We start from the raw sequence: 57,360 nt of genomic DNA on the forward strand, positions 1-57,360 counted from the left end.
TCTCCAGGTCCGTCTCCTTGACCAGCACGCCCTGGAAGGCGGCCGGGTTGAAGCGGAACGTGGTGCAGCCCTTCAGGCCCTGGGCGTGGGCGTAGCGGTAGATGTCCTTGAACTGCTCGTACGGGTAATCGGTCGGTACGTTGGCGGTCTTGGAGATCGAGCTGTCCACCCACTTCTGGGCGGCGGCCTGCACGTCCACGTGCTCCTTGGGCGAGATGTCGTCGGCGCTGATGAAGTACTCCGGCAGCTGCGCGGCGGCGTCATCGCTGAACGGCATGGCCTGCGGGTTGACCAGCGCGCGGTAGGCCAGCAGCTCGAAGGAGAACACGTCCACCTTTTCCTTGGACTTCTTGCCTTCGCGGATCACGTTGCGGCTGTAGTGGTGCGCGAACGAGGGCTCGATGCCGTTGGAGGCGTTGTTGGCCAGCGACAGGCTGATGGTGCCGGTCGGGGCGATGGAGCTGTGGTGGGTGAAGCGCGAACCCACCGTGGCCAGTTCCTCCACCAACGTTGGCGCCACCGTGGCCACGCGCTGCATGTAGCGGCTGTAACGGGCGTGCAGCACCTTGCCGGCGATCTTCTGGCCGACCTTCCAGCCGTCCTTCTTCATTTCCGGGCGCTGGCGCAGCATCGCGGCGGTGACGTCGAACTGCTCGTCCATGATCGGGGCGGCGCCCTTCTCGCGGGCCAGCTCCAGGCCGGTTTCCCAGCCGGCAACGGCCATGTCGCGGGCGATGGCTTCGGTGAACTCGCACGATTCCGGCGAGCCGTACTTCATCCGCAGCATGGTCATGGTGCTGCCCAGGCCCAGGAAGCCCATGCCGTGGCGACGCTTGCGCATGATCTCGTTGCGCTGCTGTTCCAGCGGCAGGCCGTTGACCTCGACCACGTTGTCCAGCATGCGGGTGAACACGCGCACCACTTCCTTGTACTCGTCCCAGTCGAAGGAGGCCTTGTCGGTGAACGGGTCACGCACGAACTTGGTCAGGTTGACCGAGCCCAGCAGGCAGGCGCCGTACGGCGGCAGCGGCTGCTCGCCGCACGGGTTGGTGGCGCGGATGTTCTCGCACCACCAGTTGTTGTTCATCTCGTTGACGCGGTCGATCAGGATGAAGCCCGGCTCGGCGTAGTCGTAGGTGGAGACCATGATCATGTCCCACAGGTGGCGGGCGCGGATGTGCCCGTACACCTTGCAGGCCACCAGGCCGTCGTCGCGCACGATGTAGTTCTCGTGGGTCGGCCACTCGCGCCAGACCACGTCGGCGGCGTTCTGGTCGACCTCGGCCTGTTCCTTGATGTTGATCGGGAACACCAGCGGCCAGTCGGCGTCGTTGTTGACCGCGTCCATGAAGCCGTCGGTGATCAGCAGCGACAGGTTGAACTGGCGCAGGCGGCCGTCCTCGCGCTTGGCGCGGATGAAGTCCTTCACGTCCGGGTGCGACACGTCGAAGGTGCCCATCTGCGCGCCGCGACGGCCACCGGCCGAGGACACGGTGAAGCACATCTTGTCGTAGATATCCATGAAGGACATCGGCCCGGAGGTGTAGGCGCCGGCGCCGGCGACGAACGCACCGCGCGGACGCAGGGTGCTGAACTCATAGCCGATGCCGCAGCCGGCCTTCAGGGTCAGGCCCGCCTCGTGGACCTTCTCCAGGATGCCGTCCATCGAGTCGGTGATGGTGCCCGAGACGGTGCAGTTGATGGTGCTGGTGGCCGGCTTGTGTTCCTGCGCACCGGCATTGGAGGTGATGCGGCCGGCCGGGATCGCGCCGCGGCGCAGCGCCCAGGCGAAGCGCTCATACCAGTAGGCGCGCTTCTCGTCGGTGGCTTCGGCGTCGGCCAGGGCACGGGCCACGCGCTTGTAGGTGCCATCGATGTCCGCATCCAGCGCTTCGCCTGCCTTGGTCGTGAGGCGGTACTTCTTCTCCCAGATGTCCTGCGAGGCAGGTTGCAGGGGAATCAGGTCCGACTTGGTTTGATTGCTGACCACTTCCAGACGCACCGTACTCATGATTGTGGAAACTCTCCTGGGGCACCTTGCGGTGCGTTTGTTCTTTACCCCGGCGGGCCGGGCTGCAACGACGACGACGCGCAGGCGCGTGCTTACGCGCCTGCTGGCGGGATGGGATCGAGCCGGGGACTGCCGGTGTTCTGCATCACTGTCGCGGTCATTGCACGCCTTCCGTTGGGGTGCTTGCACCCCGAGCACCAACCCTACTGCTTGGGGACGTTTTTCACACCAACCCAACATCTAGTGGCTGATGGCCCGACCAAGCTTACCCACCGCCGGGGTGTTGTCAAACGAAAAATATGCATCTGGACTATTGCAATCCGTGCAGCCCGCACCGGCCCTGCGATTGCGGCGATGCAGAAAATTTCATTGTTGATTTAGGCGCCTGCGGCCACACTCCTGTTCAGCAATCCGTCCCACCCCGGGCCGCCCTCCGGCGCCCCTGCATGGAACCCCCCGGCTTATGCGTCCGATCCCGACCCTGCTGACCCTGGCCCTGGCCGCCGCCTTCGGCGGCTTCACCGCCACCGCCATCAACGCCCACCTGGACAACCGCGCCGACGCGGCCACCCCCGTCGCCAGCGTGGTACCCGCCACCGCCGCCCTGCCGGCCTCGGTCGCCGGCCAGCCGGTGCCGTCGCTGGCGCCCATGCTGGAACAGGCCATGCCGGCGGTGGTCAGCGTCAACACCAAGCAGGTGGTGCGGGTGCGCAACCCGTTCTTCGACGACCCGTTCTTCCGCCGCCTGTTCCCGCAGGTGCCGCAGGAGCGCATCAACGAGTCGCTGGGCTCGGGCGTGATCATCGACGCGGCCAAGGGCCTGGTGCTGACCAACCACCACGTCATCGACAACGCCGACGACGTGCGCGTGACCCTGGCCGACGGCCGCACCGTGCAGGCCGAGTTCATCGGCTCGGACCCGGACACCGACATCGCGCTGATCCGCATCCCGGCCGAGAAGCTCACCGCGCTGCCGCTGGGCAACAGCGACCAGCTGCGCGTGGGTGACTTCGTGGTCGCCATCGGCAACCCGTTCGGCTTCAGCCAGACCGTCACCTCGGGCATCGTCTCGGCGGTGGGCCGCAGCGGCATCCGCGGGCTGGGCTACCAGAACTTCATCCAGACCGACGCCTCGATCAACCCGGGCAACTCCGGCGGCGCGCTGGTCAACCTGGCCGGCCAGCTGGTCGGCATCAACACCGCCAGCTTCAACCCGCAGGGCAGCATGGCCGGCAACATCGGCCTGGGCCTGGCCATTCCATCCAACCTGGCGCGCGACGTGGTCGAGCAGCTGGTCACCAAGGGCGTGGTGGTGCGCGGCACGCTGGGCGTGGAAACCCAGAACCTGACCCCGCAGATCGCCCAGGGCCTGGGCCTGGCCGAAGCCCGCGGTGCGCTGGTCACGCGCGTGCTGGCCGGTTCCGGCGCGGCCACGGCCGGGCTCAAGGCCGGCGACGTGGTGCTGTCGATCAACGGCCAGCGCGTGGACAACGCGCAGGCGCTGCACAACTTCGAAGGCCTCTCCACGGTCGGCCGCACCGTGGACCTGGACATCCGCCGCGACGGCAAGCCGCTGCAGCTCAAGGCCACGCTGAAGGAACAACCGCGCGCGCTCACCGGCGACATGCTCGACCCGCGCCTGTCCGGCGCCACCTTCGCCGACCTGCCCGAGTCGCTGCGCCAGTCCGGCCTCAACGGCGTGCTGGTCAGTGACGTGGCGCGCGGCAGCCGCGCGGCGCAGTCCGGGCTGGCCAGCGGCGATGTGATCGTGGCCGCCAGCAGCGGCGAATTCACCGACCTGGCCAGCTGGCGCGCCAGCTTCAGCCCGCGCCCGCAGCAGCTGGTGCTGAGCGTGCGCCGCGGCAACGGGGGCGGCCAGTTGTTGATGCGATGATGCCGACGTGAGGCCGGTTTGGCCCGGCGTAACGTTCCTTACACCGCAGTACTGTTATTTGTTGCTATCTGCTGCAACCCGCGCGCCGCACGCCGGCGCACCCGCTGAAACCAGGAGATCACGATGAGCCCCACCAATACCGAGAACATGAAGGAACACCTGGGCGAGGCTGGCGCACACCTGAAGTCCGCCGCCGCCGCCGCCGGTTCGGCCGTCAAGGGCGCCACCGGTGCCGCCGCCGACGAACTGCGCCTTGGCAAGGCCAACATGAAGGCCGAGCTGTCCGACAGCGCGCTGTCCGGCCTGGCCGCCGCCGAACTGGGCGGTGCCGCCGCCAAGGAACAGGTCGATGCACTGATGGACAAGGGCAAGGACCTGATCGACAGCGCCGCTGACCTGATCCGCGAGCGTCCGCTGGCCTCCTTCGGCGTGGCCTTCGCCGCCGGCTGGATCATCGCCAAGCTCGCCCGCAGCAACGACTGACCGGCGTGAGCGAAACCGCAACACCGCCACCGGAAGAACAGCCCACCCCGGATCCCAAGCCGGGGCTGGAAGAAAGCATCCGCCAGGTCGGCGCCGCCGGCCGGCAGACGCTGGATTCGGCGTCGGACACGCTGCGCTCACTGCGACGGTTGGCCTCGGCCGACCTGGCATTGGCCCGCAGCGCGTTCGGCCGGGCGCTGGCCTGGAGCGGCGTGGCGATCGTTTTCGGCGCCTCGGCGTGGCTGCTGCTGGCGGCCACGCTGGTGGCCTTGCTGCAGTACCTGGGGCTGTCGCTGTTCGTCTCGCTGCTGATACCCACCCTGGCCAGCCTCCTCGTCACCGGCTACGCCATCTGGCGGGTGTCCTACTTCTTCCACCACACCGGCATGCACGCCACCCGCCGCCAGCTTTCGCGCATGGGCCTGTTCGACGAGCCCAGCGACGAGGATCCGGATGCCGACGTGAGGGTACCGGGGGAGAACACGCCATGAAGTTCGAAGCCCTGCAGCGTCGCGTGCGCCGCGCCGAAGCCGTGGTGCAGGTCCGTGGCGAGGAGACCACGCAGCGCTGGGATGCACTCAACCAGGCCTGGCGCAGCGCGTGGACGCCGGGCCGCATCGTCGTGGTCGGCCTGGCCGGCGGCTTCCTGGCCGGCAAGCTGGAACCCGGCGGTGCGTTCAGCGGTGCCCGCTGGCTGCAGATGATCGGCTCGGTCTCCGGGCTGGTCGCTTCGGCGCAGGCATCGGTGGCCTCCTTCGCCGCGGCGGCGGCAGGCATGGCCGCCGCGCAGGCGTCCGATGCCGCCGACGAAACCGCCGGACCGGCGGGCGCCGAGCCGGCACCGGCCCGCCCGCGCAACGCGGCCCAACCCGGGCCCGCCGAAGCCGCGACGGAACTGTCAGAATCCTGACCCGGGCCCGGCCTCACGCCGCGCCCTTCCGTCTGCCGGAGCGTCGCCTGCATGTCCGAGCCCTTGTCCGAGCCGTCACCGCAACCGGCGGCACCCGCGCCGCTGCCGCCACGTCCGCGTGCCTCCACCGCCCTGGTGGTACTGGCCACGCTGGCCGTCGGCTACACGCTGTGGGCGGCACAGACGGTGATCCTGCCGGTGCTGCTGGCCGCGTTCCTGGCGCTGGTCGGCAACCCCATCATCCGCCTGCTGCAGAAGCTGCGCCTGCCACGTTTCCTGGCCGCGCTGCTGGTGTTGCTGCTCGGCCTGGCCGGCAGCGTGGCGCTGGCGGTGCAGCTGGCCGGGCCGGCCACCGAGTGGGTACAGCAGGCCCCGCAGCAGATGCGGCAGATCTCGCGCCAGGTACAGGCGCTGGTCAAGCCGGTGCAGCAGGCCAACCAGGCCGCCGAGAGCTTTGCCCGTGCCGCCGGCGGCGAAGGCAACCGCAAGGTGCAGGTGGTCCGCACCCAGCTCGATGACCCGTACAAGGCGCTGGTGCGCACCCCCAAGCTGGCCGCCTCGGCGCTGGCGGTGGTGCTGCTGACGCTGTTCTTCATGATCTACGGGCAGAGCCTGCAGCGGCACGTGATCGACCTGCTGCCTAACCGCCAACAGAAGCGCTTCACCGCCGACATCCTGCGGTCGATGGAGCGGGAGATCTCGCGCTACGTGCTGACCATCACCGTCATCAACATCGCCCTGGGGCTGGTGCTGTCCGGCGTGCTGATGCTGCTGGGCATCGGGCTGTCCGAGGCACTGCTGTGGGGCACGGTGGCGGCGCTGCTCAACTTCGCCCCCTACGTGGGCCCGCTGATCGGCATCGCGCTGATGCTGTTGGTGGGCTTCGTGATGTTCGACGACCCGCTCACCGCCTGCCTGCCGGCGCTGAGCTACCTGGCCCTGCACACGCTGGAGGGGCAGCTGGTCACGCCCATCGTGCTGGGCCGCAGCATGGCGATCTCGCCGTTGATGCTGATCCTGGCGCTGATGCTGTTCGGCTGGCTGTGGGGCATCGTCGGCCTGCTGCTGGCCGTGCCGCTGCTGGTCTGCGTGAAGCTGGTGCTCAGCCGCGTGGACGGCATGCAGGGCTGGGCCCGGCTGCTCGAATAGCCTGAAGCCGTGAGGGCCAGCGCGGCAGGCTTGCCGTAAAATGGCGCGGTGAACTTTCCTGTCCTAGCCATCACCCTCGACCTGGACGACACACTCTGGCCCTTCGCGCCCATCGGCGCGCGCATCGACCAGGTGCTGCACGACTGGATGCTCGAGCACAGCCCCGCCACCGCAGCGATGTATCCGGTGGCGGCCATGCGCGAACTGCGCGAGCGCTCGTTCCGCGACAACCCGCACCTGCACTACGACCTGAGCGCCCTGCGGCGGCTGACCCTGGCCGAAGCACTGGAGAACAGCGGTGCCAGCCCGGCGCTGCTGGAGCCGGCCTACGAGGCGTTCTACGCGGCGCGCAACCAGGTGACCTTCTACCCCGACGCGCTGGAGGCGCTGCGTCGCATCGCCGCGCGCGTGCCGGTGGCGGCGGTCAGCAACGGCAACGCCGACCTGCAGCGCATCGGCATCGGCGAGCTGTTCGCCTTCCAGCTGGGCTCGCGCGAGTTCGGCGCGGCCAAGCCGGACCCGGGCATCTTCCACGCGGCCTGCCAGAGGCTGGGCGTGGCGCATGCGCAGGTGCTGCACGTGGGCGACCACGCCGAGATGGACGTGGCCGGCGCGATGCGCGCGGGCCTGCGCGGCTGCTGGATCAACCGCGAAGCACATGCATGGACCCATCAGGAACTGCAGCCGGACCTGCAGTTCGACACCCTGACCGGACTGGCCGACTGGCTGGATGCCAACGCATCCACGCCGCGCTGAGCCGACGGCCGCCATCCGATACGAGACAGACATGACCCCGATCAACGGCTTCACTACCGACACCGCCAACGCCCTGCCGCTGTACGTGCTCGACCGCGACGGCTTCGCCGCGTGGGCGGCCACCCAGCCGCCCGCCGTGCAGGCCTGGCTGGCCAGCCAGCAGTTCAACGCCGCGGCCAACAGCGTGGCCCTGTTGCCGGGCAGCAACGGCATCGCCGGCGCGGTGCTGGGCGTGGGCGACCGCGCCGATGCCTATGCCTACGCGCATGGCCCATTCGCGCTGCCGGCCGGCACCACCTGGCAGCTGGCCAATGAACTGGATGCGGCCAGCATCACCACCCTGCAGCTCGGCTGGGGCCTGGGCAGCTACCGCTTCGCACGCTACCGCAAGCCGGCGCGCGCGCCGGCACAGCTGGTCGCCAGCCCCGCGCAGGAAGTGCTGGACGTGGTCACCGCCTGCCTGCGCGTGCGTGACTGGGTCAACACGCCCACCGAGGACATGGGCCCGCAGCAGCTGGAAGACGCCGCGCGCGAACTGGCCGACGCCCACGGCGGCGCGCTGGAAGTGATCGCCGGCGACGAATTGCTGGAAATGAACTTCCCGACCATCCACGCCGTCGGCCGCGCCTCGCACCGGGCGCCGCGCCTGATCGTGCTGCGCTGGGGCAAGGACGATGCGCCGCACCTGGCGCTGGTCGGCAAGGGCGTGTGCTTCGACACCGGCGGGCTGGACCTGAAGCCGGCCGACGGCATGCGCAACATGAAGAAGGACATGGGCGGCGCCGCGCACGCACTGGCGCTGGCCGGGCTGGTGATGGCACAGCAGCTGCCGGTGCGGCTGACGCTGGTGGTGCCGGCGGTGGAGAACGCGGTGGGCCCGGATGCCTTCCGTCCGGGCGAGGTGATCACCACGCGCAAGGGCATCACCGTGGAGATCGACAACACCGACGCCGAAGGCCGCCTGATCCTGTGCGACGCGCTGACCTACGCCAGCGAGCAGCAGCCGGAGGCGATCATCGATTTCGCCACGCTCACCGGTGCGGCCCGCATCGCGCTGGGCCCGGACCTGCCGGCGCTGTTCTCCAACAACGACACGCTGGCCAACCAGTGGCTGCAGGCCGGCGACGCCACCCGCGACCCGCTGTGGCGCATGCCGCTGTGGCGCCCGTACCTGCGCTACCTCAACAGCGGCATCGCCGACCTGGCCAATTCCGGCTCACGCATGGCCGGCTCGGTCACCGCCGCGTTGTACCTGGAGCGCTTCATCAATGACGTCCAGGTGTGGGCGCACCTGGACGTGTACGCCTGGAACGACGGCGAACGCCCGGGCCGTCCGGCCGGCGGCGAAGCCCTGGCCCTGCGCTCGGCCTGGGCGATGCTGAAGGCGCGCTACGCCTGAGCTGGAGCCGGGCATCACCCGGCCTTCGGTTGAGCCCACGGATCCCCGCCTCGGCGGGGATCCGTCGTTTCGGCAAATGTTGGCGAAAAAGTGAATATTCGCCCGACGGATTTTCTGACAGCATCCCTGCGTCGCCCACCCACACGCATCGTGAAGGCAGGAACCCCGTCATGTCGCTTTTCGGCAATACCCGCGCCGCCCGTTCGCCGCTGCCATGGATCGCGCTGATCGCGTTGATCGCCGGCGTGCTGGCACTGGCTTTCGCCTGGCTGGCCGGCTGGATCGGCCGCGACCGCGCCACCGCCCAGGCCTTCACCGACAGCATCGAAGCCACCGGGCCGGCGCATCCCGGCTTCCGCCGTGCGCATGCCAAGGGCATGTGCGTGCAAGGCACCTTCCAGGGCACGCCGGAAGGCGCGGCACTGAGTTCGGCCCGCGTGTTCGCGCAACCGCAGGTGCCGGTGCTGGGCCGCCTGTCGATCGGTGGTGGCGATCCGCACGGTGCCGATGCCAACGCGCGCGTACGCAGCATGGCGCTGCAGCTCATCAGCGATGACGGGCAGGAATGGCGCACCGCGATGAACAGCTTCCCGTTCTTCGCCGTGCCCACGCCCGAGGCCTTCCTCGAACAGACCCGTGCCGGCATCCCCGATCCCGCCACCGGCAAACCGGACCCGGCGAAAATGGCCGCGATGCAGGCGAGGTATCCGTCGGCACGTGCGTTCGGGCAGTGGGCCAGGACCGCGCCGTGGTCCAACAGCTGGGCCAACACCGACTACAACGGGGTCAACAGCTTCCGCTTCATCGCCGCCGACGGCAGCGAGCACTTCGTGCGCTGGAGCATGCGCCCACAGGCACCGTTCGTGGAGATGACGCCGGAACAACGCGCGCAGGCCGGGCTGGATTACCTGGCCGACGAATTCCAGCAACGGCTGGCGCTGGGCCCGGTGCGCTGGGACATGTGGGTGACCCTGGCCGAGGCCGGCGACCCGGTCGATGATCCCTCGCAGGTGTGGCCCGGGCAGCGCCGCCAGGTCAAGGTCGGCACGCTCAGCCTGACCTCGATGCAGGCGCAGGCCGACGGCGCCTGCCGCGACCTCAACTACGACCCGTTGATCCTGCCGCGTGGCATCAAGGGTTCCGATGACCCGATCCTGGCCGCGCGCTCAGCGGTGTATTCGCAGTCATTCAACCGCCGCGAGCGCGAGATCGCCGGCGGCAAGGCAACCGACGCCACCGGCAAGGAAGGTGCACGATGAGCCGCGACGCAGGCCACTTCAACCTCACTGCCCGCGTTCTGCACTGGCTGATGGCGGCGATGATCCTGACCATGCTGTTCGTCGGCGTGAGCATGGTCGCCTCGCTGCACTGGCGCCCGGCGCTGATCGACCTGCACCGTCCGTTTGGCATCGCGATCCTGCTGCTGGCACTGGTGCGCCTGTACAACCGCCTGCGCCACCGGCCGCCACCGCTGCCGGCCGACCTGCCGGCGTGGCAGGCCGCCGCCGCACATGCTTCGCATTGGCTGTTGTACGGGTTGATGCTGGCGATGCCGTTGATCGGCTGGTCAATGCTGTCGGCGGGCGGTTACCCGGTCGTGATGTGGTCGGGCCTGAACCTGCCACCGATCGCCCCGCACGATCCGGCCCTGTACGCCGCGTTGCGCAACGCGCACAGCCTGCTGGCCTACGTGTTGTTCGCCACCGTGCTCGGGCATCTGTCGGCGGCGCTGTTCCACCTGTGGGTGCGCCGCGACGGCGTGTTCCAGGCGATGGCGCGCGGCAAGCCGCATTGAATCTCGTGGGAGCGGCCTTGGCCGCGAAGCCAGTGTCGTCGGATGACGCGGGCATTCCCGGCTTCGCGGCCGAGGCCGCTCCTGCGGTTATAGCCAGCCTTTCTGGCGGGCCAGGCGATGGGCCTCGATGCGGTTGGCCACGCCCAGCTTGCCGATGCATTCGGACAGGTAGTTGCGCACGGTGCCGTGTGACAGGCCGAGCTGCTCGGCGATCTCGTTGGCCGAACGGCCTTCGCCGGCCAACCGCAGCACCTGGCGTTCGCGGTCATTGAGCGGGTCCGCCTCGGACCACGCTTCCATCGCCAGCTGCGGATCGATCGCGCGGCCACCGCGCTGCACCTGCCGCAAGGCCTCGGCCAGCTTTTCGGCCGGCGAATCCTTCAGCAGGTAGCCCTGCACCCCGGCATCCAGCGCGCGCCGCAGGAAACCACTGCGCGCGAAGGTGGTGACGATCACCACTTTCACCGGCAGCTGGTGGCGCTGCACGCGCTGGGCCAGTTCCAGCCCGGTGAGGTTGGGCATCTCGATGTCGGTGACGAGCACGTCGGGGGCAAGCCGCTGCAGTTCGCGCCAGGCCACTTCGCCATCGGCGGCGGCACCGACCACTTCCAGGTCGGCTTCCAGGTTGAGCAGCGCGGACAACGCACCGCGCACCATCGCCTGGTCCTCGGCCAACAGGATGCGGATCATGCGCGCGCTCCATCGGGCAGGGGGTTGTCGTGCCGCATGGCAAGCGCCGCATGGTCGATGGAGGCCGTGGTCACGCCGTTGACGGGGATACGCACCTCCAGCCGCGTGCCGTGCGAGCGTGGCGAATCGATCGCCAGCGTGCCGCCCATGGCCTCCACCCGCTCGCGCATGCCGGCGAGCCCGTTGCCGTTGGCCGAGACGCCGCCGCGCCCGTCGTCCACCACTTCCAGCACCACCGCATTGCCCTCGCTGCGCACCGCGATCATGGCCTCGTTTGCCTGGGCATGGCGCGCGATGTTGGTGACCGCTTCGCGCAGGATCATCGCCAGCCCGGATTCGATCCATGCCGGCATCGCCGGCGGCGGGCTGTAACGCAGGTGTACCCGCGAGGATTCCAGCAGCAGGTGCGCCGATGCCAGCTCGGCGGCCAGGTCGGCGGCGCGGAAACCGGTCACCGCGCTGCGCACCTGCGCCAGCGCGTCGCGGGCGATCTGCTCGGCTTCGGCCAGCTCGATGCGCGAGCGCTCCGCATCACGGTCGAACAGCTTGCGCGACAGCTCCAGCTTCAGGGTGATCAGCGACAGGGTGTGCCCCAGCAGGTCGTGCAGGTCGCGGCCGATGCGCTCGCGTTCGGCGGTGGCCGCCAGGCGCCGTACTTCCTCGTGCGACAACCGCAGCGCCGCATCCTTCTCCTGGCCGGAACGCTCACCGCTGACGATCAGGCCGATGATGATCGACAACACCGGCACCCACGCGATCGCCTGCCATGGGTAGCCGATCCACGAGGTCTGCGCCACGAACACCGCGTTCAACGCCAACAGCTCGACCAGGTAGCGCGTGGTGGAGATGCAGCGGTTGATGCGCAACCCCACGCAACCGAACACGAAGTAGCTGATGGCCGAGGGATACACGCCCAGCAGCGAGATCCCCAGCACCACCATGCCGATGGCGAAGATCGCCACGTAACGGCGCGAGGACAACAGGGTCATCACGTACAGCAGCACGAACACCGGGTAGGACGCCAACGTGATCCCTGCCCAGCGCCACGTGTAGCCGCCGGCGAACAACGGCGTGATGAAAACCCACACCGTCCACAGCAGGTGGATCGCATCCAGCCATGGCCACCGGCCGATCTTGATGTTGTCGGCCACCACCGAATCCGGTGCCGGTCTGAGCCAGGCGGGCAGGGTGCGGGACATCAGCGGGTGACTCCGGTTGCAGTGCGGCCCATGATGCCATCAGCCATAACGGCGCAGGCGCCAGGCGGCCAGGGTGGCCACCACCACGGTGAACAGGCCCAGCCACGCCGCATGCGGCCATGCGCTGCCCGTATCGAAGCCGATGGCCGACTGGGCCAGCATGTTCAGGTGGTGGCTGGGCCAGACCGGGGCGAGGCTGCGCAGGACCGGCGGCAGCATCGACAACGGGAACCACAGCCCCGACAGCAACGCCATCGGCAGGTACAGCAGGTTGACCAGCGCCGGTGCGGCATCCCCCTTCACCCACGTGCCCATCAGCAGGCCCAGCGCGCAGAACGGCAACGCGCCGAGCACGCAGCTCAGCGTCAGGCGCAGCATCTGCACCGGCGCCAGTGACACGCCGGCGACCAGCACCGCCAGCACCTGCAGCAGCACCACGATCGCCAGCGCCATCAGCATGGCCATGGTCATCTTGCCGAGCAGATACGCCGCCGGCGGCATCGGCAGCGCACGCTTGAGCGTGAGCAGCCCATTGCCGCGCTCCAGCGCCAGCGACACCCCGAAGCCGAACAGCCCCGGCGCCATCACCCCGAAGGTGGCATAGGTGCCGAGCAGGAAGCGCGGCCCATCGGCACCCTGGCCCAGGCCCAGCACCACGGCGAACATCAGGTAGAAGGTGGCCGGGAACAGCATCGTCGGCAGCACGAAGCCGGGGCTGCGCAGGTAGCGCAGGCATTCGGCCCGTGCCTCCTGCAGGTAGGCGCCGAGCACGCGGCGGCCGGACATGCGGGCGCCGGCCAGGAACGCGGAGGAAGTGGTGTTCATCAGGCGGCCTGCGGTTGGGGATCGGTGAGATCGCGGAAGGCTTCTTCCAGGCCGGCTGGCTTGACCTCCAGCGCGGACAGGTCCGGGTCGGCGGCCAGCAGCCGTCGCACCACCGCCTCCACCCGGTCGCAGGCCAGGTGCAGGCGCTCCCCGTCACGCTGCGCCTGGCGCACGCCCGGCCAGCGACCGACCTGGGCGACGTCCAGCCGTGACTGGCACCGCACCGCGCGGACCAGCACGCGGGCGCGCAGCGCATCCACGCTGCCATCGCTGACCACCCGGCCGCGCAGCATCACGCAGATGCGGTCGGCCAGCCGCTCGGCCTCTTCCAGGTAGTGCGTGGTGAGCACCACGGCGGTGCCCTCGCCCACCAGCGTGCGCACCGTGTCCCACAGCTGCTGGCGCGCCGGCACGTCCAGGCCGACGGTGGGTTCGTCCAGGAACAGCAGGCGCGGCCGGCCGCAGATGGCCAACGCGAACTGCACCCGCCGTTGCTGGCCGCCGGAGAGCTTGCCGTAAGGACGGCGCAACAGGTCTTCGATGCCGGCCAACGCGGCACTGTCGGCCAGTGGCCGTGGTGCCGGGTAGTAGCTGGCTGACAGCCGCAGCAGTTCCTGCACGGTGAGCGTTTCCGGCAGCGCCGCGTCCTGCAGCATCACGCCGATGCGGCGACGCGCCGACAGCTGCTGCGGGTGCTCCCCGAACAGGGTGACCTGGCCGGCATCGGCCCGCAGCAGGCCCAGCAACAGGCCGATGGTGGTGGTCTTGCCGGCGCCATTGGGCCCGAGCAGGGCCAGCACCTGCCTGGCATGCAGGTCCAGGTCCACGCCCTCCAACGCCGCCAACGTGCCGTAGCGCTTGTACACGCCACGCAGACTGGCCAGTACCTCGTTGCCCTGCGTCATCGCGATCCGCTCCTGGTGGGAATGGCGCCACGTTAGGCGCGGCATCGGCCTGGCAGCAGTCACGCCGGTCAGGCAAAGCGGGTGACACCCGTCACCTGCGCGGCCCCCGGCGCCTGTCTAGAATCGACCACATGCCACGACGCACCGGTCGTGGTGGTTTGGGGTACCTTCGGTCACATTTCCCGCCACGCGCCGTCCTTTCCTACATGAATGCCTCCGCTGAACTGCTGAAAGAACTCCGCATCGACCGCTCGGCCGCCCCGCCGCCGCGCGGCCCTTCCCCGTCCCGCCGCTGGCTGTGGGTAGTGATCGGGCTGGTCCTGGTGCTGCTGGCGGCACTGGCCGTGGGCATGCTCGCCCGCGGCAAGCCGGCCGCGACGGTGGAGACCGCGCCGGTGGTGGCGATGAGCCAGGGCGGCGGCAGCAATGCCGTGCTGGATGCCAGCGGCTACGTCGTGGCCCGACGCATGGCCACCGTCTCGGCCAAGATCACCGGCAAGGTGCGCGAGGTGATGATCGAGGAAGGCATGCGGGTGGAGGAAGGCCAGGTGATGGCCACCCTGGACCCGATCGACGCCAACGCCCAGCGCAGCCTCAACGCCGCGCAGCTGGACGCGGCGCGCAGCCAGATCGGCGGCCTGCAGGCGCAGCTGCGCCAGGCCGATGCCGAGGCCACGCGCCTGCAGGCGCTGGTCAGCCAACAGCTGGTGTCGCGCTCGCAGTACGACCAGGCCGTCGCCGCCCGCGACAGCCTGCGCGCGCAGCTGCTGACCGCCCAGCACAACGCCAAGGTGGCGGTGGATGCATTGGCCATCGCCGACCTGGGCGTGGACAACAACATCGTGCGTGCGCCATTCACCGGTGTGGTCACCGCCAAGGCCGCGCAGCCGGGCGAGATCGTCTCGCCGCTGTCGGCCGGTGGCGGCTTCACCCGCACCGGCATCGGCACCATCGTCGACATGGATTCGCTGGAGGTGGAAGTCGAGGTGGGCGAGGCCTTCATCGGCCGCGTGCAGCCGAAGATGCCGGTGGAGACGGTGCTCAACGCCTATCAGGACTGGAAGATCCCCGGCGAGGTCATCGCCATCATCCCGACCGCCGACCGTGGCAAGGCAACGGTGAAGGTGCGCGTGGCGCTGGGCGTGAAGGACCCGCGCATCGTGCCGGAGATGGGCGTGCGGGTGAGTTTCCTGGAGAAGGCGGTGCCGGCCGATGCGCAGGCCCCGAAGGGCGTCCGCGTGCCGGCCACGGCCATCACGCAGCGCGACGGCAAGCCGGTGGCATTCGTGTTGCAGGCCGACGACAAGGTGCAGCAGCAGGTGCTGCAGGTCGGCGAAGCCCTGAACAAGGACAAGCAGGTGTTGGCCGGCCTGAGTGCCGGCCAGACGGTGGTGGTGAACCCGCCGGACACCCTGAAGGATGGCGACAAGGTGGCATTGGACGGCGCGCAGAAGTAAGCAGGCGACGCGACGCTGATGTCATGTAGCACATGGCAGTAACCAAGCGCGGTAAAGCCAGCTGCTGTTGACCGCGTAGTTGCTTCGGTTGCTGCAGTTGTTGTTGCAGGTGCTTCTTCCCCTCCCCTGCGCGAAGCGTAGGGGAGGGCCAGGGAGGGGTGCCGTTGCTTTGGCTTTGGCTTTGGCTTTGGCTTTGGCTTTGGCTTTGGCTTCGGCTTCGGCTTTGGCTTTGGCTTTGGCTGTTGCTGTTGCTGTTGCTGTTGCCCTACCCGGGCCCCTTCCGCAGCGACGGAGCTGACGGAGAGGACCCCGCAGGGGCGGCGTGCATGGATGCACGTCGTTTTTCGACGGGACAGGGATGTCCCGTCGAAAAATCCCGGCAGCGCAGTGGACCTGTAGCGCGCAGCGCGGAAGGCGCGTAGGCAGGGTGTGTTTTCTTTGCGCCAGGTTTCTTTGCACAAGCAAAGAAAGGTGGCTCGCGCCCCTTTAGGGGCACGAAAGCTGTTGCTGTTGCTTGTGCTCCTAGAGCAACAGCAAGGTCAAGAGCTTTCACTCCCCTTCGGGGAGCGAGTTACTTTTCTTTGCTTGTGCAAAGAAAAGCTAACCAAAAGAAAGCACACCCTGCCTCCGCGCCCACGCCGCTACGCGACGCGGGTCCACTCCGCCGGCAGGATTTTTCGACGGGACATCCCTGTCCCGTCGAAAAACGACGCACATCCCTGTGCGTCGCCCCATTCGGGGTCTTGTCTGCCAGCTCCGTCGCTGCGGAAGGGAACCCGGCACGGCAACAGCAACAGCAACAACCAAAGCCAAAGCAACGGCACCCCTCCCTGGCCCTCCCCTTGCCTTTGGCAAAGGGAGGGGAAGAAGCAACAGCAACGGCACTCGCAACTACAACTGCAACAGCTGCCCTCACCCCTGCCCCTCTCCCGCAGGACGGGAGAGGGGATGCCAATCACCACCGCTGACCCAACCCACTCCACTGCTGCCTACATCCGCTCCACTGCTGCCCACATCCACTTCACTGCTGCCGACGCCCACTCCATCGCTGAGGACCACCCATGAGCACCCTCGTCTCCCTGCGCAACATCACCAAGACCTACCAGCGTGGACCGGAAAAGGTACAGGTCCTGCACGGCATCGACCTGGACATCGAACGCGGGGACTTCGTCGCCCTGATGGGACCGTCCGGCTCCGGCAAGACCACCCTGCTCAACCTCATCGGCGGCCTGGACACCCCCAGCGGCGGCGAGATCAACATCGAAGACCAGCGCATCGACCAGCTCAGCGCCGGACAACTGTCCACCTGGCGCAGCCACCACGTCGGCTTCGTGTTCCAGTTCTACAACCTCATGCCCATGCTCACCGCGCAGAAGAACGTGGAACTGCCGCTGCTGTTGACCAACCTCAGCGCTGCCGACCGCAAGCGTCGCGCGCAGATCGCGCTCACCCTGGTCGGCCTGGCCGAACGCCGCGACCACCGCCCCAACGAACTGTCCGGCGGCCAGCAGCAGCGCGTGGCCATCGCCCGCGCCATCGTCTCCGACCCCACCTTCCTGATCTGCGACGAGCCCACCGGTGACCTCGACCGCCAGAGCGCGGAGGAAGTGCTGGGCCTGCTGCAGCTGCTCAACCGCGAACACGGCAAGACCATCATCATGGTCACCCACGACCCCAAGGCCGCCGAGTACGCCACCCACACCGTGCATCTGGACAAGGGCGAGCTGGTCGACGCCCCCGTGCACTGAGGAGCGCGACCATGAAGTATTTTTCACTGGTATGGGCGCAGCTGTTCCGCAGCCGCACACGCACGTTGTTCACGCTGCTCTCCATCGTTACGGCCTTTCTGCTGTTCGGCATGCTGGATTCGGTGCGCGTGGCCTTCAACAGCGGCGGCAGCAGCGTGGCCGGCGCCAATCGCCTGATTGTCTCCTCGCGTTTGTCGATCACCCAGTCCCTTCCCATCCGCCTGGAATCACAGATCCGTCAGGTGGAAGGCGTGCGCGACATCACCTACGGCATGTGGTTCGGCGGCATCTATCAGGATCCGAAGAACTTCTTCGCCAACTTCTCGGTGGCGCCGAACTATTTCGACGTCTATAGCGAATTCGAGATCCCCAAGGCACAGCTGGAAGCCTTCCGCACTACCCGCACCGGCGCCATCGTCGGTGAAACGCTGGCCAAGGAGTTCGGCTGGAAGATCGGCGACACGATCCCGTTGCAGGCCACCATCTTCCCGCGTGGCGGCAGCAATGACTGGCCGCTGCAGATGGTGGGGACGTTCCGCTCCAAGGACCGTGCCGTAGCCAACAACGAGGAACGCCAGTTGATGATGAACTGGAAGTACTTCGACGAATCCAACGACTACATCAAGAACCAGGTCAGCTGGTACACGGTGACGCTGGACAACCCGGATCATGCTTCACGGGTCGCGCAGGCCATTGATGCGATCTCGGCCAACTCCGACCACGAAACCAAGAGCCAGTCCGAATCGGCGTTCCAGCAGGCTTTCGTCAAGCAGTTCGCCGACATCGGCATGATCGTCACCTCGATCATGGGCGCGGTGTTCTTCACCCTGCTGCTGCTCACCGGCAACACGATGGCGCAGGCGGTGCGCGAGCGCATCCCGGAACTGGCGGTGCTGAAGACGCTGGGCTTCAAGGACGGCACGGTGCTGATGCTGGTCATGGTGGAAGCGGTGCTGCTGGTCGGTCTTGGTGGCGTCATCGGGCTGGGCCTGGCCGCGCTGGTATTGCCAGGCATGGCCACACAGGCACGCGGAATGCTGCCGCCGCAGGTTCCACTGCAGACCTGGGCGATGGGGGCGGTCCTGATCGTGGTGATCGGGCTGGTGGTGGGCGTGTTGCCGGCACTGCGTGCCAAGCGCCTGAAGATCGTCGACGCATTGGCCGGGCGCTGAGGAGAACGACATGAAGAACTTTCTTTCCAATGCGCTGGTGATCGTGCTGCTGGCCGCCGGCCTGGGCATCTGGATCGCCCTGCCTTGGGTGGGCGTGGCGGTGCTGGTGGTGGTCATCGCCCTGTGGCTGGTGCTGACCCGCAGCGGCCGCCTGGCGCTGGCGGCGACCCGGATCGGGTTGGCCAGCCTGCCGCAGCGCTGGGGGGCGTCGTCGGTGATCGTGATCGGCATCGCCGGCGTGGTCGGCGTGCTGGTGGCGATGCTCGCCATGGGCCAGGGCTTCCAGGCAACGCTGGAGAGCACGGGCGATGACAGCACCGCCATCGTGCTGCGTGGCGGCTCGCAGGCCGAGACCAACTCGGTCATCACCCGCGAGCAGGTGCCGCTGCTGGAAACCCTGCCCGGCGTGGCGCGCGGTGACAACGGCCGTCCGCTGGTGTCGCCGGAGCTTTCGCAGGTGGTCAACCTGACCTCGCGCAGCGACGGCACCGACGTCAACGCGCAGTTCCGTGGCGTCGGCGAGCAGGCCTGGGCGGTGCACGACAAGGTGCACATCGTCGAGGGCCGTGCGTTCGGCACCGGCCTGCGCGAGATCGTCGCCGGCCGCGGGGCGCAGAAGCAGTTCCAGGGACTGGAGGTGGGCAAGACGCTCACGCTCGGCAACCAGGCATGGACGGTGGTGGGCATCTTCGAGTCCGGCGACTCGCACGAGTCCGAGTTGTGGACCGACGCGCAGACGCTAGCCAGTACCTACGACCGCAGTGCGTGGCAGTCGATCAGCATACGGACCGACGGCAAGCAGGGCTTCGAGGCGTTCAAGGCCGCGGTGGCCGCAGACCCGCGACTGAAACTGGATGTGGAAACCACCGCCGAGTACTACCGCAAGCAGGGCGGCGGCCTGAACAAGCTGCTCAAGGTGCTGGGCACGGTGATCGGCGCGATCATGGCGGTGGGCGCGGTGTTTGGCGCGCTCAACACCATGTACGCGGCGGTGGCCACGCGCGCACGGGAGATCGCCACGCTGCGTGCGATCGGTTTCCGCGGCGTACCGGTGGTGACCGCGGTGATGCTGGAAACCATGCTGCTGGCCCTGCTCGGCGGCCTGCTCGGCGGGGTGATCGCCTGGCTGGCCTTCAACAACTTCACCGTGTCCACGCTGGGCAGCAACTTCAGCCAGGTGGTGTTCCAGTTCAAGGTCTCCCCGCCACTGTTGTGGAGCGGCCTGAAGTGGGCGCTGGGCATTGGCCTGGTGGGTGGCCTGTTCCCGGCGCTGCGTGCGGCACGCCTGCCGATCACCACCGCGCTGCGCGAGACCTGAGCCGCGCCGGCACGACAACCCGTCTGCCCGATGAACGCCCACCCGCCACCACGGCAGGTGGGCATGGCGGAAACCCGCCCTTCACGCATCCATCCATTTGGTTCATCATGCGCGCCCGCCGGGTACCCGGCGGGCGGCGTAGCTGTGATGGCAGATGCTGCGTCCCTCCCCCAACGGTGATGCATCTGTCACAGCGCCCAGCCGGGCGCTTTTTTCGTAGTAGGTATAAAGGAAAACCGAAAGAGATGTCTTTGAAGTCGAACCCGCTGCGCACCGCGATCGCCCTGGCGATCGCCGGCAGCTGCACCGCTCCTGCATTCGCGCAGGATGCCAACCAGTCCACCACCACGCTGGACCGCATCGAGATCACCGGTTCGCGCATCCGCCAGGCGAACGTGGAGACGGCCCAGCCGGTCATCGCGCTGACCCGCGCGGAAATCGAGAAGAAGGGCTACGTCAACGTCGCCGACATCCTGCAGGACGTCACCGCCGCCGGCGCACCGTCGCTGAGCCGTGCCTCGGCGTTGTCCTCCGGCCGCGACTATGGCGGCATGTTCGTCAGCCTGCGCAACCTTGGCCCGGAACGCACCCTGGTGCTGATCGACGGCCGCCGCATGGGCGTGAGCGCCGGCGGTTACTCCGACGTCGGCTCGATCCCCTCGGCCATCGTCGAGCGCATTGAAGTGCTAACCGACGGCGCCTCGGCGTTGTACGGCTCCGATGCCATCGCCGGCGTGATCAACGTCATCACCCGCAAGAACTTCGACGGCGGCAACGCCAGCGCCTACGTCGGCCAGTACGGCGAAGGCGATGGCCAGAAGCGCTCCTACAGCGCCAACTTCGGCAAGACCTTCGAGCGCGGCTGGTTCAGCGTCGGCGCCGAGAAGTCCAAGGAAGACCCGGTGCTGGGCGGCGCGCGCGCGTTCACCGCCTACCCGAACGGCCCCTACCACCCCGCTGATGGCCTGAACGGCACCACCGCATGGGGCTCGGTGACGGTAGGCAAGGATGTCCTGAGTGTCGGCCCCGGCGGTGATCCGTCCAAGGTGGAGAATTTCAAGCCGCGTGACCCGGCCACCTATGCCAACACCAAGACCAACATGACCCTGCTCTCCTCGCTGGAGCGCAAGTCCGCCTTCGCCAACGCCGGCTTCCAGATCACCGACGACCTGCGCGTGGTCGCCGACGTGCTGTACAGCGAGCGTGAATCGATCAAGCAGTTGGCCGGCTACCCGTACTCGGTGTCGGCCGCGCAGGCCGCCAATGGCTCGCGCGCCGCGCTTTCGGCCGACAGTGCGTTCAACCACTGGGGCAAGGACGTGCTGTTCTCGCACCGCACCGAGGAGTTCCCGCGCGCGACCAACAACAGCCTGACCACCAAGCGCGCCAGCCTGGGCCTGGAAGGCAGCTTCGAGACCGGTTCGCATCTCTGGGACTGGAACGTCAGCTACATGTACAACCGCAATGAGGGCGAGCGTCGCACCCTGCAGAGCATGTACCAGCCGAACGTGAACCTGGCCGTCGGCCCGTCCTTCATCGACGGCAACGGCGTGGCCCGCTGCGGCAGCGTGGGCAACGTGATCGAAGGCTGCGTGCCGTGGAATCCGCTGGCGCCGATGGGCAGCAACAGCCCCGGCTCGCTCAGCGGCGACCCCGCCGTGCGTGACTACCTGTTCAAGAGCTTCGTCGACGATATCCGCAGCACCACCAAGGTGGTCAGCGCCAACATCTCCGGTTCGCTGTTCACCCTGCCGGCCGGCGACATCATGGCCGCGATGGGCGTGGAGCACCGCACCGAGGAAGCCAGCTACACGCCGGACCTGATGGTGCAGAAGGGCGAGATCGCCGGTACCAGCGGCCTGCCCACGCGCGGTGACTACAAGCTGGACGAGGTCTACCTGGAGCTGCAGGTGCCGCTGCTGGCCGACCTGCCGATGGTGCGCGAGCTGTCGCTGGACCTGGCGGGCCGCTACTCGGACTACGACAACTTCGGCGGCACCACCAACGGCAAGTTCGGCCTGAAGTGGAAGCCGGTCGACACGTTGCTGGTCCGCGCCACCTACGGCACCGGTTTCCGTGCACCGACCGTGGACGACCTGTACGGCGGCACCGTCACCACCCGCGACAGGATCACCGATCCGTGTGACCGCTCCTTCGGCGCCGCCGCACGCAACAGTGAAGTGGCCGCACGCTGCACCGCCGCCGGCATGGGTGCCGACTTCCGCCAGAAGACCGGCGACGGCGAACTGGCCACGACCTCCGGCGTGCAGGCGGTGACTGACTTCACCTCCGGCTCCAATGCCGCACTGAAGCCGGAAACCGCCAAGACCTGGACCGTCGGCCTGGTGTACAGCCCGGACTTCGTCACCGGCCTGGACCTGAGCCTGGACTGGTGGAAGATCCGCATCGACAACGTCATCGTCGGCGAGTCGGCCACGGACATCCTCAACCAGTGCTACGTGCAGGGCATCGCCTCGGCCTGCGACCGCTTCACCCGCTATGCCTCCGGCACCAACAAGGGCCAGGTCAGCGGCATGAACCGTTCGTTGAACAACGCCGGTTACCAGGAAACGGCCGGCTATGACCTGGGTGTCCGCTACCGCCTGCCGGAAATGGCGTTCGGCCAGCTGTCGCTGCGCTGGAACACCACCTACGTGGACTACCTCTCGCGCAAGAGCGACAACGTGGACACCACCCCGGTGGAACAGTTCACCGGCTGGGAAGGCAACTTCCGGGTGCGCTCCAACCTGACCCTGGACTGGCAGAACGGCAACTTCGGCGCGAGCTGGACCACCCGTTACACCTCCAGCATGAAGGAGAAGTGCTCCTACGACCTGGAAGGCGGCCCGGAGTGCAACCTGCCGGACTTCCAGTCGCCGTACACGGACATGCAGCCGAGCCGCAAGCTGGGCTCCAACACCTTCCATGACCTGCAGGTGCGCTATGCCCTGCCGTGGGACGGCACCGTGTCGCTGGGCGTCAACAACGTGTTCAAGCACGAGGGCCCGATCATGTACAGCCAGCCGAACAGCAGCTTCACCTACTACGGTGGCTTCGACATCGGTCGTTTCATGTACATGAAGTACCAGCAGCGCTTCTGATCCAGCAAGGCTGATCCAACGCCCCTCTCCCGTGCCACGGGAGAGGGGTTGGGATGAGGGCCGCCGCAGCCGGTACGCCCCTGCCGCAACCCCAACACCACACAACGGTCATCAGACTGTCATCGCGGTGCGGTAGCTGCGCCGCTGCAATGCCGCTACGGTATGCAGCCTCCCACTTCCGGAATCCCGCCATGCTCCGCTCGCTGGCGCTGGCCGGCGTCTGCGTGATGCTGGCCGGCTTTGCTTTCTCCCACCCTGTCCCCTCGTTGTCGCTGAGTGAACGCCTGGCCGCGCCGGGCGGCACCTCGCCGCTGGTCCCCACCGAACGCATCGATGCGCTGCTCGCGCGCCTACCCCACCACCAGGGCCGCGTCAGCGGTGCCGATGGCGTGGCATTGCATTGGGTGTCGTTCGACCCGGGCGACTACCGGATGGACTACCGCTACCTCGGCAAGGGTGAACGCTTCCCCGAGTTCTCGCTGCAGGCTTCGGCACCGACCACGCATGGCCAACCCGCGCGCGGCACGGTGATCCTGCTGCATGGCTGGATGATGGACGGTGGCTCGCTGCTGCCATGGGCACTGGAGCTGGCCCAGCAGGGCTACCGCACCGTGGCGCTGGACCTGCGCAACCATGGCCGCTCCGGGCACGCACCGTCCGGCTACGGCACCCGCGAGGCCGACGATGTCGTGGCCGCGCTGAAGGCGCTGAAGGCCGAAGGCCAGATCGAAGGCCCGGTACACCTGCTCGGCGTGTCCTACGGCGCGGCCACGGCGATCTTCGCCGCGCGCGAGCTGGGCCCGCAGCTGCGCAGCGTGGTGGCCATGGAATCCTTCGACAATGCCGGCCAGGCGATCCGCACGATGGTGCCGCACATGCTGTCCAAGCCTGCCGAGCGCTGGAGTGATTATGTCGCCCTGCCGCTGGCGCGCTGGCAGTACGGTGGCAAGGGCCTGGACCAGGCCATCGCCGCGGCCGACCGCAAGCTGGGCCTGGACCTGGACCGCGTCGATGTCGGCCAGGCGCTGGCGCAGGTGCCGGCCTGCGTGCTGCTGGTGCATGGCCGCCAGGACGAGCACATCCCGGTCGCGCAGGGCCGCGCCCTGGCGGCTGCCGCACCGCGCGCGCACTACCTGGAAGTGGAAGGCGAGGACCACCTGACCCTGCCGATGCGGCTGGACCGGCTGTCCGGCGTGGTCAACGACTGGTTTGCCGACGCCGGCGAACACGGCCACTGTCCAACGCCCCAGCCGCTGGGTTGACCACCGGCAGGAGCGGCGTTCGCCGCGAAGCCGACAGCGCATCCGCAACGACACACTTCCCCCGTCCCCAACCCTCCCTGCTGCGCAAGGGAGGGGGTATTCATGCGCGCTGGTGCTGAAGGGAGACAGCCTGCAATCGCCGCGATATCTGCAGCAATTGGCGTATCGGCTTCGCGGCTTATGCCGCTCCCACCGCCTTTCTCGCCATTACCCGCGCCCCCTGCGCGCAGCCCGCCAACCGGCCAGCGCGAACACCACCAGCCCGGCCCAGATAAAGGCGAAACCCACCAGCTTGGCCATGCCGAACGGCTCGCGGAACACCAGCACGCCGCACAGGAACTGCAGCGTCGGGCCGATGTACTGCAACAGGCCGACCACGCTCAACGGGATGCGCCGCACGCCGTAGGTGAAGGCGATCAACGGCACCGCGCTGACCGCACCGGAGGCGACCAGCAGCACCAGCGTGCCCCAGCCCCAGGTCCCGGTGAAGCCACCGCCATGCCCGGCCTCGGCCCACAGCACCCAGGCCAATGCCGGCACGAACAGGAACAGGCTTTCCATGCCGATGCCCGACACCGGCTCCACCGCGGTCAGCTTGCGCAGCAGGCCGTACAACGCGAACGAGATCGACAGCCCGATCGCGATCCACGGCACCCGCCCGCCCTGCCAGGTCAGCCAGGCCACGCCCAGCGCGGCCAGGCCCACCGCCAGCCACTGCAGCCGGCCCAACCGCTCGCCCAGCACCACCACGCCCAGCAGCACGCTCAGCAGCGGGTTGATGAAATACCCCAGGCTGGTCTCGACCACGTGCCCGGCATTGACCGCCCAGATGTACAGGCTCCAGTTGAAGCCGATCACCACGCTGGCCAGCCCCAGCAGCCAGAAGGTGCGCGGCACCGCCCAGATCTTCTTCAGCCAGCCCAGGCGCTCGCGCGCGAACAACAGGCTGCACAGCAGCACCGCGCTCCACACGATGCGGTGGGCGATGATCTGGTCCGACGGCACCTGCTTGAGCAGGTGCCAGTACAACGGGAACAAGCCCCAGATGACGAAGGCGAACGTGGTGGCCCACAGGCCATTGCGGTAGTCGGACGAGCTCATGCGCGACGGATCCGGGCAAGGGTGATGACCACGACGCCGGCCAGGATGACCGCCATCGCACCCACATCGGAGGCACTGAAACGCTCCTGCGCGATCCAGATGCCCAGCGCCACCGCGATCACCGGGTTCACGTAGGCGTAGCTGCTGGCCAGCACCGGCCGCACGTTGTGCAGCAACCACACGTATGCGGTGAACGCGACGATGGAGCCGAACACGGTCAGGTAGCCCACCGACAGCACGCCCTTCACGCTCGGCCAGCCGTTGAAGTGCTCGCCGCGCAGCAGGCCGGCGCAGACCAGGATCACTCCGCCGCACAGCATCTGCCCGGCGGCGGTCATGAACGGCGATGGCAGGTCGCGCCCGCGCGACCAGATCGAGCCGAACGCCCAGCCCAGCGGCGCGATCAGCAGCAGCACCAGGCCGGTCGGCGTGGCGGTCAGGCTGCTGCCGGCATTGAGCCACACCACGCCGGCAAAGCCGATCGCGATGCCCAGCCACTCCCCGCGCGTCACCGTGTCGCCACGGAAGGCCGAGAACAGCGCCATCCACAACGGCACCGAGGCCACCGCCACCGCAGCCAGCCCGGACGACACGTCGCGCTCGGCCAGCACCACCATGCCGTTGCCGAGGAACAGCAGGCATCCGCCCATCACCGCCAGCGTCTTCCATTGCGCACCGGTGGGCGCGGCCACGCCGCGCCAGCGCAGGAACGCGTACAGCAGGCTGCCCGCCAGCACGAAGCGCGTGCCGGCGATCACCGACAGCGGCGGCAACCCGCTTTCCAGCGCCAGGTGGATGCCCAGGTAGGTGGAGCCCCAGACCACGTAGACCAGGAACAATGCCAAGACGACAAGGCCGCTCCGCGGAGCAGCCGACGTGGTTTCAGGTGAAGACATGGGGCAGATACCACCATCAGGGGAACACGGATTCTAGGGCACCGGGCCGCGCGTTATCAGCACGGAAAACGGCATGCTGTTTTCGCCCAGCCCCCCTACCAAGTCATTACATCGCCCAGCGGCGGCTTGCGGTACGGTGGGCGGCGCCCCTCCGTCCGGCACCGGCAACGGAGCGGCCCCGGCCAGCACGCGAGGACATCACCCGACATGAGCACTTCCACCGTCACCCCGGCGCGTTCCGACCATGCCGCACTGCGCCGCTCGATCTCCAACACGCTCAAGGGCTCGGCCGGCAACCTGGTCGAGTGGTACGACGTCTACGTCTACTCGGTGTTCGCGGTCTACTTTGAATCACAGTTCTTCTCGGCCGCTGACAAGAACTCCACGATCTACGTGTGGGCGATCTTCGCCGCCACCTTCCTGATGCGCCCGATCGGCGCATGGTACTTCGGCCGCTTCGCCGACCGCTATGGACGGCGCCTGGCACTGACCGTCTCGGTGTCGGTGATGGCCGGCTGCTCGTTCCTGATCGCCATCACGCCGACTGCGTCACAGATCGGCGGCGCCGCAGCGCTGGTCCTGCTGCTCGCGCGCCTGCTGCAGGGCTTCGCCACCGGCGGTGAATACGGCACCAGCGCCACCTACATGTCCGAAGCCGCCCTGCCCGGCCGGCGTGGCTTCCTGTCCTCGTTCCACTACGTGACCCTGGTTGGCGGCCACGTGCTGGCCCAGCTCACCCTGCTGCTGATGCTCACCTTCTGGGACAAGCCGGAAATCTCGGCCTGGGGCTGGCGGGTGGCATTCGGCATCGGTGGCATCGCCGCACTGGTGGTGTTCTGGCTGCGCCGGAGCATGGATGAATCACTGACCGCCGATTCCATCGAAGCCGCCAGGGAGGGCCGCGCCAAGGCCTCCGGCTCGATGTACGAGCTGTTCGTGCACCAATGGCGTCCGCTGCTGCTGTGCTTCCTGATCACTGCCGGCGGCACCGTGGCGTTCTACACCTACTCGGTGAACGGGCCGAAGATGATCCAGAGCGCGTTCGCCGGCGATGACGTGATGACCGGCACGCTGATCAACCTGGGCGTGCTTGCCTTCCTGATGGTGCTGCAACCGCTCGGTGGCTGGCTGTCGGACCGCATCGGTCGCAAGAGCCTGCTGGTGTTCTTCGGCGTCGGCGGCGTGCTCTACACTTGGTACATGGTCACCCAGCTGCCGCAGCAGCACGATGCGCTGGCGGCCTTCATGACCCTGGCCATCGCCTTCGTCATCCTCACCGGCTACACCTCGATCAACGCGGTGGTGAAGGCCGAACTGTTCCCCACCCACGTGCGTGCGCTGGGCGTGGGCTTTGGCTACGCGCTGGCCAACTCGCTGTTCGGTGGCACCGCGCCGCTGTTGTACCAGGCCGCGTTGAAGACAGGCCATGTCGATACCTTCGCGATCTACGTCACCGCGGTGATCGCCGTCTCGCTGGTGGTGTACGTGTTCTTCCTGAAGAACAAGGGACCCAATTGGCTGGATGGCACGCGCGGATGAAGTGAGGAGTGAAGAGGAGTGCGCTCCCCTGCACGTCCCCAGCCCCCCCTCCCCAGCCCTCACCTCTGCTTCGCGGAAGGGAGGCGGCGAAAAGCAGGCTTCGCCGTCATCTCACCGACCACGCACAACCGCCCACTCCCTTGCGCAGCAGGGGAGGGCTGGGGAGGGGTAGCTCTGGCCCTGGCCCTCAGGGAGAAGTGAGAAACCCGTCGGGTCACGTCATTCCCACACGCGGGAATGACGTGCGAATCCTGCCTCAGCGCCGCGCCGCGTCGCTCGCTTCGCGTGCCGCCTCGAACTCGGCGCCCTTCTCCCACGTCGGCCACTGGCGGCTGTTGGCCAGTTCCAGGCCCAGGTCGTAGACCAGCAGGGTGTCGGCGGCCAGGCCACGCCCATCCCACTGCGGTGACCAGGCATCGCAGGCCTGGTGGTAGCACTTGGCGAAGTAGGCATCCCGCAGCGCGCGGCCAGCGGCCACGCCGCCGTCGAGCTTGTCCAGCCCGGCACCCACGGTGATCGCCGGCACACCCTTGCGGGCGAAGGCGAAATGGTCGGCGCGGTAGAAGAAGCCGGCTTCCAGGTTCGGGTCCGGCGACCAGCGCCGGCCGCGGGCCTTGGCCACGCGGTCGATGTCCTGTTCCAGCGAGACGCGGCCCTTGCCCCAGGTGGTGATGTCGGCGTTCTCGCCGTCCGGGCTGAACATCTCGATGTTCAGCACCGCCACCGTGGTTTCCAGCGGCGCCAGCGGATGGGCCGCGTAGTAGCTCGCCCCCAGCAGGCCCTTCTCCTCGGCGGTCAGCGCCACGAAGTACAGGCTGCGCTGCGGGCGCGGGCCGGCGGCGAACACGCGGCCCAGTTCCAGCACCGCGGCCACGCCGGTGGCGTTGTCGATGGCGCCGTGGCGCACGGTCTGGCCATTCGCATCGGGCTGGCCGATGCCGAACGCATCCCAGTGCGCGGAGAAGATCACCGACTCTTCCGGGTGGCTGGCGCCTTCCAGCTTGGCCACCACGTTGCGGCTGACCACGCGCTCGCGCTTGACCCAGAAGCTGGCCGACAGGCGCGCGTCACCCAACGCGACCGGTTGGAAGTCGGCGCGCATCGCCTTGCGCTTCTCCGCTTCGAAGTCCAGCCCGGCGGCGCTGAAGATGCGCTCGGCCAATGCACGCTGCATCCAGCCACGCACCGGCGTGTGCGCCGCCAATGCGTCGTCCTGGCTGCGCTCGATGTCGAACAGCGGCGAGGTACCCGATGCCTTCACCGTCGCCCATGGATAGGCCGCCGGCGCGGTCTCGTGGACGATCAGCACGCCTTCGGCACCGCGGCGTGCGGCTTCCTCGAACTTGTAGGTCCAGCGGCCGTAGTAGGTCACCGCCTTGCCATCGAACGCACCGGGCTGCTCAGCCTCGAAGTCGGCGTCATTGATCAGCACCACCGCGATCTTGCCGCTCAGGTCCAGGTCCTTGTAGTCGTCCCAATGCCGCTCCGGTGCGGAGATGCCGTAGCCGACGAACACCAGCGGCACGTCCTGCTGCTCGACCACGCCGAACGGGCTGAGGCTCTGCAGGGTGATGTCCTCGCCGTTGACCAGCGGCAGCGTCTTGCCGCCCAGCGTCAGGCTGGCCGCCACCTCGCCATCGACGGTCGCCCGCACCAGCGGCACTTCCTGCACCCAGCTGCCGTTGGCGCCGCCGGGCTGCAGGCCGGCCTTGGTGAACTGCTCGACCAGGTAGTCGACCGTGCGCTGCTCACCGTTGCTGGCCGGCGCGCGTCCTTCGAACGCATCGGAGGCCAGCACGCGGACGTGCTGTGACAGCGTCTCCGGATTGATGCCTCCGCCGGGCAGGTCGTTGGCTGCATTGGCGATGCCGCCAACGAACAGGCAGGACGAGAGCAGCAGGATGCGCATCGGGTTCACGGCAATTACCAGCAACAGGCAGAGCGGGTGATTTTACGTAGGAAGCCGACCAATGAGTAGGAGCGGCCTTGGCCGCGAAGCTGACAGCGCATCGGGCATCAAAGGATCACCGTTCGTCCTTTCACGTCGGGCTCACCACGAACAGCCCCCCTCCCCAGCCCTCCCCTTTGCTTCGCAAAAGGGAGGGGGCAGTTCATGCCGCTCGGTCAGATCACCGTGTACGCCGCTTTTCGCCCCCTCCCTTTGGCCGCAGGCCAAGGGGAGGGTTGGGGAGGGGTCGCGGTTCGCAGCACAAGCCAGTCCTCCGAACTCCATCCCACATCACCGTGCCGCGAGATCCCCGCACGCCCCACACCCAACACCTCAGCGCTTGTCCCGGTCCAACCAGCACTCCAGCCCCTGCGCATTGAGCTCGATATCCATGCCCAACACGCGCCGCACTTCGTTCTCGTCCAGCGAACTGCCCAGATGCCGCAACCGCGCCACATACAGGCCGGCCAGCGCCTCCACCAGCACCGTGTGGCGCTGGGGCAGGCCATCGCAGCGACGGGCGATCACCACCATCGCGTCGATCTGCTCATGCAATTCCGCCGCCAGTCGCGCGGTATCAACCACCCGCCCGTAATGGGTCAGGTACATCGCCTCCGGGCGGCGTTCCATCAGGCGTTCGATCGAGGCATGCATCGCCTCGGGCTCGAACTGCACCGGCGAGGACGTCGGCACGATGAACGCGCCGGCAGCGCTGTCCAGCTCCCGGTAGGACAGCCCGAAGGTATCGCCGGTGAACCAGCTGCGGCTGGCCTCATCCCAGATGCAGTTGTGGTGGCGTGCATGCCCGGGCGTGTCGATGCATTCCAGCGCGCGGCCGGCCAGCGACACCCTGTGCCCGTCCTCGGCCACCACCACGCGCTCGGCGGGCACCGGCAGGATCTGCCCGTAGCTGCGCGCGATCTCGGCTTGGCCATACACCGCGGTGGCACCGGCGATCAGCCGCGCCGGATCGATCATGTGTTGCGCGCCGCGTGGGTGCACCACCAGCCGCGCATTGGGCAGCTGCTGCATGAGCGCACCCGCGCCACCGGCATGGTCCAGGTGCACATGGGTCAGGATCAGCCAATCGATGTCGGCCGGCTGCAACCCGGCCTGCGCCACGCTGGCCAGCAGGTTCGGCAACGAATGGCTGGTGCCGCAGTCGACGAAGGCGCCTCGGCCGTCCTGCACGATGAGGTACGCCGCATCGAAATGATCGCGCTGGAACGCGGTGTCGATGGTATGGACGCCATGTTCGACGGACATCTGCACAACTCCCACGGGAACCGGTTTCGATCCTGACAGCCACCGCCAGGCGGCTCAACCCGGACCTTGGTCGCAGGCGTGGCTCAGCGTCGCAGCACGCGCGGGCGCAACAGCAGCGCCAACACCATCACCGCCAGGAAGCCGCCGTAGGCGTACAGCACCGCCATGATCTGTTTCCACAGCCCGTCGGCCACCTCGGCCGCGCCCACCCGGTAACCCCAGTGCATGAAGCCGGCGCTGACCAGCAGCGCCAGCACCAGCATGCCGGCGTCGAACAGGGTGCGGGTGCGGTGGCGCGGCTGGCGCGGGAACCACCAGTACAACGCCCCCATCACGCAGAACCAGGGGAGGAACAACAACAACGACAACCAGGCCATCGACGCATTCCTCCCGTGGGTTCAGTCCTTGGCAGCGGCCTCGCGCAGTGCCTGCAGCGCGTCCAGCACCGGTGCCATCTCGGCCTCCAGCCTGAACAACTCGCTCTGCAGCGCATCGCCCTGCTCGGCCTGCTTGATCACCGCGATCAGCTGGCCGGCATCGCGCGGCGAATCAAAGCCCTCGCTCTGGATCAGCAGCTGGCCTTCGCCGTCGAGCAGCTTGAAATAGAAGCGGCCGTCCTTCTCGCGGTACTGCTTGAACAGTGGCAGCGCGGCCTTGGCGACCACCGCGGCCTTGGGCGCATCGCCGGCAGTGGACAGGTCGCGCAGGCCCACCGCATGGCGCAGCTCCTTCAGCAGCGGGATGGCGAACTGCTCGCGCAGCTGCTGGCCGCGCTGGCGCAGGATCGCCTCGATCTTCTCCGGCTCGGCCATCAGCGCGTTGTAGCGCTCGCGCAGCGGCGACAGCTCGCCGTCGATGCGCTCGAACAACTGCTGCTTGGCATCGCCCCAGCTGATACCGGCGGCAAAGGCCTGCGCGAAGGCCGCGGTCTGCTCCGGCGTGGCGAAGGCCTGGTACATCTGGAACAACGCCGAGCCCTCGGTGTCCTTCGGCTCGCCCGGTGCACGCGAGTCGGTGACGATGGAGAACACCAGCTTCTTCAGCTCCTCGCGCGGGGCGAACAGCGGGATGGTGTTGTGGTAGCTCTTGCTCATCTTGCGACCATCCAGGCCGGCCAGCGTGGCCACCTGCTCGTCGATGATCACTTCCGGCAGGGCGAAGTACTCCTTGCCATAGACATGGTTGAAGCGCTGCGCGAAGTCGCGCGCCATCTCGATGTGCTGGATCTGGTCACGCCCCACCGGCACGCGGTTGGCGTTGAAGATCAGGATGTCGGCGGCCATCAGCACCGGGTACATGAACAACCCGGCGGTCACGCCCGCGTCGTCGTCCAGTTGCTCCTCGCGGTTCTTGTCCACCGCGGCCTTGTAGGCATGGGCACGGTTGAGGATGCCCTTGCTCGCCACCACGGTCAGGAACCACATCAGCTCGGTGGTTTCCGGGATGTCGCTCTGCCGGTAGAACCACACCTTGTCCGGGTCCAGGCCACAGGCCAGCCAGCTGGCGGCGATCTCCAGGGTCGAACGCTGGGTACGCTCGGGCTCCTGCGACTTGATCAGGCTGTGCAGGTCGGCCAGGAAGAAGAAGCTCTCGATGTCCGAGGCGCGGCTGGCGGCGATGGCCGGGCGGATGGCACCGACGTAGTTGCCCAGGTGGGGGGTACCGGAGGGGGTGATGCCGGTAAGGACGCGGGTAGTCATGAACACAAATCTGACGGACGGATTAACCGGCCCAGTGTAACGCCCCGGCCGGCTCCCTGCCCCCAACCCCACCGGCCGCGGCGGGACGTTCAAGGCCGCGTACCCCGCCAAGGAGCCCGCCATGTACCGTTTCTGCGCCAGCCTGCTGTCCGTCCTCGCCCTGAGTGGCTTCAGCTACGGCCCCGTGCCGCCCCCGGCCGACGGCCCGGTGGCGGTGTCCATCATCGACCGTGATGGCGAGGGTGACCTGGACCAATACCCGCACCGCGGCCAGCGCTGGGTGGCCGGCAGCCCGGGCCACCGCTACAGCGTGCAGTTGCGCAACCGCACCGGCGAGCGCGTGCTGGTGGTGCTGTCGGTGGATGGCGTCAACGCGATCAGCGGCCAGACCGCCTCGCCCGACCAGTCCGGCTACGTGCTGGAGCCGTGGCAGAGCAGCGAGATCACCGGCTGGCGCAAGTCCAATGCCGAGGTGGCACAGTTCGTGTTCACCGACCACGGCGACAGCTACGCCAGCCGCACCGGCCGCCCGGCCAACGTCGGCGTGGTCGGCATCGCCGTGTTCGAGGAAGCCCGCGCCCGGGTCTACGACGACTACCGGCCGATGCCGGCACCGCGCCCGATGCCGCGCGGCATGGCCTCGGAGGCCAGCGCCGACAAGGCCGCTGCCGCGGAAGCATCGGCGGCGATGCCGTCCGCGCGCAGCCCCAGCGCCAATCGCCAGCAGCTGGGTACCGGCCATGGCGCGCGCGAGTGGTCGCAGTCCTCGTTGACCCACTTCGAACGCGCCAGCCGCACGCCGGTGCAGGTCAGCCAGATCCGCTATGACGCGCGTTCCCGCCTGGTCGCGATGGGCGTGCTGCCGCGCTACCGCGGCGGCAACGCCGCCGCCCCGCAGGCCTTCCCGGGCGGCTTCGTGCCCGACCCGCCGGCCCGTGGCCGCTGAGTGACGGGCACGCCGGCAATGGAAAGGGCCGCTGGACGCGGCCCCTTCCCCGGCAAGATACCCACGCGACTCAGTGGTAGTCCGGGTAGTCCTTGTGCAGGGCCTTCTGGAAGTCACGCACCTCGGTTTCGGCGCGGTCCTTGGCCCAGCCGTAGCGCTCCTGCAGGCGCCCGGCCAGGTATTCGGCGTTGCCTTCGGCGATGGTCAGGTCATCGTCGGTCAGGTCGCCCCACTTGGCCTGCGCCTTGCCCTTGAGCTGGCTCCACTTGCCGGAAATGATGTCTTTGTTCATCGGGCTGTCTCCGTTGGGGGAAAACGCGCTCAATCCGCGCAGGACCAGAGTGCCGCCGGTGGTGTTGCCATCGGGTCCATGAAACGTTGGACGGCGATGATGTTGTTGAACACGTCTTCAGCTCGCTGCCCGCCGACAATGAAAAAAGGCCGGCATATGCCGGCCTTTTTCATTCATGCGGTGCGAGGCGATCAACGCTTCGCCGCATCCTCCACCTTCTCGCCCGCCTTCTGCACGTCCTTGCCGGCACCGGCAACGGTGTTGCAGCCGGACAGGACGGCGACCGAGAACAGCGACAGCAACATCAGGGCAACCAAACGCTTCATGTTTCATCTCCTGGGTGGGATCAGTGGTCAAACCATCGCGGTGCGGGCGGCGCACCGCACTGTGATCAGCACTTGCCGTCGCTGCAGTCCTTCGCCTTGTCCTCGACCTTCTCGCCAGCCTTCTGCATGTCCTTGCCGGCACCGGCAACGGTATTGCAGCCGCTGAGCATGCCGACCGAAAACATTCCCAACAGGGCCAACATCAGCACTCGCTTCATTCGATGACTCCTTCATTCGACTGCGGCTGCCGGTATCGAACACCGGTCGTCCCGCGTGTGAAGGAGAATCTGGCCGTTGCGCCGTGCAGTGGGCGTGAACATCACCGGCTCACGTTCAGGCAGGTCGCGATGGCGTCAGTGCGGGGGTGGCCGGCGCCGGCAGGCGATGCGGCGACATGGGAGCAGCGGGTTTCCCGTCTGGTTGCGGCCCGGGATAAAACATTGCCGCGCCACGGGCAACAGACCTTGCCGGCGTCGCCCCTTCCCTGCCAGGCACAGGGAAGCGCGCGGAGCGCTCGCGTCGAGCGCCCCACCCGCCTCACGTCAATCCCGCATCAGCGTCGATTTGCCGAACAGGCTTTCCACCAGGTCCACCGCCAGCTCCGCGGTGCGGTTCTGGTGGTCCAGCAGCGGATTGAGCTCGACGATGTCCAGTGACCCCATCCGCCCGGTGTCGGCGATCATCTCCATCACCAGCTGCGCCTCGCGGTAGTTCACGCCGCCCGGCACCGTGGTGCCCACGCCCGGTGCGATGCTCGGGTCCAGAAAGTCCACGTCGAAACTCACGTGCAGGTGCGTGTTGGCATCGATGCCGTCCAATGCGGCTTCCATCGTGCGCTTCATCCCGGCTTCGTCGATGTAACGCATGTCATAGACATCGACGTTGTGCGTCTTGATCAGGCGCTTCTCCTCCGGGTCGACCGAACGGATGCCGATCTGGTGCACCTGCGCCGGCGTGATCGCCGGGGCCTGGCCGCCCAGGTGGGTCAATGCTTCCGGGCCGAGGCCGCACAGGCAGGCCACCGGCATGCCATGGATGTTGCCCGACGGGGTGACATCGGAGGTGTTGAAGTCCGAGTGTGCGTCCAGCCACAGCACGCGCAACTGCTTGCCCTGCTCCCGGCACCAGCGCGCCACGGCGGTGATCGAACCCACGCCCAGGCAGTGGTCACCGCCGAGCATGATCGGCATGCGCCCGTCGCGCAGTTCGGCGTAGCTGGCCTCCATCAGCGCGTGGTTCCACGCCACCACTTCCTGCAGGTGGCGGTAGCCCTGCACCGGGCCGGTCCATGGGTTGCGCGGGCCGTCGAGGTTGCCGACATCGCGCACATCCACCCCACGCGCCGCCAGCGCCTCCGGCAAGCCGGCGATGCGCAGTGCCTCCGGCCCCAGACGCGCACCGCGATGACCGGCACCCACGTCGGTGGGCACACCGATCAACGAAACAGGACGAAAAACAGCCATACCACCTCCATTTCAGATGAAACCAGTTTAGTCGCGCGGCCCGCATCCGACCTGCCGCAGTGCAGCAGAGCCGGTTCATGGGCCGTCCGGCACACGATGAATGCACAACCCCTGCAGGCGTATGACGGCAGGCGCGGACGCGCCACGGCGTCAGGCACCGCCATCACGGGCCAGCCCGGTCGGGCTGTCGTGCGCGCCGGACCGGCGGCCGATGGCGATTTCCGGATGTATCCATGATTCACTGGACGCTACAGGGCGCGTGCTGCCCCGCCGTCCAACATCCGTTCGCGCCTGCACCGAGGTCACCATGCGCATTGGCCGTTCCCTCATCGCATTCTCGCTGGTGATCACCGGCACCGTCGCGCAGGCCGGCAATGCCGCCGACATCATCCACGTGGCCTGGCTGTCCGGTTGCTGGCAGTTGGACGGGCAACCGCCGGGCTCCGGCGAACAATGGTCAACCCTGGCCGGCGACACGATGCTGGGCACCAGCCGCAGCCTGCAGGCCCATCGCACTGCCAGCTTCGAATTCATGCTGCTGCGCCAGCACGACGATGGGCGACTGGTGCTGACCGCGCTGCCCTCCGGCCGCAACGCGACGGAATTCAACGCCACGCGCGTCGACGCCAATGAGGCGGTCTTCGAGAATCCGGACAACGACTTCCCGCAACGCATCCGCTACCACCGCATCGACGACCAGCGCGCACTGGCCCGCATCGATATCGCCCGGGAGGACCTGGCGCAGTCGGCCGACTTCCCGATGCACCGCGTCCGCTGCAGCGAAGCGGAGCCGTCGCGCTGATTGCCGTCGGGCGCTGCACGCTGCGGGGAGCGGCAACGGATCATTCAACGCCCACCGAACAGCCCACGCCCTTCCTGCCTGGCTGTGCAACCAACGCCCGGCTCCTTCGCAGGCTCAACCGCCCCCCAGGCAGGCGGAAGGCTTAGAGGTCGAAGGAAAGCAGGTCGTGGCCGGTCGCCGCGCGAACCACCCGCCGGTGCACCAGCGCACCACTGCCCCCGTTGGTCATCACCACCAGGCCCCGCCGCTGCCGGGCATCGCCGATCGCGAAATTCTTGAAGATCCCGCTGTTGCTTCCCGAATGATGGAAGACCATGCCGTCACCGGTCTTCTCCATGTTCCACCCCAGCCCCTTCTCGGTCCAACGCCCGGGCACCGTGATCTGCGCGGTGAGCATCGCCTGCCGTGACGCTTCGCTCACCTCCCAGGCTGCGCGTTGCCTGCGCTCCATCATCAGCGCCAGGAACGTCGCGTAATCCTGCACGCTGGAACGCAGGCTCGCGGCTGCATTGGCATGGATGTCGCCGGCCCAGGCCACCCGCCCCGGTGGCGCGACCGCCAACACCTCGGGAAGCGCGCGCTCGGCATCCTCGTACTTCCAGGTGGGGAGCGGCTTTCCCCAGCGCTCGGCGACCTTCTGCGCGGCGCTCCACTGGTCACGCAGGACCTGTACCGGCATTCCCGTCTCGGTGCTGTCATGCGCGCGGTGTCCATGCACCGAACGCGCGGCGATGTCCGGACTCCAGCTGAAGGTGCTGTCGTGCATCCCCGCTGGCCCGAACAGATGCACGCGCATCGCTTCATCCAGGCTCTGCCCGGTAATCGCCTCGACCACCAGCTGCAACCAGAAGAAGGCCTCGCCGGAGTAGCTGATGTCCACGCCCGGCCTGATCAGCGGCACCAATGCCTCGGTTGCCGGGGACGTGCGCCAGTTCGGCAGGCCGCTGCTATGCCGCAGCACGTCGCGCGCGGTGATCAGGTCGAGCCACGGATGATCCCCGAGGTAGTCGGGACGACGGTACCGGACCAGCGGGAGATCCAGGTCGATCAGGCCCAGGTCGGCCAGCTGCAGCACCAGGTAGGCGAACACCGGCTTGCTCAGCGATGCATCCTCGTACACCGTCCGGGCATTGATGGGCTCGCCCGTCAGCGTGTTGGCCACACCGATCCCGCGGCTCCAGGCAACCGCCCCGTCCTCGACCACGGCCATGCCGATGCCCGGCACCGCGAAGGCCTGCATGATTCCCGGAAGCGCCGCCAGGAACGCGTCGTCGGGAATCCACGAGCGCTCGCCCACCCCGCAACGCGTGGCCGCATGCAAGTATCGCGCGGGCAGCATCCCCAGGGCACCGAGCGCTGCAAGACGGGCCATGAAACCTCGACGGCCAAGCGTTGGACGAACAGGCATCTCCATGCATCTCCAATAGGGCGGCCCGGGTGGTCCGCCGCTCTGACACGCTGTGCCATGGGCCCCCAGCTCGACCCGTAGAACTGCCCGGAGAGCATAAGCCAATGGCCTGGCCGAAGGCGTCGCCTGCATCAGGCGCTTCCATCCACGACAGAACGCGCTGTCCTCCAGACAACCGGATCAGATGGCTCAAGACCCACGGCATCCAATGCTGGCGTTCCACGTTTGGACACTGGCCCGGTGACGCATCACCTCCCGGCCCCCTCGCCGGCCGGCACCACTTCACGCTCGTCCATGTCGCCGCCGATACTCCGGAACACATTGCCGCTATGCGCCAGCGCACAGCAAAGCCTTCCGGTTGGACCGGGCGAGCGGCGATGGCGGGATCCGGCCGTGCCTTGAACCCGGTGCCGCTCGGCGGAAGCCCTGGCTAGCGGTGGCGTGGATCTTATCCCGGGGTTGCCTCGGTCGGTTCCGTGGCCTTGGTCGGGTAGGTGAGCAGATAGAGCAGCACGAGGATGCCGCCCACCGGTGCCAGGCTGATGAGCTGCCACCACGGGCTGAGCCCGGCGTCGCGTAACCGACGGGTACAGGCCGCCAACCACGGCACCAGGACAAGGAGTGAGGCGATCTGCAGCGGCAGGGGACCTGTCGCCTCGGCGATCAGCTGGGCAAAGGCCAGCACCATCACAACGGCCAGGGCAAACCACCAGAAGTCTGCACGCGGGGTGGTACCGGTGAACTCCAGGCCGCGCCGTACGCCTTCGCGCATCGCCTCAACAGCAGGCTGGCTGGGGGTCGGCTTGCCTTCCAGGAGGCTTTCGGCGGGCACCTCGAAGACGGCTGCCAACGCCCGCAAGGACTCCGTCGAGATCTTCGCGCCTGACTCCAGGCGCTGAATGGTGCGCAGGTTCAAGCCGCTCAGATTGGCCAACTGCTCCTGCGACCATTGCCGGGCGGTGCGGAGCTCTCGAAGACGGGCGCTGTTGATGTGCATGGAAACTCCTTGGAGTCAGGGGCTCTGGCTTCCCCACATCATGCTGCCGCAACCGGCCTTGCGTGACGACAGGGGCCCGGCACCGCCCCGACGCGAGGCTGACAACGCGCTGTCGGGTCGGCCTGCAGCGGGGTCCAGGCCACGTCGTCCCCTTCCCCCCACGCCGTTTCGGCGTCGGGGGAAGGCCCCCCTGGCGGTTCCATGCAATCGGATCGAATTATCTGAATGCCCTCCGGGGTTACCGAAGTGCTTGGGGTATCGGGGCCGAAGGTCTTCCCTTTGATCGGCCCCACCTCCCCGACAAACGCGTCCCGTCGTTCATGGCTCCTGGCCATCCAGGCACAGGAGCCCCCGGGAAACCACACCCTGGTTTAGAAAGCCCAGCGCAGCCCCACCGTGCCGCCGATGCCGTTGTTGCCGTCCGCGTCCTCACTGGCCCTGCTGAGGGTCAGCTGGCCATAGACCAGTGCGTTCTTGCCCAGGGCAACGGATCCGCCGACACCCAGCTCGTACCAGGTCGCCTGGTCGCGGGTGACCAGCGCCCTGTTCTGGGCAACCGCGGTGTGTCGCGGCGAGAGGTTCCGCACGACGTTGACGATGGCATAGAACATTTCGCCGTCCTTGTCCGGCCCGGCCAGGTTCATGCCGTTGGCATGGTACTCGTACGCCAGGCCAACCCGCGCCTTACTGGTTTCATAGTCACCCAGGTCGACTTCCACCCCCCTGTTGTCCTTGAACGCATCGGAGCGCAGCTGGTTCCAGCTCACCTGGGCCTGCGGCACCAGCACCTTCTTGCGGTCCGCGCTGACCACGAAGCGCTTTCCTGCTTCCAGACCGGCGGACGTGGATTCCACATCCAGGTCATCCATGGTGGTGCCCATACCTGCCGTGCCCAGCGTCGCCGACGCCTTGTTGTACTGCCCCTGCAGGTCCACGTACTCACCATGGGCGCCGTTCCAGGTCAGATTGATGCCGGCACCGCCGCCATCGGCACGGATCCGCCCCTTGTCGGCGAACCCGGCCCGGTCGATCCAGGCGTCCATGTCCTTGAACTGGCCAGTGGCGCCCACGGTCAGCAGGCCGTTCTCGTTGTTGACCAGCGCGAAGTCCGCTCCCACCTGCACGCCCCACGTGCGATTGCGCGTGGAGTAGTCCATGGCGCTGCTCTCCGGCGTCTTGGTCGTCCGATCACCGGCGACGCGAATCCACAGGCCCTCGAACGCACCGCCATTGTCCCTGGCCAGCCACTGGCGCTGGCCGACACGTTCCTCCAAGGTCGGAAGTTCGCCAAAGGCGTCGGCCAGGGCACCTGCGGCCCCGCTGTACAACGCGCCGAGCGAGTTCAGGCTGCCGCGCAGCACCACGGTTTCGGGCTGGGTGCCATTTGCCAGGCCGTACTCCCAGATGCCATTGACGATGGACCCGCCGGCCAGGTGGAAGTTGGAGACGTCCACGTTGCCAGCGGTGGCGACGAGCACGTCCTGGCCAGTGGCCTCGGCGGTCTCCGGCGTCACGTCGTTCACGCTCAAGGTCGTGACACCGGTGATCGCCCCACCCACCTGCAGCGTGTCCGCCAGATTGGTGGAGAAATCGGCATCGAGCTTCAACGCACTTCCCGAACCCACACCGGTGTAATCGCCGGTCACCTTGAACGCGTCACCGACCACGCCGTCCTGCATGTCGATTACCGACGAACTCAGGCTCAGGCCACCATTGATGGTGAAGCCGTCGCGGGCCAGGATCGCCGAATCCAGCAGATTGACCTGCGCCGCCGTCAGCGAATCGGCACCGCTCACCGTCAGGCTCGAACGATTGGCATTGATGGTGTCCCAGTTCACCAGGTTGCTCTGCGGCGTGACCAGCGTCTGGTTGACGTTGTTGAGGTTCAGCGTATTTCCTTCACCGGCGGCGCCACCATCCAGCGAGGTGCTGCCCAGCAAAAAGGTCGCTCCCGCCACGTTCAGCGTATCGGCGCCGGTGCCGGCATTGACGCCCCCCGCCACGGACCCGCTGATGAGGCTGAGGGTGTCGTCGCCCGCGCCACCACTGATCGGGCCGCTGACGGTCGCACCATTGAGCACGATCGCGTCATTGCCGTTGCCGGCGTCGACGCCATCGGCAACGGAACCGCTGTTGAGGCTGATGGTGTCGTTGCCCTCGCCACCATCGATCAGGCCGTTGACCGTCGCACCATCCAGGCTGATCCGGTCATCACCCTCACCGCCGGCCACGCCGCCAACGGCACCGCTCATCAGGGCGATCGTGTCGTTGCCGGCGCCGCCATCGATGGCGCCGTCAATCGCCGCCGTGGCGCCGTTGAGGACGATCGTGTCATTGCCGTTGCCACCGAAGACGTCGCCGGCCACATGTGCACCGCCCAGCACCCAGATCTGGTTGTTGCCATCCGTCGCCGCGCCGTCACCACCGCGCACGTCACCATTGACCTTCACGCTGTCCAGGGTCGGGGTGCTTCCACCGGGGAGCGCACCCAGGCCACCGATCCGGATCTGGTTGCTGCCCTCGTTGCCCTCGACGTTGCCGGCCACCGTACTGCCGCCGACCACGTAGATCGCGTCGTTGCCCAGGTTGCCCATCACGCCACCGACCGAACCGGTCGTGTTGATGGTGATCAGGTCCGCGTCATCCTCCAGCGCGCTCGCATCCGCACCGGCGTAGCCGCCGGCCACGATGCCGCTGACCGATGCGCCGCCAGCGACGGTGAGAATATCCATGCCGCCGCCGCCTTCGAAGTTGCCGGCAAAGACGGTTGCATCATCCAGACTGAGCGTGTCATCGGTCACGCACCCCAACGTCGCGCCATTGGTCTCGTTCAAGCCTCCCGCCGGGCAGGGCTGGAGCGTCAGGAACCAGTTCAAGGGGTTGGCGCCGGCCGAATTGCCTTGTTGCAGCATGTAGGCGCGTCCCCCCAGGACCGCCGGCCCCTGCGCGAGCACGAAGGCGTCATCCGGCGAGGCGCCGGTCACGTCGACCACTTCGATATCCTGGAGGTCCGATGCGCTGCCGGTGGGCGTCATGTTGTTCAACAGCAGGCCGGTCACGCCACTGACGTCGCCGTCCACCACCAACCGGTCGGACGTGTGCGTGGACGCATCGACGTCGAGCAGGAGGTTGCCGCCTGCACCGGCGTAGTTCCCGCTGGTGGCGGTGAGGGCACCGATGGTCAACGTGTCACCCACGTGGTTCGCACCGATGCTCAGCACGGCCGGACTACCCGAGGCATCTACCCCCAGGGTGAAGGTACCGGCGGTCATGGTTCCCACCAGATCCGCGGCGCCGCCGTTGAGGTTCACGGCCCTCCAGTTCTCGATTTCCTGGCCCACGACATCCAGGTCACGCGTCAGGTTGCCGACGGCGTTCAGGTTCAGGACGTCGATCGCATCGTCGAACCCGCCATCGAGCGTACCGGTGTTCAGCATGTCGGTGCCGTTGAAGGTCAGCACGTCCGCACCCGTTCCCAGGCGGAAGCCGCCGGTCACCGTGGCCGTGCCGACGGTGATCACCGAATCACCACCGTTGTCCGTCATGGCGAAGCCGGTTCGATCCGCAGCCTGCACCGTGGATCCGTCGTTGATGTTGACCGTGGACGTTCCGGGCGTGCCCCACGTCCAGATGACGCCGTCAGCCGCACCTCCCAAAGCTGTTGAGATCAACACGCCATCCACGTTGATCGTCGTTCCCGCGGTACTGTTGTTGGTCAGCTCCATCGTGTTGTTGAACGAGGTGATGGTGCTGCCCTGCGCGACGTTGACGACCAGAGGACCTTCATGCTCCGTCACGCGCATGCCATCGCCGGCGGTGAGGCTTGCCGCCGACGTATCAATGGCGCCATTCGTGGTGATCGTGGTTCCCTTGACCGCGTTGGAATTCACGTAGATCGCCGTATTGTTCGGCGTATCGATGTTGTTGACGTTGATGATGGTCTGGCTGTCGGGCGCTGCGAGGTTGAACGCCACGGAATCATTCGTCAGATTGATACCCACGGCATCGGACTGGATGGTTCCGGTGGAGTTGACCGTTACGGCACCGGCGCCACTGTGGATGATGTCGATGCCATCACCGCCGGAGGTGATGCTGCCGACATTGATCGAGGCGGTGAAGGCCAGGCCGTTGCTGAAGTACGTGTCACCGGTGATGCCCTTCCCAGCGGCAGTGATATCACCGGTGGTGATGGTCAAGTCGTTGCTGACGAGATTGGTACCGAACTGGATGCCATTGCCCGTCGTCGCGGTGATATCACCGGTGGTGAGGCTGACCTTGCCGGTGCCGTTGCGGTTGTAGACAACGCCGGTTCCGGCCTGGATGTTGCCGGCCGTCACCGTCGTGTTGCCATTACCGCCGTTCTGGATCGTGCCCAGCCCGATACCGGTACCCGCGAAGTCACCGGTGGAACGGTTCGTGACGGTGATGTCGCCCGTTGTCACATTCCAGTCGGATCCCCCCGGACCGGCCGTCGTGGCCCCATGCGGGTCGCTGTCCAGACGGACGCCATAGCCACCGGCGTTCTGGAAGCCGTTGACCCCGGAAGCCACCATTCCGGCGTTGATGTCGCCCGCTTCGACCGAGATGCTGCCGGTACCCGACTGGTTCACGGTGATGCCGGTGCTGGCGGTGGTCACGTTCCCGGTCGTTACGTTGATCGCATAGTTTTCGCCGTTGTCGGCCGACTCGATCACCACGCCTGCGCCGCCAGCGGTGATGTCGCCGGTGGTGACGGTGGTCGGCCCACCGACGCGGTTGATCGCGTAGCCCAGGTTCACGGCAGTGCCGGACACGTCGATGTTGCCGGTGGTGATGTTGGTGGGTTGCTGCGTTCCCATCGCGCCCACCGCGCCGACCAGCTGAATGCCGTCACCGCCGCCGGAAGCGAAGACATCCGAGGCGCTGGCGCGGCTGCCCGATGCAAGGTCCTTGACGTCGAGGGTGAGCGGCCCCCCGAGATTGCCGTCGCTGTTGCCGTCGACCCCGTTGATGCGGATGACGTGTCCGGCGGTGTTCGTCACCGTGTCGGTTGCCGTCACCGTGATCGACCCGCCCGCGCTGGCATTGCCGATGTCCAGCGCCGCACCGGTCCCGCCGACGTTGGCCGTTACCTGGTTGACGCTCACGTTGACGTTGTAGCCGGCGGCACTTCCGTCACGAATGACGCGGACACCGCTATCAGCGCTGCCGGTGATCGTCCCGGTGGAGGTCACGGTGACATTACCGTCACCGGTATGCGTGACGTTGATTCCCTTCAGGGCTCCGGTCACATCACCATCCGAAGTGACGTTCACATCTCCGGTGCCGTCCGTATTGATGAATATCGCCCCCCGGGCACCCGCTGTCGTGGTGACGTCGTGCACATCCACTGTGATCGTGCCGGAGTTCACATCCGTCTGGATATCAATCGGGGAGTGATTCGCATCGTTCCCGTTGGTGATCAGCCCGGTCGATGTGACCGTCACGTTGTCCACCCCTGGGGACGTGACGACAACCGGCGCATTCGACGGCGGCTCGGTAATGACGACATCCGCGGCCAGCACCGGCGGGGCAACCGCCAAACCCGCGACCAGACTCACCGTCGCCATGCTGGGGGCGATGCTGGCAAGGATGCCCTTGAATTTCACATAGCGGCCGCCGCGCAGTAACTCTGCGCGCAAGCGGGCGAGACGTTCCTGTTCAGCCGCACGCGAAGCCTGACCACATGAGTTGATATTCATTGAAGCGTTCCTATGGGGATTGATGAACGTGATGGAACCTGCCGCAGAAAATGGCGAACGCGGCGTTGAAAACGACTGCTTTGAAAGCGTAGCAACGGCCAATCGCAAAACCAGCGGCGCACTGCATTTGGTGATTGATAATCACACTGCCTTTGGGCCGAACCCCGGGCTCATCCGGAAAGCACGATCCCGCCGCGTCCGGTTGCCAACCATTCGATCGAGACGTCCGTTGTGTTCGCAACCTCGACCAGGTTGCTTACGCTGGGCTTGGGGCGCGCGGTGACCTCCCAGTTCGCGACCGCCCCTCGCGTCACTCCTAACCGGCTTGCCAACTGACCTTGCGTCATACCCGCACGCTGGCGTGCCACGCGCACACGCGTTGCCATGTCCATTCTTCTATCCGCTCCATCGACGTCCGTTACGCATGAAACGCAGCCGCATCCCTACCTCCCTACCTCCACGCGAGATCGACAGGGATGGACCATCCCGTGGAATGGTCATGGGCGCGTTTGAGAGCCACCGCGGGCCACAACACGATGGGGCACGCGTGGGGCAAGCTCATCTAGACCTTGAGCGCCATGTCCCCACGCCCTATGGCTATCCACTCGAACGAAACATTGGTTTCGATGGCGATTGAAACCAGGTGGGTGATGTTCGGCTTGGGCCGCGTGCTGATTTCCCAGTTCGCGACGGCACTGCGTGTCACCCCGATCCGTTCCGCCAGCTGCCCCTGGGTCATTGCTGCCCGCAGGCGTGCGATGCGGATACGCGCCGCCATGTCTTCCATCATCTACGCCCCGGAACCAACGTTCCTGCTGGAAACGCAGAATCGTCCGCTCCCCCCTACCTCTGCAAAGGCAGAAGACAAGGGCCTTGGTTCGCACAACCTTCCGCGCCGGTGAGTTCAAGGCCCGGAACCAAGTTTCCGTCCACTCACCTTTTCTGTTTTCGGAAGGCGCTTTCGCCCACATCCCCGTTGAAACGCAGAACACCCCCTATCCCCCTACCTCCGACAGTACAGGCCGGAGAAGGAGGGGGGATTTCCACGGATGGGCGAGTGCGGGGAGTGCTTCCATTGGCCAGGCAGGCATTGCCCATCCGATTCATCGCTGCCCTTCCTGGATGACCGTCACGCCCGCGACGCCCGAAGCGGCGAGGGTCAACCACTCCATATGGTGAAATCACTTCGGGGCTGGTTAGAATCAGTCACAAAGACAACCAACTTCCGCGGGCAGGGGCAAATGAGTGTCACTCTAGACGCCAGGATCAGCCACCTGCCATTCGAACGATTTCTGGGCGAGCAACGCCCGATGCTGGTCAGCTTCCTGCGCGGCCGGGGGATTTCCCTTGACGATGCCCAGGACATCGCCCAGGAAAGTCTTTACAAGTTGACGCGCTATCGCGACGCGCCGGTCGAAGCCCTGAAGCCCCTGCTGTACCGGATTGCACTCAACCTGCTCCACGATTCCCGGCGGCGACAGGCCGGCCTCTACCAGACCTCCCTGTCGGACATGGAACTGCAGGCACATGACATCCAGGACGAGATGCCGCGACCGGAACAGTGGGCCGAAGACCGGGAGGAACTCGCCCGTGTCCGGGCCGCCATCAATCTCCTCCCGGAGCGCTGCAGGGAGGTCTACCTGCTCAACCGCATCGAAGGGATGAGTTACACCCAGATCTCCAGGCATTGCGGCATCTCCGTCAAGACGGTCGAGAAACACATCGGGAAGGCACTGTCCTCGCTGAGGACGTTGCTCTCCAACCAGACGTCCCCGGTGGGCGTATCCGAGCAGCGCACATGAACACCCCCTCTCTCCAGGACTTCCCCGATTCGGCCGAAGATTGGCTGGCCCGTCTGCTGTCACCCGAATGCACCGCGTCTGACCACGCCGCTTTCGAGGAATGGTTGGCCTTGTCCCCCCGAAACGTGCTCGATTACGCCGAGGTCGAACGCATCCATCAGTTGGCCGGCGCATTGATAGCCGATCCTGCACTACACGAAGCCAAGCCGCACCCGGTTGTTCGCACACCGGCCACTCGACGCCAGCGTACCTGGCTCCGCCCGCTGGCCTGGGCGGCTGCCCTGGTGCTGGCGGTCAGCGGAGGGCTCTGGCTTCTCGGGGATTCCCGGCCCTCGCCACCCAGCGCGTATGCAACGGAGATCGGCAAGCAGCGCCGTGTCGACCTGCCGGATGGGTCTTCCCTGGTGCTGGACACCAATACGCTCGTCCAGGTGTCCTACCAACGCTCGCAACGCCATGTCGTGCTACTCAAAGGCCGTATCCAGGCCAGCGTCGCGCACGATGCCGATCGGCCCTTCGTGGTCACCTCGGGAACCGGCAGCGTCCGTGCGCTCGGCACCGTCTTCCAGGTGCAGCGGCAGGGCGGAGGCACCCTCGTCGCCCTGCTGGAAGGGCGTGTCATCGTCAGCACGCAAGGGGATACTCCCCGCCGCTCCATTGAACTCCATCCGTTGCAGCAACTGGTCTATGGCGCAGATGGCACGCTCGGCTCCCCGCAACGCATCGAACGCAATGTCGCAGAGGGCTGGACCCAGGGGCGCCTGATCTTCGAGGAAGAACGCCTCGCCGATCTGGTCACGGAGTTCAATCGCTACTCCCATGACCAATTGGTACTGTCCGGGAGCGAGTTGGGAGAGATCCGGGTCAGCGGTGTATTCAATGCCGGCGACCAAACGGCGCTGCTGGCCACCCTGCGCCAGGGCTGGGGCCTGCAGGCGCAACCCATCGATGGAAATCGGATCGAGTTATCCGCGTCGCAACACTAAGTGCTGGGGAGCACTATCGACCATGCCGATCAGTCCTCGCGGCAATCGCCACGTAACGACTGTAGTTCGTGAATTCCTCAAATACCGTTTTGCGCATCTGTTCGTTCTGACGTGCCTGGCGATCATTCCGCAAGGCGCCATCGCCGGACCGGCGCGCACTCCCCCGCCCTCCCGGTATGAGATTGGCGCGGGCACACTGGACGACGCCCTGCAGGCTTTTGCCAGTCAAGCAGATATCCAGTTGCTGTATTCGCCCATGCTGGTGCGCGGCAAACACAGCGATGGATTGCGGGGCAATCACCCCCTCGTTGCCGGGCTCGCCCAACTGCTCGCCGAGCACAACCTGACGGCGGTCGCCGTGACCGCCAACACCTACCTGCTGCGAAGCACCAGCAGGCAGGTGCACGTAGCCGATGCCCCGGTCAAAAGTCCACAAGCAGCCCCGGCAACGAGCGTGGCCGAGCTGGCCACGGTCACCGTCACCGGCACGCGCATTCCGCAGACCTCCATGGAACTGTCCGTCCCCATGACCGTGATAACGGCGGACGAGATTGAGCGCAGTGGGCGGCAAACGCTCTACGAATTGCTGGGCGATCGCCCTGGCCTCGTGAGCCACCACCCCATGACCGTCTCCAGCGAGGGACGGTACTACCCCACCGTGGTTGCCTCTGGCGCCAGCCTGTATTCCCTGGGGCCAAGGGCGACGCTCTATTTGTTGAACGGGAAACGCATTGCTTCGTTCGGACTCGCCTCCAGCGATCTCGGCGGGCTCATCGATCTGAACAGCATTCCGTTGAGTTTCATTGACCGTATCGAGATCCTGCGCGGCGGCGCCTCTGCGATCTATGGCGCGGATGCGATGGCGGGTACCGTCAACATCATCCTGAAGAAGGACCACGAGGGAGGCGAGGTCTCCTCACGATTCGGCATGTCCCAGCAGGGCGATGCGCTATCACGTCAAGCATCCGCAATCTTCGGGATGCAGACACGAACGGGTGGACACCTCCTGCTCGCGGCGGACACCTCCTCGCAGAACGAACTGGGCGGCAACCGTCGCGATTGGCATACCAACGATCGCTCCCGATTCGGCTTGCCGGATGACCGGGTATTCCTCGGGTTCGTGACGCCACTGGGGGTTCCTGTACGTTCGTTCCCACAATGCCAGGCGACAGGGGAAAATCCGGATTCTCCCTACTGCCGCCTGGATTCGGCGAGATACCGGACCCTGCAACCGGAAGTACGCAACAAGTCCCTCTATGTCCGATGGGACCAGGAGCTGGGCAGCTCGATGTCGCTGTACTTTTCCGGCTTGCGCACCCGGAGCGAACAGGCGCTGCAGTACTCGCCGCTTTTCGGCTACCTCACCCTCAAGCCATCCCACCCCGACTATGCACTAGCTCCCACCTCAAACCCGGACGTCTACCTCGCTCTCTATGAACTGGGGGTCCCCCGGAACCGAACCACCAGCACCTCCAATGACCTGTCGATTGGCCTGGAGGGCATGGCCCGTCGTTGGAACTGGAACATCGCGCTGTCCCGCAGCGACAGCCGGGTTCACAGCAGCATCGACAATGTTCTGCAGCGGAAGAAGGTCAACGCGAATTACGAAAACATCCGTGTCGATGGGACTGACAATACAGACGTCATGAACGCGATGCGCACGTCCATCCGCCCCGCCGGACAGTACTCCGTCGACACCCTGGAGGCCACATCTAACCGCCCGTTGTTCGATGCCTTTGGCGCGACTGCGCAAATTGTGGTGGGCATGGTGCACCACATCTCCCAACGGCGAAGCATTCCGGATCCACTACAGCTAGACGGCGGCCTTGCGCTCGGAACGCTTGAAGTCGAACCGTACGATCTTCGTGTTCACGATTCCGCCGTCTTTACCGAACTCAACCTGCCACTGCACCGGACGGTGCAGATGGACTTGGCCGCTCGCCTCGATCATCACCAGGGCTTTCGGTCCAACACCTCTCCCCGGATCGGATTCAAGTGGGCGCCCAGCCGATCTTTCCTGGCGCGGGCCAGCTTCGGCGAGGGCTATCGGGCACCCAGCCTGAACGATACGCGTGTGCCGTTCGGCGAGGGGACCGACATCACGACCATGCGCGCCACTTCGCAGCTGATGCCCTGCATCCGGGCGGGCACGGATCGATGCCGGGTCGAGTATGGCGTCGGCGGCAACCCTCACCTGCGCGCGGAGTACTCTCGCAGCCTGACTCTCGGCTTGGCTTGGGCGCCAACGTATGCCTTCAGCGTGACTCTGGACCGCTACCACGTTCTGCGCACCGACGAGTTCGGTATCGCGGATGCTCTCCGCTACCCCTCCCTTTTCCCGGAGGGCCTGGTTCGCGACGCCAATGGCGTGCTCTATCGTGCCAACCGCTTCCTGGCCAACATCGGTAAATCGGAAACCCGCGGATGGGAGCTCGAATCCAACTATCTTCTGCGGCGCGACGGGTTGGGCGAGCTTGGCTTCCATCTGGCGGCGCACTATCTCAGCCGATACACCACTTCGAGCATCATCCAGCCCAGAGCCGTCGAGAACGCCGGCCACGACACCCCCAGGCTGACCCTGCTGGGCGACGTGCAGTGGCGAAATGGCCGCTGGACCACGACCTTGACCGTGCGCCACTTCGGTACTTCATCCGCCTATCCCGTCGGACAGGCGTGCCCCAAGGAGAACCGCGATGCCGGCAAGTGCAGCAATCCGGCGGCGACACTACTGGGCCTCAACGCCCGCTACGCAGGTCCGGAAAACTGGTCCTGTACGCTCGGCATCAACAACCTGCTGGACAGGCGCCCTGTGAGCTATCGTTTCTACACCGGCGGCTACAACATGGCAGTCGACGATGTTTACGGGCGCTACTTCACGCTGGCTGCCACCTATCGATTCTGACCCGCACAGACGGCCTGCTGGCCCTACCTCTGTGCCGCGCGCGGCCATATCTGCCAGCTGCTTGGCCCCATTGGGCACATCCCCGTTGCGCGTCGTCCCCTTCAGCAGTGCCCCGCATGCCCCCAAGTGTCGGTGGTTGTAGCTGGACAAGCCCGGACCAAAGCGTACAGAAAAGCCCGCATTTCTGCGGGCTTGGCATGAATTCCGGACTTGCCTGGACGCCATGGGATCAGGCGATGGTGCCGCTTATCCGAATCGAACGGATGACCTACTGTTTACAAGACAGTTGCTCTACCAACTGAGCTAAAGCGGCAAGAAATCTTTCGGGCGGTGCGGGAACCCGCCGGGCGCCCCCGCTGGCCGGAGGCGGGCGCCATTCTAGCGCAGTCGCGCGCAATCCAGCGATTGTTGCTGGGCGGCGCCGGCACGTTGCATCAGGGTGGCTGGCGAGGCGCTGCTGGAGGCGACGTCCAGCCACCAGGTTGGCGGGGTTTCGTTGCCGCCGCCAGCCAGCCGCGCCGGGAACCCGGCGGCCACCAACGTGGCGAGGCGGCGCTCGGCACCCTCGCGGTTGCGGTACTGGCCGAGCGCGACGGCATTGGCCTCCTCGCCCTGCGAGACCACGAAGTAGTCGCTGAAGCCCGCTTCCACGATGCGCTTGGCCGTGGCCTGCGCTTCCTCACGCGATGCCGCTGGCGGGATGAAGACACGGTAGCTGCCGCTGCCGGACTTGCCGGGAACTTCACGCACGCGCGGGCGCTGTGCGTCGGCACCCAGTGCCGCCTGCGCCGCCTGTGCCTTGGCCGCGTCGGTGAACGGGCCGAGGCTGGCGCAGTGCTCGACCGGCTTGGGCGTGGCTGCCACCGGCGGCACGGCCTCGGCCGGCTTGGCTTCGGTCGGCTTGGCCGGCGCCGGTGTCGACGCTGCCGGCTCGGCGTCCTCCGGTCGAGCAACGGCCGGTGCCGCCCCTGCGGCCGCGGGAGTAACCGCCGGCACGGCATCGCCCGTGGCGGCCGGTGCTGCCGGCGACGGCATCAGCTCAAGCGTGGCGACGCCGAGCTCGGGCTTGGCAAGTGCGGCGGCGGTATCGGCGCGCGGCACCATCCACCACAACGCGACGCCCACGTTGAGGATCACAAGAATGACGATCAGGAAGCGGCTCAGCATGCGCAGATCCTACCGTCCACCGGCGCCGTGGTGAACGGCCCAGCGCGCGAGCCCATCAAGCACCAGTGCCGGCCGGTGTTCGGCGTCGGGCAGCAGCGGCACCAACGGTGCGGCGCCGCCGCCGTGCACGATCAACGTCGGCGCGGCACCCAGCAACCCGCCAGCCTGTTGCAGGCTGCGTTCGACCAGCGCCACGGCCGCGCCATCGCAGCCGGACGCCAGCGCATCGGCGGTGTCGTTGGCAAACTCTGCGTAATCACCGCCGCTGGCGGGCAGTTGCACCGCACGCGCGTGCAGGGCCTCGCGCATCACCGTCGGCGAAGCGGCGATGCGGCCGCCGCGATGCAGGCCATCGCCGTCCATCAGGTCGATGGTCAACGCCGTCCCGACACCCACCACCAGCACCGGTCGTTGCAATGACACCGTCGCCAGCAGGCCCAGGAAACGATCAACACCGAACTTCTCCGGGCGCGCATAGGCCACGGTCACGCCGGCGCACTGCGCCTGGGTGCGCGCCACATGCACCTGCTCGAAACGCTCGGACAGGATGCGCATCACCTCCCCGGTCAGTGCGTGCGCAGCCACGCTGGCCACCCATGCGGCCTCGCCACGTGGCAGCGCTTCCAGCGCGCTGGCGGTCATCGCTTCGGCACCGTGCGCCCAGGCCTGCACGCTGCCGGCCTGGTTGCCATGCAGGGGCGCGAACTTGAAGCGCGAGTTCCCCAGGTCGAACAACCAATCGCTCATGCCGCCCTCACGCTGACTTCGCCGGCATGGAAACAGGTCTCCCGCCCGGCCATCTCCACCTTCAGCGCGCCATCGTCGGCCAGCCCGCAGGCCACGCCCTCGTGCATCACGCCCCCTTCCTCCACCCGCACCGTGCGGCCACGCAACACGTCCATGCCCGCATAACGCGGCAGGAACGGCGCCAGTCCTTCCTGCTCGAACAGGTCCAGCGCCGGCAGCAACGAGGACAGCAGCGCCATGACCACCGCATCGCGCCGCACCGGCAGGCCGGCCAATGCGTCCAGGTCCACCCAGGGCTGGCCGATGTCGGCGGCCGCCGCCGCAGGCATGTGGACATTCAGTCCCAGCCCGATCACCGCACGCGCCGGGCCGGCGAACTCACCGCCGCCCTCGACCAGCAGGCCGCCCAGCTTGCGGCCGTCCACCACCACGTCGTTGGGCCATTTCAGGCCCACCTGGCCGAAGCCCAATCCCTGCAGCGCCTCGACCGTGGCCACGCCGACGGCCAGGCTCAGCCCGCCCAGGCGCGACAGGCCACCGGCGAAGCTGCGCGACAGCGACAGGTACACGTGCGCGGCCAATGGCGAGGCCCAATGCCGGCCGCGACGGCCGCGGCCACCGGTCTGGCGCTCGGCCAGCAATACCTCCACCCCGCGCTCAGGCGCGCTGCGCTGCAGCAATTCGGTGTTGGTGGAGCTCACTGACCAGGCCACTTCCAGCCCTGCCAGCAACGCCTGCACGGGGGCTGCCAGCGCGGCGCGGATCTGTGCGGCATCCAGCAGGTCCAGTGGCTGCGCTAGCCGGTAGCCGTCGCCGGCGCGGCCTTCAATGGCCACGCCTGCGGCGCGAAGGCCTTGAATACGCTTCCAGACCGCTGCCCGGGTCAGGCCGAGCTCACGGGCCAGCGCGTCACCGGAGAACGCTCCAGCGCCCAGCTTGGCCAGCAATTGGCGGTCATCCACAGGGGGTTCCTCGACAACAGACCGCGAAATTATGCGGCATGCCCTCGCAAAGCGCCCGACGGGGGGCCCAATTCAGTCCAGAAAGCAGGCTAGAATCGGGAACTCACCCTGCTGTGGATGTTGACGATGCGCCACCTCGCTCATTGCCTGATCCTACTGCTGGCCCCGGTTGCGGCGCAGGCTTCGGATGCGCTCGGCGGTGCCGGCCAGGGCGGCTGCAGCTACGCGCCCAGCGAGGTGGAACGTGTCGCCGTCCCGGCGGCCTCGGTGAACATCGCCACCACCGCGCCGGCCGCCACCACGCCACCGGCCAAGGCCAAGGCCACGCAAAGTGCCGGCGGCGGCAGTGACGACGACATCCTGCCGCGCCTGCGCGCACCGCGCTGGCACCGCATGCTGCCCGGGATGTTCCGCTGATCCAGTCGTTGCTGCGCTGGTTCCGGCGCACACCTGCTCCGCTTGATGACGCCCTCTGGCAACAGACCTGCCGGGGTTGTCATTGGCTGCATGCCCTGCAGCCCGCCCAGCAAGAGCGGCTACGCGCCCTGACCGGGTTGTTCCTGCGGCACAAGACCATCACGCCGGTCGCCGGCCTGGTCCTGGACGAAGGCCAGCGCATGCTGCTGGCCGCGTTGTGCTGCCTGCCGTTGATCGAGTTCGGTGCCGAAGGCCTGCACGGCTGGTCGGAACTGGTGGTCTACCCCGATGCATTCCGGGTACGACGCCGTCATGACGATGCCATCGACGACGGCCACGAATGGGGCGTGGTACACGAATGGGACGACGAGCTGATCGGCGAGTCCTGGGACAGCGGCCCGTTGATCCTGTCCTGGGCCGACGTGCAGGCCGATATCGCCGACCCGCACGCCGGCTTCTGCGTGGCCGTGCATGAAATGGCACACAAGCTGGACGCACTGGACGGCGCCATTGACGGCACCCCGCCGCTGCCACGCGAATGGCAGCGGCAATGGGCGCACGATTTCCAGCACTGTTACGACCACTTCCGCGCGCAGGTGGACCGGGAGCAGGAGGTCACCCTCGATCCGTACGCGGCCGAAGCCCCGGAAGAGTTCTTCGCCGTGGTCAGCGAGTACCACTTCTCCGCACCCGATGTCCTGGAGCAGGCGATGCCGGCAGTCGCCGCGCACCTGCGCCGGCTGTATGGTCCGTCGCCGGGCAGCGCGACCCAAGCGCGATATTGATCGCGTGGTGATGCCGGGATTGCATGCCAGCGTGCGCAGGTCACGGATGAAGCGCCTGCCTGGGGCAACGCGATTGCGCCGTGCTCAGATGCCCGGCGGCAGGGTGACTTCGAAGCGGGCTCCGCCCAGTTCGCTGGAACGGCTCACCTGCAGTTGGCCGCGGTAGGCCTTGATCAGGTCCTGCACGATCGACAGGCCGATGCCGTGGCCCTGCACGCGCTCATCGCCGCGCACGCCACGCTGCAGCACCTTGGCGATGTTCTCGTCGGCGATGCCCGGGCCGTCGTCGTCCACCGCCAGCATCAGGCCGGCACGGCGGCCGCCACCGCTGGTGATCGGCCGTGCGGTCAGCATCACGCGGCGGTTGGCCCACTTGAAGGCGTTCTCCAGCAGGTTGCCCAGCAGCTCCTGCAGGTCGCCCGGCTCGCCGTAGAAACTGACGCCCGGCTCCAGTTCGAACTCGCAGAGCACGCCCTTGGCGGCGTAGACCTTCTCCAGACCGCGCACGATCTCCTCGGCGTTGGACTCGATCGGCACCGGCGCGGAGAACAGCTTGTGACCGGACGATGCCGCACGCGCCAACTGGTAGGACACCAGGTTGTTCATGCGCTGCAGCTGCACGTCCAGTTCCTCGCGCAGCTCCTGCGGGTCATTGGCACCGCTGTCCAGCTGCGTGCGCAGCACCGCCAGCGGCGTCTTCAGGCTATGCGCCAGGTCGGCCAGCGTGTTGCGCTGCCGTTCCAGGTTCTCGCGCTCGCTTTCGATGAAGGCGTTGATGCTTTCGGTCAGCGGCGCCAGCTCGCGCGGGTGCAGCTCGCTCATGCGCTCGCGCTCGCCGCGCTGCACCTTGGTCAGCTCGTTGATCACGCGCTTGAGCGGGCGCAGGCTCCACTGCAGCACCAGGGTCTGCAGCAGCAACAGGATCAGGCCGGTGACGCCCAGCCAGAACCACACCGCGCCACGGAACACGCGCAGCTGTTTGCCCAGCGCGCGTGAGTCCTCCAGCACGTAGATGGTGTACGGGAATTCGGTTTCCGGGCCGCCGTCGCCGCCCCAGACCAGGCCCATGCCATAGCGGTAGACCTCGCCGGGCGTGCCGTCGATCTGGGTCATCGGCAACGGGCCTTCGAACACTTCCTCGCGCGGCTTGAGCATCCGCCCGCTGACGTCGGGCAGCATCGGGCCTTCGGCGGACATGGAATTGCCGGTACCACCGGGCATCACCACCTGCAGGTACAGGCCGTTGCCGGGCACGTCGAAGCGGGGATCCGGCGGCTGCTCGCGGATGTACAACGAGCCGTCGCGGGTGAAATCCACGCCACCGGCATAGGCGGTGGCGTAGTTCTTCAGGCGTTCACTGAGGTTGGCTCGCGCGGTGTCGGCGAACATGGCGTCCAGTGCGTAACCGGCCAGCGCCAGGAACGCCACCAGGCCCACCGAGGCAGCCAACAGCTGGCGGGCCTGCAGGGAGCGGGGCCGCCAACGCTTCAATAGCCACTGACGGCCCGTCATACCGCAACGCCCCTGGGAGGGGCTCAGCCCTCGGTACGCGGAATCGCGAACCGGTAACCGCGGCCACGCACGGTTTCGATCGGCTTGAGCTCGCCGTCCGGATCCAGCTTCTTGCGCAGGCGGCCGATGAACACTTCAAGCACGTTCGAGTCGCGGTCGAAATCCTGCTGGTAGATGTGCTCGGTGAGGTCGGCCTTGGAGACCAGTTCACCGGCATGCATCATCAGGTACTCGAGGACCTTGTACTCGTAGCTGGTCAGGTCGACGTTGCTGCCGCTGACGCTGACGGTCTGTGCCGCCAGGTCCAGCGCGACCGGGCCGCATTCCAGGGTCGGCTTGGACCAGCCGGCGGCGCGGCGCAGCAGCGCGTTGACGCGGGCCAGCAGCTCTTCGACATGGAACGGCTTGACTAGGTAGTCGTCGGCGCCCTGCTTCAGGCCCTCGACCTTGTCCTGCCAGCTCGAACGGGCGGTCAGGATCAGCACCGGGAACTTCTTGCCTTCATCGCGCAGCGCCTTGATCAGCTCCATGCCCGACATCTTCGGCAGGCCCAGATCGATGATGCCCACGTCGAACGGCACTTCGCGACCCATGTACAGGCCTTCCTCACCATCCTGTGCCGCATCCACTGCGAAACCTTCGCGCTTCAGGCGGGCTGCAAGGGTTTCCCGCAGCGGGGCTTCGTCTTCAACCAGAAGGATACGCATGAACTCTCCCTAGTAACTTGGGCCGGCACCTGCCGGCATTTTGATGCGGAACGCGTAGCGATTATCGCTGTTCAGGAGTTATCGCCGCGTGGTGGCTGGTCATCGGACCGCGGCGGCCGGGGAGCAGCCCGCGACGGCGAAGGGTCGTCCATGTAACGGACCCGACCGCGGTCGTCCATGTACTTGACGCGGTTGATGTCGCGCCCATCGTACGGCACGCGCTCGGCACCGAGAATGCGCCCGCCGGTTTCGCGCTGTACCCGGCGCACGGCGTCGGACAGGGAGCGGTCGTTGGCCGGACGCCCACGCTCGGCCACCATCTGGGCCCGGGCCGGCTCCGCACGCGGCGGCGGCTCGGCCGACGCGGCGACCACGCCCGGACCTGCCACGGTCAACGTGGCGGCGAGGGTGATCTGCAGACGACGACGAAAGTGCGGATGCATGGGAACGATCCTAACGGACTGCGGGGCAACGTTCAAAATTCGTAAAAGGCGACGTTGAAAATTTTTCCCGGCCCCTACGAAATCACGGCAAATTCTTGATTTTTGGGAGTGAATCCGGTCTGAACCCTGCCCGCCCCCGCGCCGCTCATTCAGCAAAATGACCGGACAAATTGCCGCCTTTCTGCCCGGCCGCGCACCCTCAGGCGACGCGTTCGGCCTGGTCGCGGGTGACCTGCAGTGCCTGCTCGATCAGGCCCCAGTCGGCACCGGGACGGTGGGCGCCTTCGCTGAGGACCTGGCGGAACGCCCGCCCGCCCGGCTGGGCATGGAACAGGCCCAGCAGGTGCTTGCTGATGTGCTTGAGCGACAGTCCGTCGGCCAACCGAGCCTCCACGTAGGGCCGCATCTGCAGCAGCAGCTCCTCGCGCGTGCGCAACGCGGCACCGGTCTGG

The 57,360-nt window shown here is 67.1% G+C and carries 50 protein-coding genes and 1 tRNA gene (2 of these 51 running past the window's edge); 23 read left to right on the plus strand and 28 right to left on the minus strand.

Annotated features, from left to right (window positions below):
• A protein-coding gene (locus AC06FE_RS05885; protein ID WP_478072495.1) for an adenosylcobalamin-dependent ribonucleoside-diphosphate reductase crosses the window boundary here: on the minus strand, positions 1-2,011 show its 5' portion. Its footprint begins 140 nt before the window's first position; 2,011 of the gene's 2,151 nt are visible here — the first part of the coding sequence; it begins with the start codon at positions 2,009-2,011; its stop codon lies beyond the left edge, outside the window.
• Positions 2,012-2,474: 463 nt separating this feature from the next.
• Between AC06FE_RS05885 and AC06FE_RS05890 the strand changes: the two genes are divergently transcribed.
• The 9 genes from AC06FE_RS05890 (at position 2,475) to AC06FE_RS05930 (ending at position 10,397) form a co-directional block, all read left to right on the plus strand.
• Positions 2,475-3,905: a Do family serine endopeptidase gene (locus tag AC06FE_RS05890; protein WP_478072496.1), complete on the plus strand. Its 1,431-nt coding sequence runs from the start codon at positions 2,475-2,477 to the stop codon at positions 3,903-3,905.
• Positions 3,906-4,028: 123 nt separating this feature from the next.
• Entirely contained in the window at positions 4,029-4,388 is a 360-nt protein-coding gene (locus AC06FE_RS05895; RefSeq protein WP_132863182.1) for a hypothetical protein, read from the plus strand.
• Between the two features lie 5 nt (positions 4,389-4,393).
• Entirely contained in the window at positions 4,394-4,879 is a 486-nt protein-coding gene (locus tag AC06FE_RS05900; RefSeq protein ID WP_478072497.1) for a phage holin family protein, read from the plus strand.
• Positions 4,876-5,298: a protein sip-5 gene (locus tag AC06FE_RS05905; RefSeq protein WP_478072498.1), complete on the plus strand. Its 423-nt coding sequence runs from the start codon at positions 4,876-4,878 to the stop codon at positions 5,296-5,298. The genes AC06FE_RS05900 and AC06FE_RS05905 overlap by 4 nt, the downstream gene beginning before the upstream one ends.
• A 51-nt stretch (positions 5,299-5,349) precedes the next feature.
• A complete protein-coding gene (locus AC06FE_RS05910; RefSeq protein ID WP_323439017.1) occupies positions 5,350-6,447 on the plus strand; it encodes an AI-2E family transporter in 1,098 nt (365 codons plus the stop codon).
• A 48-nt stretch (positions 6,448-6,495) separates the two neighbouring features.
• Entirely contained in the window at positions 6,496-7,203 is a 708-nt protein-coding gene (locus AC06FE_RS05915) for an HAD family hydrolase (protein ID WP_192286903.1), read from the plus strand.
• A gap of 31 nt (positions 7,204-7,234) precedes the next feature.
• Entirely contained in the window at positions 7,235-8,602 is a 1,368-nt protein-coding gene (locus tag AC06FE_RS05920; RefSeq protein WP_478072499.1) for a leucyl aminopeptidase family protein, read from the plus strand.
• A gap of 170 nt (positions 8,603-8,772) precedes the next feature.
• Positions 8,773-9,861: a catalase family peroxidase gene (locus AC06FE_RS05925; RefSeq protein ID WP_478072500.1), complete on the plus strand. Its 1,089-nt coding sequence runs from the start codon at positions 8,773-8,775 to the stop codon at positions 9,859-9,861.
• On the plus strand, positions 9,858-10,397 hold the full coding sequence (locus tag AC06FE_RS05930; RefSeq protein WP_478072501.1) for a cytochrome b: 540 nt from the start codon (positions 9,858-9,860) through the stop codon (positions 10,395-10,397). Before AC06FE_RS05925 ends, AC06FE_RS05930 begins: the two co-directional genes overlap by 4 nt.
• Positions 10,398-10,484: 87 nt before the next feature.
• Here AC06FE_RS05930 and AC06FE_RS05935 read toward each other — a convergent pair whose 3' ends face one another.
• Genes AC06FE_RS05935 through AC06FE_RS05950 form a run of 4 tightly spaced genes read right to left on the minus strand, consistent with a single transcriptional unit; the run spans position 10,485 to position 14,016 of the window.
• Complete coding sequence (locus AC06FE_RS05935; RefSeq protein ID WP_192286907.1) at positions 10,485-11,087, minus strand: response regulator transcription factor; 603 nt, start codon at positions 11,085-11,087, stop codon at positions 10,485-10,487.
• On the minus strand, positions 11,084-12,286 hold the full coding sequence (locus AC06FE_RS05940; protein WP_478072502.1) for a sensor histidine kinase: 1,203 nt from the start codon (positions 12,284-12,286) through the stop codon (positions 11,084-11,086). Before AC06FE_RS05940 ends, AC06FE_RS05935 begins: the two co-directional genes overlap by 4 nt.
• Before the next feature lie 39 nt (positions 12,287-12,325).
• Positions 12,326-13,111 (minus strand): ABC transporter permease, encoded by a 786-nt coding sequence (locus tag AC06FE_RS05945; RefSeq protein WP_478072503.1) that lies wholly within the window; start codon positions 13,109-13,111, stop codon positions 12,326-12,328.
• Positions 13,111-14,016, minus strand: coding sequence for an ABC transporter ATP-binding protein (locus AC06FE_RS05950; RefSeq protein WP_478072504.1), 906 nt, complete (start codon positions 14,014-14,016; stop codon positions 13,111-13,113). The genes AC06FE_RS05945 and AC06FE_RS05950 overlap by 1 nt, the downstream gene beginning before the upstream one ends.
• Positions 14,017-14,222: 206 nt before the next feature.
• Here AC06FE_RS05950 and AC06FE_RS05955 point away from each other — a divergent pair, with 206 nt between their 5' ends.
• From AC06FE_RS05955 to AC06FE_RS05980, 6 genes are all read left to right on the plus strand, one after another.
• On the plus strand, positions 14,223-15,473 hold the full coding sequence (locus AC06FE_RS05955) for an efflux RND transporter periplasmic adaptor subunit (RefSeq protein WP_478072505.1): 1,251 nt from the start codon (positions 14,223-14,225) through the stop codon (positions 15,471-15,473).
• Between the two features lie 1,061 nt (positions 15,474-16,534).
• On the plus strand, positions 16,535-17,221 hold the full coding sequence (locus AC06FE_RS05960; protein WP_132862488.1) for an ABC transporter ATP-binding protein: 687 nt from the start codon (positions 16,535-16,537) through the stop codon (positions 17,219-17,221).
• Positions 17,222-17,232: 11 nt separating this feature from the next.
• Positions 17,233-18,393 carry an ABC transporter permease gene (locus AC06FE_RS05965; protein ID WP_446540778.1) on the plus strand — a complete coding sequence of 387 codons (1,161 nt, stop codon included), beginning with the start codon at positions 17,233-17,235 and terminating at the stop codon, positions 18,391-18,393.
• Between the two features lie 10 nt (positions 18,394-18,403).
• Positions 18,404-19,711, plus strand: a complete 1,308-nt coding sequence (locus AC06FE_RS05970) for an ABC transporter permease (RefSeq protein ID WP_192286912.1) — start codon at positions 18,404-18,406, stop codon at positions 19,709-19,711.
• 245 nt (positions 19,712-19,956) lie between these two features.
• Positions 19,957-22,812 (plus strand): TonB-dependent receptor, encoded by a 2,856-nt coding sequence (locus AC06FE_RS05975; protein WP_192286913.1) that lies wholly within the window; start codon positions 19,957-19,959, stop codon positions 22,810-22,812.
• A gap of 191 nt (positions 22,813-23,003) precedes the next feature.
• Positions 23,004-24,074 (plus strand): alpha/beta fold hydrolase, encoded by a 1,071-nt coding sequence (locus tag AC06FE_RS05980; protein ID WP_192286914.1) that lies wholly within the window; start codon positions 23,004-23,006, stop codon positions 24,072-24,074.
• A gap of 207 nt (positions 24,075-24,281) precedes the next feature.
• On the opposite strand, the gene rarD is transcribed toward AC06FE_RS05980, so the two are convergent.
• Together rarD and yedA are read right to left on the minus strand one after the other, a co-directional pair.
• Positions 24,282-25,175: an EamA family transporter RarD gene (gene rarD, locus AC06FE_RS05985; RefSeq protein WP_192286915.1), complete on the minus strand. Its 894-nt coding sequence runs from the start codon at positions 25,173-25,175 to the stop codon at positions 24,282-24,284.
• Complete coding sequence (gene yedA, locus AC06FE_RS05990) at positions 25,172-26,071, minus strand: drug/metabolite exporter YedA (RefSeq protein ID WP_132862482.1); 900 nt, start codon at positions 26,069-26,071, stop codon at positions 25,172-25,174. The genes rarD and yedA overlap by 4 nt, the downstream gene beginning before the upstream one ends.
• A gap of 207 nt (positions 26,072-26,278) precedes the next feature.
• Between yedA and AC06FE_RS05995 the strand changes: the two genes are divergently transcribed.
• Positions 26,279-27,610, plus strand: a complete 1,332-nt coding sequence (locus AC06FE_RS05995; RefSeq protein ID WP_478072506.1) for an MFS transporter — start codon at positions 26,279-26,281, stop codon at positions 27,608-27,610.
• A 256-nt stretch (positions 27,611-27,866) separates the two neighbouring features.
• Here the strand turns inward: AC06FE_RS05995 and AC06FE_RS06000 are convergent, their stop codons facing one another.
• The 4 genes from AC06FE_RS06000 to AC06FE_RS06015 form a co-directional block, all read right to left on the minus strand.
• The gene (locus AC06FE_RS06000) at positions 27,867-29,519 is read right to left on the minus strand and encodes a M28 family metallopeptidase (protein ID WP_478072668.1); all 1,653 of its coding nucleotides are present in this window, start codon (positions 29,517-29,519) and stop codon (positions 27,867-27,869) included.
• Positions 29,520-29,891: 372 nt separating this feature from the next.
• A complete protein-coding gene (locus AC06FE_RS06005; RefSeq protein WP_478072507.1) occupies positions 29,892-30,824 on the minus strand; it encodes an MBL fold metallo-hydrolase in 933 nt (310 codons plus the stop codon).
• Positions 30,825-30,907: 83 nt separating this feature from the next.
• The gene (locus tag AC06FE_RS06010) at positions 30,908-31,201 is read right to left on the minus strand and encodes a hypothetical protein (RefSeq protein ID WP_132862479.1); all 294 of its coding nucleotides are present in this window, start codon (positions 31,199-31,201) and stop codon (positions 30,908-30,910) included.
• A gap of 21 nt (positions 31,202-31,222) precedes the next feature.
• Positions 31,223-32,524, minus strand: a complete 1,302-nt coding sequence (locus AC06FE_RS06015; RefSeq protein WP_192286919.1) for a tryptophan--tRNA ligase — start codon at positions 32,522-32,524, stop codon at positions 31,223-31,225.
• 121 nt (positions 32,525-32,645) lie between these two features.
• On the opposite strand from AC06FE_RS06015, the gene AC06FE_RS06020 reads away from it, so the two are divergent.
• The gene (locus AC06FE_RS06020) at positions 32,646-33,470 is read left to right on the plus strand and encodes a hypothetical protein (RefSeq protein WP_192286920.1); all 825 of its coding nucleotides are present in this window, start codon (positions 32,646-32,648) and stop codon (positions 33,468-33,470) included.
• 70 nt (positions 33,471-33,540) lie between these two features.
• On the opposite strand, the gene AC06FE_RS06025 is transcribed toward AC06FE_RS06020, so the two are convergent.
• The 4 genes from AC06FE_RS06025 to rocF all read right to left on the minus strand — a co-directional run bounded on the left by AC06FE_RS06025 (position 33,541) and on the right by rocF (position 35,551).
• Complete coding sequence (locus AC06FE_RS06025) at positions 33,541-33,762, minus strand: CsbD family protein (RefSeq protein ID WP_132862476.1); 222 nt, start codon at positions 33,760-33,762, stop codon at positions 33,541-33,543.
• Between the two features lie 191 nt (positions 33,763-33,953).
• Complete coding sequence (locus tag AC06FE_RS06030; protein WP_132862475.1) at positions 33,954-34,088, minus strand: entericidin A/B family lipoprotein; 135 nt, start codon at positions 34,086-34,088, stop codon at positions 33,954-33,956.
• Positions 34,089-34,153: 65 nt separating this feature from the next.
• Positions 34,154-34,306: an entericidin A/B family lipoprotein gene (locus tag AC06FE_RS06035; RefSeq protein WP_132862474.1), complete on the minus strand. Its 153-nt coding sequence runs from the start codon at positions 34,304-34,306 to the stop codon at positions 34,154-34,156.
• Between the two features lie 324 nt (positions 34,307-34,630).
• Positions 34,631-35,551, minus strand: a complete 921-nt coding sequence (gene rocF, locus AC06FE_RS06040) for an arginase (RefSeq protein WP_132862473.1) — start codon at positions 35,549-35,551, stop codon at positions 34,631-34,633.
• 307 nt (positions 35,552-35,858) lie between these two features.
• On the opposite strand from rocF, the gene AC06FE_RS06045 reads away from it, so the two are divergent.
• Positions 35,859-36,353 carry a DUF6265 family protein gene (locus AC06FE_RS06045; protein ID WP_478072509.1) on the plus strand — a complete coding sequence of 165 codons (495 nt, stop codon included), beginning with the start codon at positions 35,859-35,861 and terminating at the stop codon, positions 36,351-36,353.
• 142 nt (positions 36,354-36,495) lie between these two features.
• Here AC06FE_RS06045 and AC06FE_RS06050 read toward each other — a convergent pair whose 3' ends face one another.
• From AC06FE_RS06050 to AC06FE_RS06070, 5 genes are all read right to left on the minus strand, one after another.
• A complete protein-coding gene (locus AC06FE_RS06050) occupies positions 36,496-37,725 on the minus strand; it encodes a serine hydrolase domain-containing protein (RefSeq protein WP_478072510.1) in 1,230 nt (409 codons plus the stop codon).
• Positions 37,726-38,209: 484 nt separating this feature from the next.
• Entirely contained in the window at positions 38,210-38,758 is a 549-nt protein-coding gene (locus AC06FE_RS06055) for a DUF805 domain-containing protein (protein ID WP_313253180.1), read from the minus strand.
• A gap of 371 nt (positions 38,759-39,129) precedes the next feature.
• The gene (locus AC06FE_RS06060) at positions 39,130-44,478 is read right to left on the minus strand and encodes an autotransporter outer membrane beta-barrel domain-containing protein (RefSeq protein WP_478072511.1); all 5,349 of its coding nucleotides are present in this window, start codon (positions 44,476-44,478) and stop codon (positions 39,130-39,132) included.
• 170 nt (positions 44,479-44,648) lie between these two features.
• Complete coding sequence (locus AC06FE_RS06065; RefSeq protein WP_478072512.1) at positions 44,649-44,870, minus strand: helix-turn-helix transcriptional regulator; 222 nt, start codon at positions 44,868-44,870, stop codon at positions 44,649-44,651.
• A 170-nt stretch (positions 44,871-45,040) separates the two neighbouring features.
• Positions 45,041-45,268, minus strand: coding sequence for a helix-turn-helix transcriptional regulator (locus tag AC06FE_RS06070; RefSeq protein ID WP_313253185.1), 228 nt, complete (start codon positions 45,266-45,268; stop codon positions 45,041-45,043).
• A gap of 451 nt (positions 45,269-45,719) precedes the next feature.
• Here AC06FE_RS06070 and AC06FE_RS06075 point away from each other — a divergent pair, with 451 nt between their 5' ends.
• From AC06FE_RS06075 to AC06FE_RS06085, 3 genes are read left to right on the plus strand one after another with little or no spacing between them, the layout of a single operon-like run.
• Positions 45,720-46,280, plus strand: a complete 561-nt coding sequence (locus AC06FE_RS06075; RefSeq protein WP_313253188.1) for an RNA polymerase sigma factor — start codon at positions 45,720-45,722, stop codon at positions 46,278-46,280.
• On the plus strand, positions 46,277-47,266 hold the full coding sequence (locus AC06FE_RS06080) for a FecR family protein (RefSeq protein WP_478072513.1): 990 nt from the start codon (positions 46,277-46,279) through the stop codon (positions 47,264-47,266). Before AC06FE_RS06075 ends, AC06FE_RS06080 begins: the two co-directional genes overlap by 4 nt.
• 22 nt (positions 47,267-47,288) lie before the next feature.
• Positions 47,289-50,168 carry a TonB-dependent receptor domain-containing protein gene (locus AC06FE_RS06085; protein ID WP_478072514.1) on the plus strand — a complete coding sequence of 960 codons (2,880 nt, stop codon included), beginning with the start codon at positions 47,289-47,291 and terminating at the stop codon, positions 50,166-50,168.
• Between the two features lie 237 nt (positions 50,169-50,405).
• On the opposite strand, the gene AC06FE_RS06090 is transcribed toward AC06FE_RS06085, so the two are convergent.
• From AC06FE_RS06090 to birA, 4 genes are all read right to left on the minus strand, one after another.
• Positions 50,406-50,481, minus strand: a tRNA-Thr gene (locus AC06FE_RS06090).
• 65 nt (positions 50,482-50,546) lie between these two features.
• On the minus strand, positions 50,547-51,335 hold the full coding sequence (locus AC06FE_RS06095) for an SPOR domain-containing protein (RefSeq protein WP_478072515.1): 789 nt from the start codon (positions 51,333-51,335) through the stop codon (positions 50,547-50,549).
• A gap of 9 nt (positions 51,336-51,344) precedes the next feature.
• The gene (locus AC06FE_RS06100; protein ID WP_478072516.1) at positions 51,345-52,082 is read right to left on the minus strand and encodes a type III pantothenate kinase; all 738 of its coding nucleotides are present in this window, start codon (positions 52,080-52,082) and stop codon (positions 51,345-51,347) included.
• Positions 52,079-53,044 carry a bifunctional biotin--[acetyl-CoA-carboxylase] ligase/biotin operon repressor BirA gene (gene birA, locus AC06FE_RS06105; RefSeq protein ID WP_478072517.1) on the minus strand — a complete coding sequence of 322 codons (966 nt, stop codon included), beginning with the start codon at positions 53,042-53,044 and terminating at the stop codon, positions 52,079-52,081. The genes AC06FE_RS06100 and birA overlap by 4 nt, the downstream gene beginning before the upstream one ends.
• Positions 53,045-53,170: 126 nt before the next feature.
• Between birA and AC06FE_RS06110 the strand changes: the two genes are divergently transcribed.
• Together AC06FE_RS06110 and AC06FE_RS06115 are read left to right on the plus strand one after the other, a co-directional pair.
• Positions 53,171-53,461 carry a hypothetical protein gene (locus AC06FE_RS06110; RefSeq protein ID WP_132862465.1) on the plus strand — a complete coding sequence of 97 codons (291 nt, stop codon included), beginning with the start codon at positions 53,171-53,173 and terminating at the stop codon, positions 53,459-53,461.
• Positions 53,428-54,246: a M90 family metallopeptidase gene (locus tag AC06FE_RS06115; protein WP_478072669.1), complete on the plus strand. Its 819-nt coding sequence runs from the start codon at positions 53,428-53,430 to the stop codon at positions 54,244-54,246. The genes AC06FE_RS06110 and AC06FE_RS06115 overlap by 34 nt, the downstream gene beginning before the upstream one ends.
• 84 nt (positions 54,247-54,330) lie before the next feature.
• On the opposite strand, the gene AC06FE_RS06120 is transcribed toward AC06FE_RS06115, so the two are convergent.
• The 4 genes from AC06FE_RS06120 to dusA all read right to left on the minus strand — a co-directional run.
• On the minus strand, positions 54,331-55,758 hold the full coding sequence (locus tag AC06FE_RS06120) for an ATP-binding protein (protein ID WP_192286927.1): 1,428 nt from the start codon (positions 55,756-55,758) through the stop codon (positions 54,331-54,333).
• Positions 55,759-55,781: 23 nt separating this feature from the next.
• Positions 55,782-56,465, minus strand: a complete 684-nt coding sequence (locus tag AC06FE_RS06125) for a response regulator transcription factor (protein ID WP_003469280.1) — start codon at positions 56,463-56,465, stop codon at positions 55,782-55,784.
• Positions 56,466-56,536: 71 nt separating this feature from the next.
• On the minus strand, positions 56,537-56,785 hold the full coding sequence (locus AC06FE_RS06130; protein WP_132866029.1) for a PepSY domain-containing protein: 249 nt from the start codon (positions 56,783-56,785) through the stop codon (positions 56,537-56,539).
• A gap of 322 nt (positions 56,786-57,107) precedes the next feature.
• Positions 57,108-57,360, minus strand: the final stretch of a protein-coding gene (gene dusA, locus AC06FE_RS06135; RefSeq protein WP_478072519.1) for a tRNA dihydrouridine(20/20a) synthase DusA. Its footprint extends 737 nt past the window's final position; 253 of the gene's 990 nt are visible here — the last part of the coding sequence; its start codon lies beyond the right edge, outside the window; its stop codon occupies positions 57,108-57,110.

Source organism: Stenotrophomonas sp. Steno-C18, from assembly GCF_056393195.1.

Coding starts and splice junctions, on each gene's coding strand:
- AC06FE_RS05960 (WP_132862488.1), top strand. CDS start 16,535: ATGAGCACCCTCGTCTCCCTGCGCAACATCACCAAGACCTACCAGCGT.
- AC06FE_RS06050 (WP_478072510.1), bottom strand. CDS start 37,725: ATGGCCCGTCTTGCAGCGCTCGGTGCCCTGGGGATGCTGCCCGCGCGA.
- rarD (WP_192286915.1), bottom strand. CDS start 25,175: ATGAGCTCGTCCGACTACCGCAATGGCCTGTGGGCCACCACGTTCGCC.
- AC06FE_RS06110 (WP_132862465.1), top strand. CDS start 53,171: ATGCGCCACCTCGCTCATTGCCTGATCCTACTGCTGGCCCCGGTTGCG.
- AC06FE_RS05910 (WP_323439017.1), top strand. CDS start 5,350: ATGTCCGAGCCCTTGTCCGAGCCGTCACCGCAACCGGCGGCACCCGCG.
- AC06FE_RS06085 (WP_478072514.1), top strand. CDS start 47,289: ATGCCGATCAGTCCTCGCGGCAATCGCCACGTAACGACTGTAGTTCGT.
- AC06FE_RS05895 (WP_132863182.1), top strand. CDS start 4,029: ATGAGCCCCACCAATACCGAGAACATGAAGGAACACCTGGGCGAGGCT.
- AC06FE_RS06010 (WP_132862479.1), bottom strand. CDS start 31,201: ATGGCCTGGTTGTCGTTGTTGTTGTTCCTCCCCTGGTTCTGCGTGATG.
- AC06FE_RS06125 (WP_003469280.1), bottom strand. CDS start 56,465: ATGCGTATCCTTCTGGTTGAAGACGAAGCCCCGCTGCGGGAAACCCTT.
- AC06FE_RS06095 (WP_478072515.1), bottom strand. CDS start 51,335: ATGCTGAGCCGCTTCCTGATCGTCATTCTTGTGATCCTCAACGTGGGC.
- AC06FE_RS06035 (WP_132862474.1), bottom strand. CDS start 34,306: ATGAAGCGAGTGCTGATGTTGGCCCTGTTGGGAATGTTTTCGGTCGGC.
- AC06FE_RS06130 (WP_132866029.1), bottom strand. CDS start 56,785: ATGGTGGCCGAGCGTGGGCGTCCGGCCAACGACCGCTCCCTGTCCGAC.
- AC06FE_RS05965 (WP_446540778.1), top strand. CDS start 17,233: ATGAAGTATTTTTCACTGGTATGGGCGCAGCTGTTCCGCAGCCGCACA.
- AC06FE_RS06075 (WP_313253188.1), top strand. CDS start 45,720: ATGAGTGTCACTCTAGACGCCAGGATCAGCCACCTGCCATTCGAACGA.
- yedA (WP_132862482.1), bottom strand. CDS start 26,071: ATGTCTTCACCTGAAACCACGTCGGCTGCTCCGCGGAGCGGCCTTGTC.
- AC06FE_RS05955 (WP_478072505.1), top strand. CDS start 14,223: ATGAATGCCTCCGCTGAACTGCTGAAAGAACTCCGCATCGACCGCTCG.
- AC06FE_RS05975 (WP_192286913.1), top strand. CDS start 19,957: ATGTCTTTGAAGTCGAACCCGCTGCGCACCGCGATCGCCCTGGCGATC.
- AC06FE_RS05945 (WP_478072503.1), bottom strand. CDS start 13,111: ATGAACACCACTTCCTCCGCGTTCCTGGCCGGCGCCCGCATGTCCGGC.
- AC06FE_RS06100 (WP_478072516.1), bottom strand. CDS start 52,082: ATGAGCGATTGGTTGTTCGACCTGGGGAACTCGCGCTTCAAGTTCGCG.
- AC06FE_RS05940 (WP_478072502.1), bottom strand. CDS start 12,286: ATGTCCCGCACCCTGCCCGCCTGGCTCAGACCGGCACCGGATTCGGTG.
- AC06FE_RS05935 (WP_192286907.1), bottom strand. CDS start 11,087: ATGATCCGCATCCTGTTGGCCGAGGACCAGGCGATGGTGCGCGGTGCG.
- AC06FE_RS06070 (WP_313253185.1), bottom strand. CDS start 45,268: ATGATGGAAGACATGGCGGCGCGTATCCGCATCGCACGCCTGCGGGCA.
- AC06FE_RS05980 (WP_192286914.1), top strand. CDS start 23,004: ATGCTCCGCTCGCTGGCGCTGGCCGGCGTCTGCGTGATGCTGGCCGGC.
- AC06FE_RS05950 (WP_478072504.1), bottom strand. CDS start 14,016: ATGACGCAGGGCAACGAGGTACTGGCCAGTCTGCGTGGCGTGTACAAG.
- AC06FE_RS06025 (WP_132862476.1), bottom strand. CDS start 33,762: ATGAACAAAGACATCATTTCCGGCAAGTGGAGCCAGCTCAAGGGCAAG.
- AC06FE_RS06065 (WP_478072512.1), bottom strand. CDS start 44,870: ATGGACATGGCAACGCGTGTGCGCGTGGCACGCCAGCGTGCGGGTATG.
- AC06FE_RS06055 (WP_313253180.1), bottom strand. CDS start 38,758: ATGCACATCAACAGCGCCCGTCTTCGAGAGCTCCGCACCGCCCGGCAA.
- AC06FE_RS06000 (WP_478072668.1), bottom strand. CDS start 29,519: ATGCGCATCCTGCTGCTCTCGTCCTGCCTGTTCGTTGGCGGCATCGCC.
- AC06FE_RS05890 (WP_478072496.1), top strand. CDS start 2,475: ATGCGTCCGATCCCGACCCTGCTGACCCTGGCCCTGGCCGCCGCCTTC.
- AC06FE_RS05970 (WP_192286912.1), top strand. CDS start 18,404: ATGAAGAACTTTCTTTCCAATGCGCTGGTGATCGTGCTGCTGGCCGCC.
- AC06FE_RS05930 (WP_478072501.1), top strand. CDS start 9,858: ATGAGCCGCGACGCAGGCCACTTCAACCTCACTGCCCGCGTTCTGCAC.
- AC06FE_RS06120 (WP_192286927.1), bottom strand. CDS start 55,758: ATGACGGGCCGTCAGTGGCTATTGAAGCGTTGGCGGCCCCGCTCCCTG.
- AC06FE_RS05905 (WP_478072498.1), top strand. CDS start 4,876: ATGAAGTTCGAAGCCCTGCAGCGTCGCGTGCGCCGCGCCGAAGCCGTG.
- AC06FE_RS05925 (WP_478072500.1), top strand. CDS start 8,773: ATGTCGCTTTTCGGCAATACCCGCGCCGCCCGTTCGCCGCTGCCATGG.
- AC06FE_RS06015 (WP_192286919.1), bottom strand. CDS start 32,524: ATGACTACCCGCGTCCTTACCGGCATCACCCCCTCCGGTACCCCCCAC.
- AC06FE_RS06060 (WP_478072511.1), bottom strand. CDS start 44,478: ATGAATATCAACTCATGTGGTCAGGCTTCGCGTGCGGCTGAACAGGAA.
- AC06FE_RS06080 (WP_478072513.1), top strand. CDS start 46,277: ATGAACACCCCCTCTCTCCAGGACTTCCCCGATTCGGCCGAAGATTGG.
- rocF (WP_132862473.1), bottom strand. CDS start 35,551: ATGGCTGTTTTTCGTCCTGTTTCGTTGATCGGTGTGCCCACCGACGTG.
- AC06FE_RS06020 (WP_192286920.1), top strand. CDS start 32,646: ATGTACCGTTTCTGCGCCAGCCTGCTGTCCGTCCTCGCCCTGAGTGGC.
- AC06FE_RS06045 (WP_478072509.1), top strand. CDS start 35,859: ATGCGCATTGGCCGTTCCCTCATCGCATTCTCGCTGGTGATCACCGGC.
- AC06FE_RS05995 (WP_478072506.1), top strand. CDS start 26,279: ATGAGCACTTCCACCGTCACCCCGGCGCGTTCCGACCATGCCGCACTG.
- AC06FE_RS06005 (WP_478072507.1), bottom strand. CDS start 30,824: ATGTCCGTCGAACATGGCGTCCATACCATCGACACCGCGTTCCAGCGC.
- AC06FE_RS05920 (WP_478072499.1), top strand. CDS start 7,235: ATGACCCCGATCAACGGCTTCACTACCGACACCGCCAACGCCCTGCCG.
- AC06FE_RS06030 (WP_132862475.1), bottom strand. CDS start 34,088: ATGAAGCGTTTGGTTGCCCTGATGTTGCTGTCGCTGTTCTCGGTCGCC.